The organism is Novosphingobium sp. 9U (genome assembly GCF_902506425.1).
Lineage (GTDB): Bacteria > Pseudomonadota > Alphaproteobacteria > Sphingomonadales > Sphingomonadaceae > Novosphingobium.
Window position 1 is genome coordinate 568,000 of the sequence record NZ_LR732469.1, and the last position, 56,843, is coordinate 624,842.

General features: G+C 66.7%; 51 protein-coding genes (2 of these 51 only partly in view). 25 read left to right on the top strand and 26 right to left on the bottom strand.

From position 1 onward, the window contains the following. The 3 genes from GV044_RS02590 to GV044_RS02600 form a co-directional block, all read left to right on the top strand. A protein-coding gene (locus GV044_RS02590) for a glycerophosphodiester phosphodiesterase (RefSeq protein WP_159865045.1) crosses the window boundary here: on the top strand, positions 1–681 show its 3' portion. 441 nt of this gene lie to the left of the window's left edge; 681 of the gene's 1,122 nt are visible here — the last part of the coding sequence; the start codon falls outside the window, past its left edge; its stop codon occupies positions 679–681. A 229-nt stretch (positions 682–910) separates the two neighbouring features. Next, entirely contained in the window at positions 911–2,950 is a 2,040-nt protein-coding gene (locus GV044_RS02595; protein ID WP_236554635.1) for a TonB-dependent siderophore receptor, read from the top strand. 187 nt (positions 2,951–3,137) lie between these two features. Continuing rightward, the gene (locus tag GV044_RS02600) at positions 3,138–4,640 is read left to right on the top strand and encodes an MFS transporter (RefSeq protein WP_159865051.1); all 1,503 of its coding nucleotides are present in this window, start codon (positions 3,138–3,140) and stop codon (positions 4,638–4,640) included. 7 nt (positions 4,641–4,647) lie between these two features. Here the strand turns inward: GV044_RS02600 and GV044_RS02605 are convergent, their stop codons facing one another. From GV044_RS02605 to GV044_RS02630, 7 genes are all read right to left on the bottom strand, one after another. Then, positions 4,648–5,142 (bottom strand): nucleoside deaminase, encoded by a 495-nt coding sequence (locus tag GV044_RS02605; protein WP_159865054.1) that lies wholly within the window; start codon positions 5,140–5,142, stop codon positions 4,648–4,650. Beyond that, positions 5,142–6,335, bottom strand: a complete 1,194-nt coding sequence (locus GV044_RS02610) for a DUF2252 family protein (protein WP_159865057.1) — start codon at positions 6,333–6,335, stop codon at positions 5,142–5,144. Before GV044_RS02610 ends, GV044_RS02605 begins: the two co-directional genes overlap by 1 nt. Positions 6,336–6,423: 88 nt before the next feature. Next, positions 6,424–7,572: a UV DNA damage repair endonuclease UvsE gene (gene uvsE, locus GV044_RS02615; protein ID WP_159865060.1), complete on the bottom strand. Its 1,149-nt coding sequence runs from the start codon at positions 7,570–7,572 to the stop codon at positions 6,424–6,426. Further along, positions 7,569–8,585, bottom strand: coding sequence for an SDR family oxidoreductase (locus GV044_RS02620; protein WP_159865063.1), 1,017 nt, complete (start codon positions 8,583–8,585; stop codon positions 7,569–7,571). Before GV044_RS02620 ends, uvsE begins: the two co-directional genes overlap by 4 nt. A 7-nt stretch (positions 8,586–8,592) precedes the next feature. After that, positions 8,593–8,721, bottom strand: coding sequence for a hypothetical protein (locus GV044_RS22505; RefSeq protein WP_256377238.1), 129 nt, complete (start codon positions 8,719–8,721; stop codon positions 8,593–8,595). A gap of 115 nt (positions 8,722–8,836) precedes the next feature. Further along, positions 8,837–10,291 carry a CHAD domain-containing protein gene (locus tag GV044_RS02625; RefSeq protein WP_159865066.1) on the bottom strand — a complete coding sequence of 485 codons (1,455 nt, stop codon included), beginning with the start codon at positions 10,289–10,291 and terminating at the stop codon, positions 8,837–8,839. A 61-nt stretch (positions 10,292–10,352) separates the two neighbouring features. Next, a complete protein-coding gene (locus GV044_RS02630; RefSeq protein WP_159865069.1) occupies positions 10,353–11,651 on the bottom strand; it encodes an Hsp70 family protein in 1,299 nt (432 codons plus the stop codon). A 397-nt stretch (positions 11,652–12,048) separates the two neighbouring features. Between GV044_RS02630 and glf the strand changes: the two genes are divergently transcribed. Next, positions 12,049–14,292, top strand: coding sequence for a UDP-galactopyranose mutase (glf, locus tag GV044_RS02635; protein ID WP_159865072.1), 2,244 nt, complete (start codon positions 12,049–12,051; stop codon positions 14,290–14,292). Positions 14,293–14,315: 23 nt separating this feature from the next. Here glf and GV044_RS02640 read toward each other — a convergent pair whose 3' ends face one another. Continuing rightward, positions 14,316–15,560, bottom strand: coding sequence for a GGDEF domain-containing protein (locus GV044_RS02640; RefSeq protein WP_236554637.1), 1,245 nt, complete (start codon positions 15,558–15,560; stop codon positions 14,316–14,318). Positions 15,561–15,681: 121 nt separating this feature from the next. After that, positions 15,682–16,089: a hypothetical protein gene (locus GV044_RS02645; protein WP_159865075.1), complete on the bottom strand. Its 408-nt coding sequence runs from the start codon at positions 16,087–16,089 to the stop codon at positions 15,682–15,684. A 134-nt stretch (positions 16,090–16,223) separates the two neighbouring features. On the opposite strand from GV044_RS02645, the gene GV044_RS02650 reads away from it, so the two are divergent. Further along, positions 16,224–18,509 (top strand): NADP-dependent malic enzyme, encoded by a 2,286-nt coding sequence (locus tag GV044_RS02650; RefSeq protein ID WP_159865078.1) that lies wholly within the window; start codon positions 16,224–16,226, stop codon positions 18,507–18,509. 4 nt (positions 18,510–18,513) lie between these two features. Here GV044_RS02650 and GV044_RS02655 read toward each other — a convergent pair whose 3' ends face one another. Both GV044_RS02655 and GV044_RS02660 read right to left on the bottom strand, forming a co-directional pair. After that, positions 18,514–19,740 carry a multidrug effflux MFS transporter gene (locus tag GV044_RS02655; protein WP_371741554.1) on the bottom strand — a complete coding sequence of 409 codons (1,227 nt, stop codon included), beginning with the start codon at positions 19,738–19,740 and terminating at the stop codon, positions 18,514–18,516. 48 nt (positions 19,741–19,788) lie between these two features. Then, entirely contained in the window at positions 19,789–20,769 is a 981-nt protein-coding gene (locus GV044_RS02660; RefSeq protein ID WP_159865081.1) for an aldo/keto reductase, read from the bottom strand. 230 nt (positions 20,770–20,999) lie between these two features. Between GV044_RS02660 and GV044_RS02665 the strand changes: the two genes are divergently transcribed. The 8 genes from GV044_RS02665 to GV044_RS02700 all read left to right on the top strand — a co-directional run bounded on the left by GV044_RS02665 (position 21,000) and on the right by GV044_RS02700 (position 27,991). Continuing rightward, on the top strand, positions 21,000–23,075 hold the full coding sequence (locus GV044_RS02665) for a hypothetical protein (protein WP_159865084.1): 2,076 nt from the start codon (positions 21,000–21,002) through the stop codon (positions 23,073–23,075). After that, on the top strand, positions 23,045–23,836 hold the full coding sequence (locus GV044_RS02670; RefSeq protein WP_159865087.1) for a DUF3142 domain-containing protein: 792 nt from the start codon (positions 23,045–23,047) through the stop codon (positions 23,834–23,836). The genes GV044_RS02665 and GV044_RS02670 overlap by 31 nt, the downstream gene beginning before the upstream one ends. Before the next feature lie 57 nt (positions 23,837–23,893). Then, complete coding sequence (locus tag GV044_RS02675) at positions 23,894–24,085, top strand: hypothetical protein (RefSeq protein ID WP_159865090.1); 192 nt, start codon at positions 23,894–23,896, stop codon at positions 24,083–24,085. Between the two features lie 83 nt (positions 24,086–24,168). Beyond that, entirely contained in the window at positions 24,169–24,510 is a 342-nt protein-coding gene (locus tag GV044_RS02680) for a hypothetical protein (protein WP_159865093.1), read from the top strand. Between the two features lie 56 nt (positions 24,511–24,566). Beyond that, on the top strand, positions 24,567–25,370 hold the full coding sequence (locus GV044_RS02685; RefSeq protein ID WP_159865096.1) for a SirB1 family protein: 804 nt from the start codon (positions 24,567–24,569) through the stop codon (positions 25,368–25,370). A 121-nt stretch (positions 25,371–25,491) separates the two neighbouring features. Beyond that, positions 25,492–26,166, top strand: a complete 675-nt coding sequence (locus GV044_RS02690; RefSeq protein ID WP_159865099.1) for a hypothetical protein — start codon at positions 25,492–25,494, stop codon at positions 26,164–26,166. Continuing rightward, a complete protein-coding gene (locus GV044_RS02695) occupies positions 26,111–26,806 on the top strand; it encodes a DUF937 domain-containing protein (RefSeq protein WP_236554638.1) in 696 nt (231 codons plus the stop codon). The genes GV044_RS02690 and GV044_RS02695 overlap by 56 nt, the downstream gene beginning before the upstream one ends. Positions 26,807–26,884: 78 nt before the next feature. After that, positions 26,885–27,991: an App1 family protein gene (locus GV044_RS02700; RefSeq protein ID WP_159865102.1), complete on the top strand. Its 1,107-nt coding sequence runs from the start codon at positions 26,885–26,887 to the stop codon at positions 27,989–27,991. On the opposite strand, the gene GV044_RS02705 is transcribed toward GV044_RS02700, so the two are convergent. Further along, positions 27,988–29,043, bottom strand: a complete 1,056-nt coding sequence (locus GV044_RS02705) for a hypothetical protein (protein ID WP_159865105.1) — start codon at positions 29,041–29,043, stop codon at positions 27,988–27,990. The two genes, GV044_RS02700 and GV044_RS02705, sit on opposite strands and share 4 nt — an antisense overlap. Positions 29,044–29,056: 13 nt before the next feature. Next, complete coding sequence (locus GV044_RS02710; RefSeq protein ID WP_159865108.1) at positions 29,057–29,863, bottom strand: SDR family NAD(P)-dependent oxidoreductase; 807 nt, start codon at positions 29,861–29,863, stop codon at positions 29,057–29,059. Between the two features lie 188 nt (positions 29,864–30,051). On the opposite strand from GV044_RS02710, the gene GV044_RS02715 reads away from it, so the two are divergent. Together GV044_RS02715 and GV044_RS02720 are read left to right on the top strand one after the other, a co-directional pair. After that, entirely contained in the window at positions 30,052–31,524 is a 1,473-nt protein-coding gene (locus GV044_RS02715) for an MBOAT family protein (RefSeq protein WP_201298996.1), read from the top strand. After that, a complete protein-coding gene (locus tag GV044_RS02720; RefSeq protein WP_159865111.1) occupies positions 31,499–32,776 on the top strand; it encodes a hypothetical protein in 1,278 nt (425 codons plus the stop codon). The genes GV044_RS02715 and GV044_RS02720 overlap by 26 nt, the downstream gene beginning before the upstream one ends. Here the strand turns inward: GV044_RS02720 and GV044_RS02725 are convergent. Continuing rightward, positions 32,716–33,114, bottom strand: coding sequence for a reverse transcriptase-like protein (locus GV044_RS02725; RefSeq protein ID WP_159865114.1), 399 nt, complete (start codon positions 33,112–33,114; stop codon positions 32,716–32,718). The genes GV044_RS02720 and GV044_RS02725 overlap by 61 nt on opposite strands. Before the next feature lie 102 nt (positions 33,115–33,216). On the opposite strand from GV044_RS02725, the gene GV044_RS02730 reads away from it, so the two are divergent. Then, on the top strand, positions 33,217–33,462 hold the full coding sequence (locus GV044_RS02730) for a glutaredoxin domain-containing protein (protein ID WP_159865117.1): 246 nt from the start codon (positions 33,217–33,219) through the stop codon (positions 33,460–33,462). Here GV044_RS02730 and GV044_RS02735 read toward each other — a convergent pair. Then, positions 33,456–34,412 (bottom strand): NAD(P)/FAD-dependent oxidoreductase, encoded by a 957-nt coding sequence (locus tag GV044_RS02735; RefSeq protein ID WP_159865120.1) that lies wholly within the window; start codon positions 34,410–34,412, stop codon positions 33,456–33,458. The two genes, GV044_RS02730 and GV044_RS02735, sit on opposite strands and share 7 nt — an antisense overlap. A 169-nt stretch (positions 34,413–34,581) precedes the next feature. On the opposite strand from GV044_RS02735, the gene GV044_RS02740 reads away from it, so the two are divergent. Beyond that, a complete protein-coding gene (locus tag GV044_RS02740; RefSeq protein WP_159865123.1) occupies positions 34,582–35,553 on the top strand; it encodes an ATP-grasp fold amidoligase family protein in 972 nt (323 codons plus the stop codon). On the opposite strand, the gene GV044_RS02745 is transcribed toward GV044_RS02740, so the two are convergent. Both GV044_RS02745 and GV044_RS02750 read right to left on the bottom strand, forming a co-directional pair. Then, a complete protein-coding gene (locus tag GV044_RS02745) occupies positions 35,492–35,749 on the bottom strand; it encodes a DUF3253 domain-containing protein (protein ID WP_371741555.1) in 258 nt (85 codons plus the stop codon). The two genes, GV044_RS02740 and GV044_RS02745, sit on opposite strands and share 62 nt — an antisense overlap. Beyond that, on the bottom strand, positions 35,746–36,003 hold the full coding sequence (locus GV044_RS02750; RefSeq protein WP_159865126.1) for a hypothetical protein: 258 nt from the start codon (positions 36,001–36,003) through the stop codon (positions 35,746–35,748). Before GV044_RS02750 ends, GV044_RS02745 begins: the two co-directional genes overlap by 4 nt. A gap of 239 nt (positions 36,004–36,242) precedes the next feature. Here GV044_RS02750 and GV044_RS02755 point away from each other — a divergent pair, with 239 nt between their 5' ends. Further along, entirely contained in the window at positions 36,243–37,238 is a 996-nt protein-coding gene (locus GV044_RS02755) for a MucR family transcriptional regulator (RefSeq protein ID WP_159865129.1), read from the top strand. A 32-nt stretch (positions 37,239–37,270) separates the two neighbouring features. Here GV044_RS02755 and GV044_RS02760 read toward each other — a convergent pair whose 3' ends face one another. Continuing rightward, positions 37,271–37,723 (bottom strand): tRNA (cytidine(34)-2'-O)-methyltransferase, encoded by a 453-nt coding sequence (locus tag GV044_RS02760; protein ID WP_159865132.1) that lies wholly within the window; start codon positions 37,721–37,723, stop codon positions 37,271–37,273. Positions 37,724–37,828: 105 nt separating this feature from the next. On the opposite strand from GV044_RS02760, the gene GV044_RS02765 reads away from it, so the two are divergent. Next, on the top strand, positions 37,829–40,135 hold the full coding sequence (locus tag GV044_RS02765) for a patatin-like protein (RefSeq protein ID WP_159865134.1): 2,307 nt from the start codon (positions 37,829–37,831) through the stop codon (positions 40,133–40,135). Between the two features lie 17 nt (positions 40,136–40,152). Here the strand turns inward: GV044_RS02765 and GV044_RS02770 are convergent, their stop codons facing one another. Both GV044_RS02770 and GV044_RS02775 read right to left on the bottom strand, forming a co-directional pair. Continuing rightward, positions 40,153–41,508 (bottom strand): HAMP domain-containing sensor histidine kinase, encoded by a 1,356-nt coding sequence (locus tag GV044_RS02770; protein ID WP_159865136.1) that lies wholly within the window; start codon positions 41,506–41,508, stop codon positions 40,153–40,155. Beyond that, the gene (locus GV044_RS02775) at positions 41,505–42,191 is read right to left on the bottom strand and encodes a response regulator transcription factor (protein ID WP_159865139.1); all 687 of its coding nucleotides are present in this window, start codon (positions 42,189–42,191) and stop codon (positions 41,505–41,507) included. The genes GV044_RS02770 and GV044_RS02775 overlap by 4 nt, the downstream gene beginning before the upstream one ends. A gap of 183 nt (positions 42,192–42,374) precedes the next feature. On the opposite strand from GV044_RS02775, the gene GV044_RS02780 reads away from it, so the two are divergent. The 4 genes from GV044_RS02780 to GV044_RS02795 all read left to right on the top strand — a co-directional run bounded on the left by GV044_RS02780 (position 42,375) and on the right by GV044_RS02795 (position 49,559). After that, positions 42,375–42,725, top strand: a complete 351-nt coding sequence (locus GV044_RS02780) for a hypothetical protein (RefSeq protein WP_159865142.1) — start codon at positions 42,375–42,377, stop codon at positions 42,723–42,725. A 65-nt stretch (positions 42,726–42,790) separates the two neighbouring features. After that, positions 42,791–45,403, top strand: a complete 2,613-nt coding sequence (gene mprF, locus GV044_RS02785) for a bifunctional lysylphosphatidylglycerol flippase/synthetase MprF (RefSeq protein ID WP_159865145.1) — start codon at positions 42,791–42,793, stop codon at positions 45,401–45,403. Beyond that, on the top strand, positions 45,400–46,257 hold the full coding sequence (locus GV044_RS02790) for an AcvB/VirJ family lysyl-phosphatidylglycerol hydrolase (RefSeq protein ID WP_159865148.1): 858 nt from the start codon (positions 45,400–45,402) through the stop codon (positions 46,255–46,257). The genes mprF and GV044_RS02790 overlap by 4 nt, the downstream gene beginning before the upstream one ends. Continuing rightward, positions 46,254–49,559, top strand: coding sequence for a glycosyltransferase (locus GV044_RS02795; RefSeq protein WP_159865151.1), 3,306 nt, complete (start codon positions 46,254–46,256; stop codon positions 49,557–49,559). The genes GV044_RS02790 and GV044_RS02795 overlap by 4 nt, the downstream gene beginning before the upstream one ends. A gap of 16 nt (positions 49,560–49,575) precedes the next feature. On the opposite strand, the gene fghA is transcribed toward GV044_RS02795, so the two are convergent. The 3 genes from fghA to GV044_RS02810 all read right to left on the bottom strand — a co-directional run bounded on the left by fghA (position 49,576) and on the right by GV044_RS02810 (position 52,122). Next, on the bottom strand, positions 49,576–50,421 hold the full coding sequence (fghA, locus tag GV044_RS02800) for an S-formylglutathione hydrolase (RefSeq protein ID WP_159865154.1): 846 nt from the start codon (positions 50,419–50,421) through the stop codon (positions 49,576–49,578). 22 nt (positions 50,422–50,443) lie between these two features. Next, positions 50,444–51,556: an S-(hydroxymethyl)glutathione dehydrogenase/class III alcohol dehydrogenase gene (locus GV044_RS02805; RefSeq protein ID WP_159865157.1), complete on the bottom strand. Its 1,113-nt coding sequence runs from the start codon at positions 51,554–51,556 to the stop codon at positions 50,444–50,446. A 131-nt stretch (positions 51,557–51,687) separates the two neighbouring features. Next, positions 51,688–52,122, bottom strand: a complete 435-nt coding sequence (locus GV044_RS02810) for a pyridoxamine 5'-phosphate oxidase family protein (RefSeq protein ID WP_159865160.1) — start codon at positions 52,120–52,122, stop codon at positions 51,688–51,690. A gap of 160 nt (positions 52,123–52,282) precedes the next feature. Between GV044_RS02810 and GV044_RS02815 the strand changes: the two genes are divergently transcribed. Then, positions 52,283–53,563, top strand: coding sequence for a DUF1214 domain-containing protein (locus tag GV044_RS02815; protein WP_159865163.1), 1,281 nt, complete (start codon positions 52,283–52,285; stop codon positions 53,561–53,563). A 55-nt stretch (positions 53,564–53,618) separates the two neighbouring features. Here the strand turns inward: GV044_RS02815 and GV044_RS02820 are convergent, their stop codons facing one another. The 3 genes from GV044_RS02820 to GV044_RS02830 all read right to left on the bottom strand — a co-directional run bounded on the left by GV044_RS02820 (position 53,619) and on the right by GV044_RS02830 (position 56,227). Next, positions 53,619–54,671 carry a zinc-binding dehydrogenase gene (locus tag GV044_RS02820; RefSeq protein ID WP_371741557.1) on the bottom strand — a complete coding sequence of 351 codons (1,053 nt, stop codon included), beginning with the start codon at positions 54,669–54,671 and terminating at the stop codon, positions 53,619–53,621. Between the two features lie 161 nt (positions 54,672–54,832). Beyond that, complete coding sequence (locus GV044_RS02825; RefSeq protein ID WP_159865166.1) at positions 54,833–55,219, bottom strand: hypothetical protein; 387 nt, start codon at positions 55,217–55,219, stop codon at positions 54,833–54,835. Between the two features lie 81 nt (positions 55,220–55,300). Further along, the gene (locus GV044_RS02830) at positions 55,301–56,227 is read right to left on the bottom strand and encodes an alpha/beta fold hydrolase (protein WP_159865169.1); all 927 of its coding nucleotides are present in this window, start codon (positions 56,225–56,227) and stop codon (positions 55,301–55,303) included. A gap of 115 nt (positions 56,228–56,342) precedes the next feature. Here GV044_RS02830 and GV044_RS02835 point away from each other — a divergent pair, with 115 nt between their 5' ends. Beyond that, positions 56,343–56,843: the 5' portion of a LysR family transcriptional regulator gene (locus tag GV044_RS02835; RefSeq protein WP_159865172.1), read on the top strand. The gene runs 417 nt beyond the window's last position; only the first 501 of its 918 coding nucleotides appear in the window; its start codon is at positions 56,343–56,345; its stop codon lies beyond the right edge, outside the window.

The window sequence follows — 56,843 nt, forward strand, 5'->3', positions numbered from 1 at the left end:
CATGGCTATGACGGCATGTTCCAGATCGTCACGCTGGAGGAAGTGGCAGACTTCGTCGCGGCCGAAGCGGCCGCACGTGACCGGACGATTGGCCTCATCCCGGAGCTGAAGCACTCCACTTACTTCGCCGGCATCGGCCTGCCACTGGAGCCGCGACTGCTCGCTGGCCTGACCGCAAGCGCTTACTTGCGCCGCGCGCCGGTGATCGTGCAGTCGTTCGAGGTGAGCAATCTCAGGGCCCTGCGCAAGCAACTTGGGGCGCTCTCGAACGTGCAGCTGATGCAGTTGATCGAAGACCCGCGCAATGCGCCCTTTGACACGATCGCCGCGGGACAGCGCCGCACCTATGCGCAGATGCTGACGCCCGCTGGCCTCGGCGAGATCGCCAGCTATGCCGATTGGGTCGCCCCTGCGACGCGGGTGATCATTCCTCTCGGCCCGGACGGCAAGCTCGCGACACCGACCGGCCTTGTCGCCGCAGCGCATGCGGCGGGACTGCTGGTCGGCACCTGGACCTTCCGTCCGGAGAACCGCTTCCTCGCCGCCGACTTCCGCAACGAAGCGGGCGAGGACGCGCGCAATCCGGCGGGAAGCCTGGCGGAAATCCGTCGTTATCTGGCCGAAGGGCTCGACGGCTTCTTCACCGACGATCCGGCGCTAGGGCGTCAGGCGATCGGCTGAACGTCGCCACCCATTCGCATCGCAAACCCTAAGCAACTACCCTTGCAGAGTAAAATGCGCTGTTGGTCGAACGACAAGCGCAGCGCAGCCTCTTCGCGACCACGCCGGTGACGGGCATAAGACACGTATGTTGCCGGGGCATGGCAGCGGCGCGAGAAGGGCAACAATGGGGTTTCGAACACACGCGGCCTTGCTGGCTGGGGCAGCGACATTCTGCACGTCGCACGCCATGGCGCAGGATGCGCCGCCACCAGCGCAAGCTACGGACGTGCCCGTCATCGCCGCAAGCAACGCAGGTCGCAGCGTCTACGTGCCGGCTGATTTCCAGCGCTTCGCTCCGCGAAATGCCTACGACATGCTGCTGCGCGTGCCGGGCTTCGCCATCAAGGAGAGCCAGGAACGCCGCGGGCTGGGCCAGGCGACCGGCAACGTGCTGTTCAACGGCGCGCGGCCGTCGAACAAGTCGGACGATCTCTTCACCCAGCTGAGCCGCATCCCCGCCGGCACCGTGGAGCGCATCGAAGTGCTGGACGGCGCTTCGCTCGACATTCCCGGCCTGAGCGGCCAGGTGGCGAACGTGGTCTACAAGGCCAAGGGATCGACCGGGCAGTTCGAATGGGAACCCGCCGTACGGGCGCACTATGCCGACGCGCTCTATACCCGCGGCAACGTTTCGCTGACCGGCAGCAAGGGCACGATCGGCTATGAACTCAGCCTCGACAACCAGGAAGCCGGGCGCAGCGCCGCGGGCGGGCCGACACTGATCCGCGACGGGATCGGCGTCATCACCGAGCGCCGGCGGGATGTCTGGACCTCGAACCACGATGCGCCCAAGCTCTCGGCGCGGTTCACTTGGGATGGCCCGGGCACATCGGTCGCCCACCTCAACGGCAATTACCAGAAGGTCTGGCACCACTACCGCGAAGCCAGCGACCGCTCCGATTCGCCCGTGCTGTCCGACCGGCGCCGCACGATCCGCGAGAACAACGACACCTGGAACTACGAGGTCAGCGGCGATTACGAGTTCGCGCTCGGGCCCGGCCGCCTGAAGCTCGTCGGCCTGGAACACCGCAGCCATGAGCCCTTCTCGTCCGAGGTCATCGACACCCCCCTAGGCGCGCCCGCCAGCGCGACCGGCGACCGCTTCGCGCAAGTCGGTGACCTGGAAGAGACGATCGCGCGCGCCGAATACACGTGGAAGATGCTGGGCGCAGACTTCCAGCTATCAGGAGAGGCTGCCTACAACACGCTCGACAACGTGGCGACGCTCGGCACTTTCGATGCTGTGTCCGGTGACTTCGTGCTGCGCCCCTTCGCCGAGGGCACCGGCGGCGTGAAGGAGGACCGTTACGAAAGCCTGCTCAGCGTCGGCTTTCCGCTGACCCGCACGCTGTCGCTGCAGATGGTCGCGGGCGGCGAGCACTCGACGATCAGCCAGACCGGTCCGGGCGGCATCACCCGCACGTTCGACCGGCCCAAGGGCTCGATCTCGATGGCGTGGAAGCCGTCGTCCGACTTCGACCTGTCGGTCAAGCTGGAGCGGCGGGTGCTGCAGCTCGACTTCTATGACTTCCTGGCGCGCTCCTTCCTCAACGACAACAACCAGAACGCCAGCAACACCGACTTGCGCCCGCAGCAGGACTGGTCGTGGACCGCCGAAGCCAACAAGAAGCTGGGCCCGTGGGGCTCGACCAAGCTGGAGCTGATCCATCGCGACGTGACCGACCGGGTCGACATCATCCCTGTCGGCCTCACCGGTGAGGCAGTGGGCAACATCGACAAGGCGTCGGCCTGGGCAGTGGTCTCCACCAGCACCATCAACTTCGATCCGATGGGCTGGAAGGGTGCGCGGCTCGATGCCTCGATCGTGTACCAGCACTCCAGCCTCAAGGATCCGTTCACCGGCCGCACGCGCAACTGGAACAACTTCGTCGACAAGCAAGTGCAGCTCGACTTCAGGCACGACGTTCCCGCCACGAACTGGGCCTGGGGTGCGTCGGCCAGCTACAACCATCAGCAGGCCGAGTACCGCCGCAGCCAGTCGGACCGGATCTGGGAAGGACCGGTGTTCGCAGCGCTGTTCGTCGAGAACAAGGACGTGATGGGCCTGACCATGCGCTTCACGATCGACAATGTGGTGAATGCCCGCTCCAGGCGCGAGCGGGTGATCTATCAGGGCGTGCGCGAGCTCTCACCCGTGGCTTCGACCGAGAGCCGCGACCGCTTAATTGGGCCGATCTTCATCTTCCTGGTGAAGGGTTCGTTCTAGCACGCGGCTTACTTATCGGGGGCAGGCGCTGTCGTAACCTTGGCCGGCACCTGTCCGCTGTGATGCATACTCCCGCCCAATAGCGGCAGAAGGAACTGATATCGCGGCGATTGTCCGCCTGCCTTCGGCAACCGTCAGCCGTTCACCATCGTTCGTCTGCCATGGCTTACCCCGAGCATCTCCCCTCGTGACCCTGGCGCCGCAAGCCGAGATCAGCGACCAGGAGCGCGAGCACGGCTTGCACTTGCTGGTGCTGGAAGCGGCCTTCTCCAGCGGCACCGGCGCGCTGACCAGCGGGGTCATCCTGACCGCGTTCGCTTTGCACCTGGGTGCGAGCAACTTGTGGGTCGGCATCCTGGTGAGCGCGCCGTTCATCACGCAACTGCTGCAACTGCCGGCGATCTCGCTCGTCGAGCGGCTGCGCGCGCGCAAGCGCATCGCGGTAATCACCAGCCTGATCGGCCGCTCGATGCTGCTGGCGATGGCGGCGACGGCGTTCTTCACCGGCGCGCCGGCGCTCGTCGCGTTCCTGCTGGCGCAGTATGTCCTGTGCGGGATGAGCGCGTTCGGCGCCTGCGCCTGGAACGCCTGGATCCGCGACCTCGCGCCGGAGAACCGGCTCGGCAGTGTCTTCGCGCGCCGCACCACCTGGACCGCCGGGATCACGCTGGTGGCAGGTTTGGCCGCCGCGTTCATCCTGGAAAACACCGCCGACGGCTCGTCCGACCGCAGCATCGCCTTTGCCGGCATGTTCGTGTTCGGCTGCCTGACCGGGCTGATGAGCGCGGGCGTGGTGAGCCGCATCCCGGAGCCGGTCATGCCCGCCCCAAGTGGACGCATATCGCTGCTGGAATTGTTGCGGGCGCCGCTCGCCGACCTGAACTTTCGCCGCCTGCTCGCCTTCGTGGTCAGCTGGCAAGTCGCAGTGAACCTGGCGACGCCGTTCTTCACCGTCTTCATCGTGCGCCAACTCGGCTTCGACGTCAGCCTGGTCATGGTGCTGAGCGCGGTGAGCCAGCTGGCCAACCTGTTCGCGCTGCGATCGTGGGGGACGCTGACCGACCGGTTCTCCAACAAGTCGGTGCTGCAAGTGGCCGCGCCCGCCTACATCCTCGGCATCGTTGCGATGATCGGCGCATCGCAGTCCAGCAACCAGGCGTTCACGATCGGCTGGCTGACCTTTCTCCACGTGCTAATGGGGGCCTCGGTAGCCGGCGTCACGCTGGCTTCTACCAACATCGCGCTCAAGCTCTCGCCAAAGGGCGCCGCCACGGCCTACGTCGCAACCAATGCGATGGCGATCGCACTCGCGGCCGGCGTGGCGCCCATCATCGGCGGGCTGCTGGCTGACTTCTTTGCCGCACGGAAGCTCGAGTTGCTGCTCAGTTGGACGAGCCCCTCCGGCACCCTCGCCTTCCCGCTGCGGCTGAGTCACTGGGACTTCTACTTCCTGCTTGCCGGGGTGCTCGGCCTCTACGCCATGCACCGCATCTCGCTGGTGGCGGAGGAAGGCGAGATCGAGCGGCGCGAGCTGGTGCAGAAGGTTGTCGGCCGGACCTGGCGTGCGATCCGCAACGGTTCGAGCATCGCGGGCCTGCGCGCGCTCACCGAGCTGCCGCCGTCCCTCGCCCGCGATGCTCGCGTGCGGCTGCGGCTCTCCCGCATGCGCAAGCGCCGCTCGCTCCAGTGAGCTCGGATCAGAGGTTCGCCTGATCCTCTTTCGACAGATCGGCGTCCGGCGGGTAGTACAGCTGCGCGCACTCCTCGCGCAGGCACCCGCCTTCGATTGCGATGTCATCACGATAGGCGTCGGCTATGAAGCTCAGCGTGTCGATGTGCCGATCCTCGAAGTACATCTCGTGCACGTCAGCGCGCCCGGCACCATAGACGACCCGGCCGACCTTCGACCAGATCGACGCCATCGTGCACATGCCGCAAGGCTGTAGCGTGGAATAGAGCGTCGCCCCGCGCAGCTCCATGTCGCCGATGCTCTCACAAGCACGGCGGATCGCCATCATCTCGGCGTGCGCGGTCGCATCCGGCAGTTCCTGCGTCTGGTTGCGCTCTGCGGCAAGGACCTTGCCGTCGCGCACGATCACGCAGCCGAGCGGCGAACTCGCCGGATCGCTGCCCTTGGAGCGCGCGATCTCGATCGCCATGCGCATCCACTGCTCGTCGGTCTGGTCAGCCATCAAGCGGCCAACGCATAGCGGCGGCAATGCTCGAGATAGCCGACCTCGTGACTGCCCGCGAGCGAGACGACGCTCTCCCAAAGCCAGGTCGGCGCATCGATCATCCCGGCGCGGTCGGCCTCGATCTTTGCGCTCCAACCCCTGCGGGTCGCCTCGTCCATCTGCCGTGCGTGCGCCTTGCCGACGACGAACGCCAGATAGCGCGCGGCCTTGGTGCCTTCGCTCTGGCTGAACTGCTCGACTTCCAGCTTCAGGTCCTGCGGCGCCAGTTCGCGGACGAACAGCGTGCGCTCCTGCATGCGGATCGGGATCATCCGCTCGCCCAGGTGCGGCGATAGCGCGCGCGCCGCGGCGACCACGCGCTTGGCGTTGTCGGCCGGCATGACCGCGTCGGGTGCAGCGGGAGCAATCGGTGCGACGGCCTCCTTGATGTCCACCAGGGCATAGTCGGACCGTTCCTTCGCATCGTCCAGACCCAGCAGCACGGCATAGCGGTGCAGGCCCAACGAGCTGCAGCCCTTCATCCAGTACGCCGCGTCGATCATGCTGACGGTGCGTCCCGCATCCTTGCCGGCGAGCGCGAGCACCTGATGCGCGACATCGGGATCGGCGAACACCGCGCGCAAGGCAGCGTGCTCCTCGTCCGCGAGCGGCCAGAACTTCTTGCCGAGTGGAATGCGCGGTTCGATCGCCTCGAGACGTTCGCGCGCCAGGTGCCGCCAACGCCGCCCGCGCGCCTTGCGGCGCACGCTTCGCACCACTTCCGGCTCCACTCCGGCATCGCCGCCATGCGGATCCTGCAGCGCCGCGTCGTAGCCCACGACCATCGCCTCGATCATGCGCGCGGTCGCCACGCCAGGAAGGTCGGACCCCCGCGCAGCCGTCGCCAGCGACAGGCCCAGGCGGATGAGGTCGTGCGCGGGATTGCCGATCACCGCCTGGTCGAGATCGCGGATCTGGATCTCCACCCCGCCATCGCCGTTGGCGAGCGGCCCCAAGTTGCCGAGGTGACAATCACCGCAGATCCACACCGACGGGCCTTGCGGCACCCGTGCGGCGGCGGACGAGCCTTCCAGCCATTCGTAGAACTTGGCGGTGTTGCCGCGCACATAGGCATGCGCCGAGCGCGCCATCTTGCGCGAGCGGCTGGCATCGAGGACTTGGCGGCGGTCGGCGGCGTTGGGTGGTACCATGTAGTGCAAAACGCGGCATGGGGCCAAACGTGTCAGAATATGGCTGCAAGATTGCGAAGTTTGCCTTCTGGGGCAGATGCCACGACCCTCACACCGCGCCCTCGTCCACGTCCGGCGCCTCGTCTGCGTCCACGCCCTGCTCCAGAACCTTCTCGTCACGCTCGAGGCTGCCCGCATCCGCCGCGGTGATCCCGAAGCGGGCCGCCACATCGGGCGCGTAGCGCAACAGATCGGGTCGCAGCTTGAGCAGGCTGATGTCCTTGGACTTGCCCTCCAGCATGACGTCGAAGACGAGCCCCTCGGCATCGCGCATGAAACGAGCGAACTCGAAGGGATTGGTGAAGTCGGCATGTCCGGTCCAGACCGGCGGCTGAAGCACGGTCTTGACCCGCGCGCCGGCCTTCACCGGAGCCTTGAGCAGCTCGCCTTTCGGGCCTTTCTTGCCATCCTTGGCCGCCGCACGCTGCTTGGGCGTGATCTTGCGCTTCACCTCGCGCAGTTCGGTGCGCGGTGAGGAGAAGTGGATCTTGGGCCGCACGCCGTCCGGCCAGCTGGCGAGGAATTTCGCCAGCGTCTCGCGCAAGTCGAGCCGTTCGGGATTGAGGCACCAGAAATGCTGGTAGTCGAAGATCAGCTTCACGCCGGTGCGCTCCTGAATCCAGAGCACGTCGGCGGCGGAGAAGCGGATGTCGTCGTTCTCCAGCACGAGGCGGCGCTGGACGTGCTCGGGGCACTTTTCCCAGCCCTCGATCCAACGGGCGCGGCTCGCCTCGCGATCGTCGTAGACCCCGCCGACATGCGTCACCACGACCGCCTCGGGGCCCAGCTCCATGCGGTCGAGGATCTCGGATTGGCTCGACAGATCCCAGATCGACTTGGCGGTCAGCGCCTCGTCGGGCGAGTTCAGCAGCACGTATTGCGAGGGGTGGAACGACAGGCGCATGTTCAGCTCGCGCGCCTTGCGGCCGAAGGCTTTCAGCTCGGCATCGCTCTCGGCCAGCTGGTTGTGGAACTGCGGCAAGTCCGGGTGGGTCGCGTATGGCGCCAGGTCGGACGAGAAGCGGTACATGTCGATCCGCTTGCTCGCGAGATAGTCGATGATCTTGTCGACTTCCTCCAGGCTGCACTTCAGGTGCGGCGACTTCTGCCAGCGGCGCGTGTCGTTGGACTTCATGCCCGGCACGCCCATGACCTTGACGGGAAAGCCGAGCCTCTGCGGAGAGGTCGCGTCCGTCATCGGCGTGCCTTTGCCAGCACCTGCGCCCCTGCAAGGATGCCGCCCGCTGCAAGGCCGAGCAGACCCAGTCGCGGCAGCTTCTGCGCCTGAACGGTCACGCTGCTGCGGCGCATCCACACGGCCTGATCCGTGCAGACTTCGCCATCCTGGCGCGGCTCGTAGAGGTTGTCGCGCTTGGCCGGGTCCTCGCTTTCCGTGCGATGCTGCTGCATGCGCCGCCCGACCAGTTCCATGATGCGATCGGTGGTGCGCGGCGCGACCTGACCCGCTAACGATGAAACGAGCCCGCCCGAGCCGATGTAGAGCGTCCTCCGCGGCGTCGCGCAGGCGAACACGATGGCGTCGCCGACCACGTCGGGGTGGTAGAGCGGCTGCGGAATGCGGGGCGGCACGTCCATGTAATTGCGGGCATGTTCCGGATATGGCGTGCCGCAGCCGCCCGGCTTCACCAGCGTTATCGAGATGCGCGCGCCTTCGCGTTCCAGCTCCATGCGCAGCGTATCGGTGAGCGCCTGCAGCGCGTGCTTGGTTGCCGAGTAGGGCCCCTGCTCCACGATCGTGCGATCGCCCAGGATCGACCCGACGTTGATGATGGCGCCGCCGCCTCTTCGCCGCAGATGCTCTGCGGCAACCAGAGAGCCATGCAGCGTGCCGAAGTAGTTGACCTCGAACACGCGGCGGTGGTCCTCGATCGGGACCTGCTCCAAGGTGCCGTAGATGCCAGCGGCGGCGTTGTTGACCCAGCTGTCGAAGCCACCGAACGCCTCGATGGCGCGCTGGGCGATCTCGTCGACCTGCTCGCGCGAGGAGACGTCGGCCGTGACGGCGATCGCCCGGCCACCTTGGCTGACGATCGCGTCGCGAATGCGCTCCAGCGCCTCACCATTGCGGGCTGCGAGGACCACGGCAGCGCCACCGCGGGCGGCGATGCGGGCGGCAGCGAGGCCGTTCCCGCTCGACGCTCCGGTGATGACGACGACTTGCTCGGCGATCGGCTTCAGGCGCGGGCGCATGGCAGGCTTACTGATAGCCTCCCTCGTCCTCACGCTCTTCGGCCGCCTCTTCCTGGGCTTCTTCCAGCTGCTGGCTATCCTGCTGCGGCTGTTCGTTCTCGTCGTCGTTCTGCGGGGTCTTGGGCGTGTCGGCCATGGCAGGAGATCCTTATCCGTTGTCCCGAACCAACCGGCCGGCGCCTGCGATGGTTCCGCCGCACCCAAGGGCAATGCGCCGGGAAGGTCCGCAGCGGCGCCAGTCGCGCTCCCGCTCAGCGCCAGAAGCGCTTGGCGTCCGCAAACCCTTCGTGCGCCTCGGCCGCGGCGTGGATCAGGTGCGGCTTGGTGTCGGCCCCCAGCAGGGCCTGCGCCTCCGGAACGCCCTCCAGGTCGAGCTTGCGAAGTTCTTCGGGCGCAGTGGCGAGGTCGTTCAGCAGGCCGAGCTGGTCCTGCAGATCCTCCAACCCGGCAATGAAGCGCTTGTAACGGCGACGGTTGCGCTTCTTGTCGAACAAGCTCGCGAAGAACTCGCTGGCATAGCGCAGCTTCTTGGCATCCTTGCGCAGCTCGTGCCGCGCTTCGTCATCGAGCTTGGCCAAATGGCGCCCGCCTTTCTTGACCTTGCGCCGGGCGCGATCGAGCGTGCGCACGGCATAGTCGCGCACCGGCTCCTCACGCGCATCGGCCGTGACGGCATTCCTGAGCCAGGCGCCGTCAGTCAGCCATTCCATGAGGTCGAGCATCAGCGCGCGCGTCCACGGCGCGTTCAGCGCATGCTCCACGTGCGTATAGGCCTCCTCGCGGGCGGTCTGCAGGCGCTGCTGGAGGTCATCACCGGACGCCCGCTCCAGCAGAACATCGAGGTTGCGCGCTTCACCCAGCGTCCCGGCCAGGGCGCGCAGATCCTCACGCAATGTCGCCGCCCGCTCGTCGCCTGCGAACAGATCCTTGAACAGCGAGAAGGCCGATCGCAACCGCCGCAGGGCGACGCGCGCCTGGTGCAGGGGCTTGGCATGGCGATGTTCCACAAGAAGCGCCTCGTTCAGGCGGAACTGGCGCAGGCACGATTGCGCGATCTGCTGGAAAGCGACGGCCGCACTCGCCTCGGCATCGAGCGGCACCGGTTCCGCCTTGTAGGACGCGTGCGACGGCCTGGTCAGCCGATAGCCGCGTTGCGACTTGGAAAGCACGCCGATGCGCAGGGGCGCCACCACGTCGAGCTTGCGCGCAAATGCGAACAGCGCGGCAGGCGCGCCGGACTTGAGTTCCAGCTCCAGCTCGCCGATCAGCTCGCCCCGGCCGCCTGCGTGAACCTGCCCGCGATCCATGACCAGTTCGATCTCGGCATCGTCTTCGCGCACGTTCCACGTGCAGCGCTCGACATCGACTTCGAAGACGGGGGCGATCTGCGCCGCGGCCTTCCCCAGCACTGATTTCAGCGGCGTCGTATGATCCAGGACAGGCGTCTCGTCCTCGACGGGCATCGCCCATTCCGAGCGCGTGAACAGGCCCACCGAGGTGGGTCCATCGGCCTTGATCGTCTGGATGCGCTGATTACCCTTCGAACGGATGCGGAGGGAGAAGCCAGCACCAGAGACCGCGTGATCGGGCGTATCGTAGTAGATCGCGCGCAAGTGGCTGCAGTCATGCTCCGCAGCCAGGATGGGCGATAGCCTTAGCAGCTCGGCGGCGGCTTCGCTCAGTTCCAGCTTCAGTTCGACTTCCACAGCGGCTCACCCTCTTGATCGATGCGAGCACAACGGTCCGCCGCCGGGTTTGCTGCGCAGCTCAGGCGATCCAGGCGCTCGGGTCGTCCTGCTGCGCGATCAGCGCCAGGCCGTGGGCGATCGACGTCATCTCTCCACCCGACGCAATGCGTTCATCGCCGAAGCGGCCGGTGAAGACGGCGCGGACGGCAGGCACCAGCGAGGTACCGCCGGTCAGAAACACACGGTCGATATCCGCTTCGGCCACACTCGCCCGTTCCAGCGCCCGCGTGACCGCGTCCGACATCGCCTTCACGTCGTCGGCGATCCAGCCTTCGAACTGTTGGCGGGCAACCTCCTGCTCGATCACGACACCGCCGCCGGTGAAGCGGAAGGTCGCGCTGGGCGCGCCGCTCAGCTCGCGCTTCAATCGGCCGACCGCTTCGTAGAGCGGGAAACCCAGTTCGTTCTCGATCATCGCGATCATGCGTCCGATCGCGTCCGGTTCGACCGCGCTGCGGCGCAATCGCTCGAGTTCGTCGAGCGTGCGCCGATTGCGCATCAGCCCCAGCTTCGACCAGTCGGAGAAATCGGCGAAGTAGCCGGGCGAAATATCGAGGACCTTGTCGAAGGATCGATACTTGCCGCCTTTGCCCAGGTGCGGCAGCACCAGCTTGTCGACGATGCGCTGGTCGAAGCGGTCGCCCGCCACGCCGACGCCGGCATGGCCCAGCGGAACGCAGCGCTGCGCGGCGCCGGGCGCCTCGACCCGCACGACCGAGAAGTCGCTGGTGCCGCCGCCGAAGTCGGCGACGAGCACGGTCGCAGGATCGTCCAGCCGCGCGGCATAGCTGAATGCGGCGGCCAGCGGTTCGTAGACGTAGTGGATCTCGCCCGCGAAGCCGGAGAACATGGCGTCGTATCGCTGCCGCGCCAGCACTTCGTCCGGCCGGGCGCCGGCGAAGTGGACCGGGCGACCGATCACCAACCGCTCGATCCGGTCGAGCGTGCCGCCGGCGTGCGCCGCCAGCTTGTCGAGGAACAGGCGTCCCAGTTCCTCAAAACGATAGCGGCGATTGAACACCGAAGCGGTATCGAACGAAGCGCTCGCCGCCACCGACTTGAACGACTGCAGGAAGCGGCTGTCGGTGGGAAATTCCAGGTACTCGTGGATTGCCGCAGGTCCTGCCTCGACCGCGACACCGCCGCGCGCGTCGTCGTCGTGCCAGAAGCACAAGGCAGAGCGGAACAAGTCGGTGGGTCCGTCGGGGCCTTCCAGCGGCAGCAGGCGCGGAGCCTCGCCGGCGGGCGCGAACGCCGCGACGCTGTTGGTGGTGCCAAAGTCCAGGCCCACGCGGCGGCCAGAGGGGATCGCTGTCATGACTCATCGATGGTGAAATGAAGGGAGCGCGCGTCCTTGGCAGACTTCACGCCGCTGCACCATGGGCACCGATTGCGAGGCTGCGGGCCGGCAGGGTCAGCAAGTGGCGCCGCTCGCCAGGTGCTCACAATAGCTCGGATCGCCAAGGTAAGTTATCATTTATCAAGTTCAATCTTCGGTGGGGTAGCGGGCAATTCACCGGCGCACCCGATCCAGTGGAACATAGAACTCGACCCGACGTTCCGCATCTAACCCCTTTACGAGTATTGCCTTCATGGATGAGCAGCGCGCCGACGAGACCTGCATTTTCAATATCGATCTAGGTTATCAGAACGGCACGCTTGTTTGTTTCAGTCACCTGCGATGGCGCTTCGTCACGCAGCGTCCCCAGCATCTGATGAGCCGCTTCGCACGCCAGTGGCAAGTGCTGTTCTGGGAAGAACCGGAGTACGGCAGCGCCACGGCAGAGTTGGCCTCCAGCGTGTGTGAGGACACCGGCGTCACCATCCTGACGCCCAAGCTACCGTGGGGACTTGCAGCCGAGGACGAGCGCAAGACGCTGGAGGCCCTGTTGGACCGCACCCTGGACACGGCCGCGCAGCCGGTGGTGCGCTGGTACTACACGCCGATGATGCTGCCGTTTTCCGAGCACATCGCCGCGGACTGCGTGGTCTACGATTGCATGGACGAACTGGCGAACTTCAAGCATGCGCCAGCCGAGCTGCTGACACTGGAAGAGCGGCTGATCCAGAACGCCGACCTGGTCTTCACCGGAGGCTACAGCCTCTACGAGGCGAAGCGTGACCGTCATCCGAGTGTTCATCCTTTTCCTTCCAGTGTCGATGCCGAGCATTTCGCGGCGGCGCGGCGGCCTGGCAGCGAACCCGCCGATCAGGCCGCTATCACTGGCAAGCGGCTGGGCTTCTATGGCGTGATCGACGAGCGGATGGATCTTGCACTGCTCGGCGCAGTCGCCGATGCACGCCCCGACTGGGCGCTCATCATGATCGGCCCCGTCGTCAAGATCAGCGAAGCCGACCTGCCCAGGCGGCCGAACCTGCATTACCTTGGATCCAAGCCGTACGCAGAGCTGCCCCATTACTTGCGCGGGTGGGACGTGGCGCTGATGCCGTTCGCCATCAACGAGGCTACGCGCTTCATCAGCCCGACCAAGACACCGGAGTATCTCGCTGCAGGGTGCCCGGTCGTATCCACCCCGATCGCAGATGTGATCCGCCACTACGGCGATGTCGAAGCGGTGCGGATCGCCACCACGCCCGATGCCTTCATCGCCGAGTGCGAGACGGCACTGGCACTGGCCGAAACCAACGGCTGGCTTGAGGAAGTCGACGCCCTGCTGCGCACCATCAGCTGGGACCAGACGTTCATCGCAATGAAGGCGCTGGTGGATGCAGCGATCACGCGCAATCGCCAGGCGCGCCGCACGCCTTCTCCCGTCGCGTGGTCGGCCGAACCCTCCCGCGCTTACGACGTGATGGTGGTCGGCGCAGGGTTTGCCGGAGCGGTCATGGCTGAACGCCTGGCCGCAGACGGCGGCAAGCGCGTGCTGGTCGTCGACCGGCGCCCGCATGTCGCCGGCAATGCCTTCGATCGGCACGACGATGCGGGCATCCTGATACACCAGTACGGGCCGCATATTTTCCATACCAACTCGGCCGACGTGTTCCAATATCTGTCACGCTTCACGCAGTGGCGGCCTTACGAGCACCGCGTGCTTGCGTCCGTGGACGGCATGCTGGTGCCGATGCCGATCAACCGGACCACGCTGAACCTGCTCTACGGGCTCGACCTCAGGACCGATGAGGATGCGGCCGCATTCCTCGCCTCGCGCGCCGAGCCCGTCGACATCGTCAGGACGTCCGCCGACGTGGTCATATCCGCGGTTGGGCGGGAGCTCTACGAGACGTTCTTCCAGGGCTACACCCGCAAGCAGTGGGGCATGGACCCGTCCGAGCTCGACAAGTCGGTAACCGCGCGCGTGCCCACGCGCACCGGCACCGACGATCGCTACTTCACCGACAAGTTCCAGGCCATGCCCGCGGATGGCTACACCCGCATGTTCGAGAACATGCTCGACCATCCCAACATCGACCTGCTGCTGGGCGTCGACTTCGAAGATGTGCGCCAAACCTACCCGCACGATCACCTGGTGTTCACGGGCCCCATCGACGAGTACTTCGGCTATCGGTACGGCAAGCTGCCCTACCGCTCGCTGCGGTTCCAGCACGAGACGGTCGCAACCGAGCAGCATCAGCCGGTCGCCGTGGTCAACTACCCTGACGAGAGCGTGCCATACACGCGCGTCACGGAGTACAAGCACCTGACCGGGCAGTCCTCGCCCCAATCGAGCATCACGTACGAATACCCGAGTGCCGAGGGCGACCCGTATTACCCGATTCCGCGACCGGAGAACCAGGCGCTCTTCAAGCGCTACGAGGCGCTCGCGATGGCCCTGCCCGACGTGAGCTTCGTCGGCCGGCTGGCGACGTACCGGTATTACAACATGGACCAGGTCGTCGGGCAGGCTTTGGCAACGTACCGCCGTCTTGCCGAACGCTGGCCAGCGAACGCGGCGCGCATGGTAGATGCTGCTGGGATGTCGCAAATACAGGCGGCCTGAAGTGGGTCTCCGCAGACGTAGCCTTAACTGGCGGGGGCGGCCTCTTTGAGGTTCACCCTAGCAACCGTTGCGTTGGCAGCTCTCTCCCCGTCCGAGAACTGCAGCTGCGCCTTGCCGCGTGCCTTGGAGCAATAGAGCGCCGCATCGGCGCTGCCGACGAGATCGTCAAGCTCGCTCTCCATCGTCGCGGCCAAGGCGATGCCGATGCTGACGGAGATGCGCATCTCGCGCTCTTCGATGAAGTACGGTTCGCTCAACTGCTTGATGATGCGGCGGGCGAGCAGTTCTGCCTCATCGCGATGCGCGACGCCGGTCTGCAGCACGACGAACTCGTCGCCGCCCAGGCGGAAAACCACGTCGTCAGCACGGACGGTTCCCTGCAGTCGCGCCGCGACTTCGCGCAGCATCTTGTCGCCGGCCGGATGACCGGCCTGATCGTTGACCGCCTTGAAGCCATCGAGGTCAAGAAAGTGGAGAGCCAGTTGCGTGCCCGAGCGCTCTGCCATCTCCAGTCGCGCCTGGTAGTTTTCGCGCAGCATCAGCCGGTTGGGCAATCCCGTCAGCGCGTCGACCCGGGCGAGCTTCGCCAGGTCATGCTTGGTGATGAGCTGCTCCAGCGTGGCGGCGTAGAGGTGCCGGACCGAGTCCAGACTCATGCCCAGGACTGCCACGAGGAGGAAGGACAGCAGCAGGAAGAACTCGCCATGCAGCGCCTGCCCGTCAGGGTGGCCGACGTGCCGCAGCATCGCAAGCGCGGTGGGCAGCACGGCGATCAGCAAGCTCCCCGTGCACAGCCGCGGGCGGCACGCCGTGCGTGACACCAGCCCCGCGCCGAAGGTGAAGACCAGACTGACCGTCGCCGCCAGCATCAGCGGTTCGTGCACCATCAGCACGCGCACGTTGAGACCGGCGAGCAGCAGCGCGAAGACGAACGTCAGAGCGGTGTAGACCCGCTCCCAGCCAAGGAGAGCCTGCACCGGCTGGCTGCTGCCCCCGGCCTTGTAGAATCGCGAGATCACGAGCAGCCGGACCACAGTCACCAGGGCGGCGCTCGCTCCCAATGCCAGGATGATCGGATCGTGCCAGCGTACGAAGATCAGCCCGCTGACAAAGGCGAACAGGATGCCGAACCCCAGGATCGGCATGCGCATGGTGAACAGCGGCGCTACGAGGTCGCGGTAAACGGCAGCCGGCAGCACAGCGGGCGCCCACCATCGGAACGGCGTGCGCGTGGGCTGTTGGGCATTGCTGACACGACGCCTGTCCATGCCGGCATCATCGCACGTGCGGGTTAACTCTTTGTATAACTATGCCTTGCCCAGCCCTTGGATGCGCGTTCGAGGCCGATCACCGGCCTAGATGACCGGCGATCGGCGCCCAGGTTTGCTGCTACTTCTTGCCGCGAATCTGGTCCGCCTGTTTGTCGAGCGCCTCACCCGTTTGCTTTGCCGAGCGCCGGACCGCGTCCGCTTCCTTTTCGAGCGCATCGGCCTTCTGGTCGGCACTCTCGCGCACTTCGTCGGCCTTGGCTTCGGCAGCATCGGCACGCGCATCGACAGCCCGTCGCTGGTCGCGCTCGACACGATCCTGCGCTTCACCGAGGCTCTCGCTGGGGCCGGACTCGAACGGCCCCTGCTGAACGCCTGCCGCAGCGTCCGCCTTCTCGCCCGCTTGCTCATGCGGCCCGTCACAGGCGCCCAGGAGCGTGGTGCATGCGACCAGTGCCGTGGACAGGCCTCTAGCCAGACGGCGACGCGCGATCCCGGTTGCGCCCTGGCTGCTGTTCCTGCTGATCAATGCCTTGCTCCTCGTCCAATTCATGTCGTCAGGCTAGGAACGCGCGAAAGCCCGGACGGTGCTCAACGGTGGCGCTTGCGCGCCAAGCTCTCTAAAGGGCGGGCGTCGCCCTAAAGACCGGAGAAGCTTGACGCATGCAGGATGACTTCCGCCGCGAGGCGCTCGACTACCATCGCTACCCCACACCGGGTAAGCTGTCGGTCGAGCCGACCAAGCGCATGGCGACGCAGCGCGATCTCGCCTTGGCTTATTCGCCGGGCGTTGCCGCCGCCTGCGAGGCGATCGCCGCGGATCCCGATGCTGCTCTCGACTATACCGCTCGAGGCAACCTCGTCGCGGTCATCTCCAACGGAACGGCCGTGCTGGGCCTGGGCAACATCGGCGCGCTCGCGGGCAAGCCGGTTATGGAAGGCAAGGCCGTCCTGTTCAAGAAGTTCGCCGGTGTCGACGTCTTCGACATCGAAGTGGACACCACCGACCCGGACAAGTTCGTCGAGGCGGTCGCCCTGCTCGAGCCGACGTTCGGCGGCATCAACCTGGAAGACATCAAGGCGCCCGAGTGCTTCGCCATCGAGCAGCGCCTGCGGGAGCGGATGAACATCCCGGTTTTCCACGACGACCAGCACGGCACCGCCATCGTCGTCGCGGCGGGCGTCACCAACGCGTTGCTGCTGCAGGGCAAGTCGCTGAAGGACGCGCGGCTGGTCACCTCCGGAGCGGGCGCGGCGGCGCTGGCCTGTGTCGACTTGCTCGTCTCCATGGGCCTGCCGATCGAGAACGTAACGCTGACCGACAAGGATGGCGTCATCCATGCGGGGCGCGAGGGCATGCTGCCCAACATGGCGCGCTATGCCCGCGTCACCGACGCGCGCACCCTGCCCGACGTACTGGGTGGCGCCGACTTGTTCCTGGGCCTTTCCGCGCCGCGCGTGCTCAAGCCGGAATGGCTGGCCTCTATGGCCGAGCGACCGGTGATCTTTGCCCTCGCCAACCCTGAGCCGGAGATCCTGCCCGAGCTCGCCAAGGCGACCCGTCCCGACGCGATCATCGCCACCGGCCGCTCGGACTACCCCAACCAGGTCAACAACGTCCTGTGCTTCCCCTATATCTTCCGCGGCGCGCTGGATGCCGGCGCGGCCGAGATCAACGAGGCGATGAAATTGGCCGCGGCAGAGGCGATCGCCGCCCTCGCCCGCATTCCGCCAGATGAGTCGGTGGCGGAGGCTTATGCCGGTCAGTCGCTGAGCTTCGGGCCCGACTACATCATCCCGACACCTTTCGATCCGCGCCTAATCCTTCAGATCGCCCCGGCCGTGGCCGAAGCCGCCGCGCGCACCGGCGTGGCCAAGCGACCGATCGCCGACATCGCCGCCTATGCCCGCACGCTGGAGCGCCAATCGTGGCGTTCGGGCAGCCTGATGCTCCCGGTCTTCGCCGCTGCACGTGGGACCGAACGGCGGGTCGCTTATGCCGAGGGAGAGGACGAGCGCGTGCTGCGCGCGATCCAGACCGTGCTCGACGAGCGCCTGGGCCGTCCGGTCATCATCGCCCGCCGCCGCATCGTCGAGCGCCGGATCGAAGCGCTGGGCCTGCGCTGGCGGCTGGATCAGGATGTCGAACTTGTCGACCCCGAGCAGCCCGACGGCGTGCTGTCGGGGCTGGTTCCGGCCTACCAGGCCAAGGTCGCGCGCCTCGGCATGGCGCTTGAGGAGTCGCGGCGGCTGCTGTTCCGCCGTCCTTCGGTCGTAGCCGCGATGCTGCTTAATTCCGGCCACGTCGATGCCGCGCTGGTGGGCGGCAATTCGGAGTGGTGGGGCCAGGTCAAGCTGATCCTGCCGCTCATCGCCCGCCGTGCGGACGTGAAGCGCGTGCATGCCATGACCGCGCTGATCCTCAGCGAAGGCGCGCTCTTCCTCACCGACACCCACATGGTGCCCGATCCCTCTGCCGAGGAAGTCGCGCGCATGACGATGCTCTCAGCCGAGGCGATCCGCCGTTTCGGCATCGAGCCGCAGGCCGCGCTGGTGTCGCACTCCAACTTCGGATCGTCGCGATCGCCCAGCGCGCGCAAGATGCGCGATGCGTTGAAGCTGCTGCAGACGGTGGCGCCCAGCTTGATCGTCGATGGCGAGATGCACGCAGACGCGGCTCTATCGCAGGCGCTGCGGGCCAAGCTGGTGCCGAACTCGCCGCTTACCGGGTCGGCCAACCTGCTGGTCATGCCGAGCCTTGATGCGGCGAACATCACCCTAACGGCGCTTCAGGCGGCGGCCGGCGCGCAGATCGTGGGACCGATGCTGCTCGGGCTGGAACAGCCGCTCCATGTCCTCAGCCAGAGCGTGACCGCGCGCGGGATCGTCAACCTCACCGCGATCGCCTCGGCAGAACTACGCCAGCAGTCGCGCGGCGAGGCAAGCTGATGGCTTAGTTCGGCGCCATGCGGGCGTGGAACAGTTGGCCGCTCTCAATGATGAGAATGATCGCGAGCACGGCCACGCCGATGCACAAGTAGCCGATCGCCAGCGGCAGCGTCGTCCCGGCGTAGGACTGGCCGATCGCGGATCCCACCAGCACCGCGCCGATGCTGGTGATGAAGCCCTGCACCGATGAGGCAGTCCCGGCGATGTGGCCGACCGGCTCCATCGCCATGGAGCCGAAGTTGGCGCCGCACAGGCCGATGCAAGTCATGCTGAGCGCCTGCAGGATGATGTAGGTCACCAGCGTCTCCGCGCCCGCGTAGATCACCACCAGATGGACGAGCGACAGCGTGATGAGGCCGAGCACCGCCGTCTGCGAGATCACCCGTGTTCCCAGCCGTTCGACCAACTGGCTGTTCGCGAACGACGCCACGCCCATCGCTCCGGCGCAGATCGCGAACAGCACGGTAAAGCGCTCGCCGGCACCGAACTCGTCGACGAAGATTTGCTGCGCCGAGGACACGAACGCGACGATGCCCCCGAACGTCAGCGACGCCGCGATCGCGTAGCCGATGGAGAAGCGATTGCTGAGCGTCAGCGCGTAGCTGCGCCGCAAGTTCTCGATCGAGATCGGCACCCGGCGCTCCACCGCCAGCGTCTCAGGCACGCGCAGCAGCGTCCAGGCGAGCACGAAGGCCGCGAAACCACCGAGTGCGTAGAAGATGAAGCGCCACGGTCCGAACTCGAGCAGCACCTGACCCAGGCTGGGCGCGAGGATGGGCACGAGGAAGAAGATCATCTGCGCCACCGACATCGTCCGCGCCATCTGCCGACCGGACGTGCCGTCGCGCACGATCGCCACGGAGAGGACGCGGGTCGAGGCGGACATCAGGCCCTGCAGCAGCCGTGCTCCCAGCAGCGCGGGAAACGTCGCGGAGCTTGCGGCAAAGACGCTCGCCGCGACGAAGCCGAGCAGCGTGCCGATCAGGATGGGGCGCCGGCCGAAACGATCGGCGAGCGGCCCGTAGACCAGCTGCCCGGCTCCGAACCCGACCATATAGACGGTGACCACCCACTGGCGGTGGTTGGCGGCGATCACCGATAGCTCACGCCCGATATCCGCCAGCGCCGGCAGCATCAGGTCCACGCCCAATGCGTTCACCGCCATCAGCGCGGCGATGAAGATGATGAACTCCCGCGGGGCCATGCCTGCGGGTGCGTATTGCGGCTTCATCTTGATCCTAACGAAAGCAGGTGGCTTTTAGGCCCAAAGCGTAAAACCTCACGAGAAGCCAACGACGGCGTGGGGAACATAGGCCGCTTCAAGCTGGTCGATCTCGGCATCGCTGAGCGCGATAGCCAGCGCGGCTACGGCATCGTCCAAATGGCCCGCCTTCGACGCGCCGACGATCGGTGCCGACACGACATCCTTGGCCAAGACCCAGGCGAGCGCAACCTGCGCGCGCGGCACTCCTCGCTGTGCGGCGACCGCCGCGACGGCTTCGACCACCTTGCGGTCGGCTTGCGCCGTCTGCTCGTAGAGCGTCTTGCCGAACACGTCGGTCTGCGACCGCTCCGTCGCCTCGTCCCAGTCGCGGGTCAGGCGTCCGCGCGCGAGCGGGCTCCACGGGATGACGCCGATGCCTTCCGCCTCGCACAGCGGCAGCATCTCTCGCTCCTCCTCGCGGTAGAGCAGGTTCAGGTAGTTCTGCATGGTCGCGAAGCGAGTCCAGCCGTTCGCCTCGGCCACGTGCAGCATCGTCGCGAACTGCCAGGCATACATCGATGACGCACCGATGTAGCGCGCCTTGCCCGCCTTCACGACATCGTGCAGCGCTTCCAGCGTTTCCTCGATCGGCGTGTCGTAGTCGAAGCGGTGGATCTGGTAGAGATCGACGTAGTCGGTGCCGAGCCGCGTCAGGCTGGCGTCGATCTCCTGCATGATCGCCTTGCGGCTAAGGCCTGCGCCGTTCGGGCCTGGCCGCATCCGGCCGTTGACCTTGGTGGCAATCACGACCTCCTCGCGGCGGGTGAACTCCTTCAGTGCCCGGCCGACGATCTCCTCCGAACTGCCGTCGGAGTAGACGTTCGCGGTGTCGAAGAAGTTGATCCCTGCCTCGACCGCCTGACGCAGCAGCGGCCTGCTACGCTCTTCGTCCAAGGTCCATTCGTGATTGCCGCGCTGCGGATCGCCATAAGTCATGCAGCCCAGGCACAGGCGCGACACATCGAGGCCCGTCGTGCCGAGTTTCACGTATTCCATGATCGTTCCCTTGCAAGGTTGGCGTCAACGCGTGAGTTTCCCTGGCGGTTCCGCTGGAGACGCCTGCGCTCCGTAGTGTCACGGTGGCGCAGTGTCTCGCCCTGTGCCCAGATGATGGCACCGGCGCGCAATCGCAAGGTTGGCATGGCGAGCGCGGGCGCGCTAACCAGCAGGTGCGTTCGGGAGAAGTGCGTATGAAGCGGTGGGCGTTAGCAGGAACAGCGGCGCTGATGGCGGCGGCAGCCTGGCCCGGAACGGCGGGCGCGAGCGGCGACTATGGCTGCACGCCGCGCTGGTCGCTGGCCGTCTCCTTCTACGAATGCGCCGGCACTGCACTGATCGGCCCGCGCAACGACACGCGAGTGAACCTAGCGCTGCTGCTGCGGGACAAGTCTGCAGCGCGGGGTGCGCAGTCCTATCCCAAATGGGACTGGGGCAATGCCGAGTTCGGCCACGTCTTCGTCAGCTGGGACGTGCTGCAATCGGCCTACTGGCCCAAGCCGGAGAGCACGACCTCGGTCGACAGCGACGAGCCGAGCTACGCCGGCTCACGGTGCCAGACATTGGCAAGCGGCACGCTGGCGTTCCGCGCTGCCCTGGCGCGAGGCAAGGGCCTGACTGCGCCGGAGCGGCAAGCGCTCACCGCTGCGCGCGACTTGGTCAAACCGGCATGCGACGGCAACAAGACGGCACCCGCCTGGCCCGCGCTGGAGGGCAAGGCGGCGCAAGCCTGGCTCAGCTACCTGAAGGGCGCCTGGGCGTTCTACGCCGACGATTTCCCAGCCGCGCGCACCCAGTTCACCGAGGTCGCGCGGGCCAAGGAGCCGTGGATAGCACAGACCGCGCGGTACATGATCGCGCGCAACGATCTGGCCGCAGCGCAAGCTGGCGCGATCGACGAGTGGGGCGGCTTCGCGGGCGTCGACAAGGTCGATCGCGCTTCTGCGGAGCATGCGCGGGGTGCCTTGCAGGACTACTTGTCCGGCTATCCACGCGGCCTCTACGCCGCGTCCGCCAGCGGGCTGACGCGCCGCGCGACCTGGCTGCTGGGCGAGCGGCCTGCCTTGGCGCGTACGTATTCGGGACTGCTGGCGGACCCTTCCCGCTCCCCCGAAATGCTGGAGGAGGTCGAAAGCAAGCTCCTCTTCGGCATCGGGATGGGGAACGACGTCGATGCTCCGCTGCTGATGGCGACCTGGGACCTGCTGCGCATGCGCCAGGCCGATCCCGACTTCCCGGACACCGAAGCGCCGGCGCTGCTGACGCAAGCGGAACTGTCGTCGCAGGCGCCCGTGTTTGCGCGTCAGCCGGAGCTCTACGGCTTCCTTCAGGCGAGCCTCGCCTACCATGGTGCCAAGGATTACCGCCGTGTCCTGAGCCTGATACCGGAGATTGCGCCCAAGGACCTGGGCGCGCTTGCCTTCAGCCGGCAATTGCTCCGCGGCATGGCGCTCGAAGCGTCGGGCGACGCGGATGCCGAGCGTTTCTTGCAGCAGTTGGCGCTTGGCGCACGCGACCTTTACCAGCAACCCGCGGCTCAGCTTGGCCTGGCGATGCACTGGGAGCGCGGCGGGAACCTCGCCAAGGTCTTCGCCGCGGGCAGTCCCGTCACCGAGCCCGAGATCCGGACCATCCTGCTCGCCCACGTCGCCCCGCCTGCACTGCTGCGCCGACAAGCCGGCACGGCCAGCGCCGAAGGCGGCGTCGCCCTCTTCACCCTGCTCACGAAAGACTTGTCCCGGGGGCACTACCGCGAGTTCGGCTCCGACCTCGCGCAAGTTCCGGCTTCGGCACCAACGTTGGGCACTGTGGGCGAGGGCTGGTCGAGCGGGTGGATGGACAGTGATGCCGACAATCACCCGCCCCTCGGCCTGTTCCGCCAAGGCAAGTGGCAGGAGGAGTACCCCTGCCCTGCCCTTCAAGCGTCGGCCGCAACGCTCGCGTCCAATCCGCGCGACATCCATGCTCAGCTGTGCCTGGCCGAGTTCTGGCGCCTGAATGGCTTCGACGATTACCTCGCCGCCAAGCGCCCGCCGGCAGATCAGCTCGGCGGGTCGCCCGATCTCTTCCCCGGAAGGCCCGCTCCCCGCTCCGTGCTCTACGCGTCGGTGCTGGCGGACCGGTCGGCGGGTGCGGCGGATAAGGCCTATGCGCTCTACCGTTCGGTCCAGTGCTATGCGCCGAGCCAAAACAATGCCTGTGGCGGCGAGGACGTGCCAGTTTCCCATCGCAAGGCATGGTTCCAGCAGCTCAAGCGCGACTATCCGGCAAGCCCATGGGCGATCGATCTCAAGTACTACTGGTAAGCCGCCGCAGCCTGCTGTTCGGCACCGCGGCCAGCCTGCTCGTTTGTGGATGCGAAGGCGGCGAGGCGCCAGCGAAGGTCGATGCGCGCGCGTATCAGGCGTTCTTCCTCTGGCCCGGCGTTCGCGCACCCGCCTGGCTGAAGCAGGCACGCGAGGTATACCTGCTCGCGGGCGAGGTACGTCATGGGGCAGACAGCACCTTCGTGCCCTTGCGTGCGACGCCGAAGGTGCCGGGCCCGGCTTTGTGGTTCGTGATCCGCGTGGAGCGCCTGGATTGGAACGAAGCGATCCATCGCGACGTGCTGCATGCCCTGTCGCTCTGGGAGGCGGCGGGAAACCGCATCTCCGGCCTGCAGATCGACTTCGATGCGGCGACACGCGGGCTATCGGACTATGGCCGCTTCCTGGCGGACCTACGCCGTCGCCTGCCCCGCCGCTTCAAGCTGTCGATCACGGGTTTGATGGACTGGAGCGCGGGTGGCGATCCGCAGGCGCTGCGCCAGTTGGCCGGCATCGTCGACGAGATCGTGGTGCAGACCTATCAGGGCCGCCACACCATTCCAGGCTACGAAGCATACCTGGGCCGATTGGCGCGCCTCGGCATGCCGTACCGGATCGGCCTTGTCGAAGGCGGGAGCTGGGACCCGCCACCGCGACTGGCTGAGGATCCCAACTTCCGCGGCTACGTCGTCTTCCTGCTCAAGGACCAGCCGCGTCATGCAAGTCCAGCCGTTCGCACAAACGGACCTGCCGTGTCCTGAAGCGAAGTCCACCTGCCGCGCCTGTGCGTTACCCATCTGTCAGCAGGAACCGAGACCATGCCACCAACAGAAAAGATCACCGACGGCGCGAACGAACGCGCGATCGACGAACCGCTCGCCAGCACCGCCCCCGGCATCCCCGACGATGCTCTCGCGCCTGGCGAGGAGCTGCTCCAGCCACCCAGCGATGAGGAAGTGGATCGTATCGCCAGGAAGCTCGGAGCGCCGGTCCCCAAGTCGAATGGCTGAGCCGCGCCCGATGACCAGGGGTGGGTGATCGGCCGGGTCGGTGCTAGGGGGCTCCCCCGCAGCAACCGCGATCAGGCAGAGGCATGGCCCGCAAACACCCCAAGCACGGCCCCTATCCCGAAGAGATGCAGGAGGACGATGACGCTCCTGCACCCGTTACGCCGTGCTGGCTTTGTGGCCGGCCGCTGGGCAAGACCGTGGTCTGGCACCATCCGGTGCCCAAGAGCCGTGGTGGCCGCGATGTCGTCGCGATGCACCCGATCTGCCAGCAGACCCTGATCGCCAACTTCACCAACTCCGAACTGCAGCGCCACGGCATGGACGTGGACGCACTGTTGGCGCATCCCAACGTGCGCAAGTTCGTCGACTGGGTCGCGAAGAAGGATCCGGACTTCACCGCCACCACTGCCAAGAAGCAGCGCTGACCCGGGGACGCGGCGGCCCGAGTTGCACATCGTGTCGGCAATCCCATCTTGCAGCCATGCATGATGACCTTATCCAGCTCGGCCTCATCGAGGACGAGGACATCGATCTCGACGATGCCGCGATCACGCTGGCACTGCTCGATCACCCAGAAGACGAAGACGATGCCTGCCTCTACGTCCTGGCAGACCTGGCCGAACGGCTGGACGATCTCGCCAGCGACGTCACCGAAGCGCCCAAGCAGGCGGCGCTGCTGGCGCAAGTGCTCGGACGGGAGTTTGGGTTCACCGGCGATGTGGACACTTACGACGATCCGGCGAATGCGGACCTCGTCCGTGTCATCGAGCGCCGCCGCGGACTGCCGGTAAGCCTCTCGATCCTTTACGTCGCCGCTGCCAGGCAGCTCGGCTGGATGGCGAACGTGCTCGACCTGCCTGGGCACGTGCTCGTCCTCATCGGCGATGAGACCGACCCGGTGATCATCGACCCCTTCAATGGGGGGCGCAGGGTCGAGCCGGAACAGCTCGCCGCTTTCGTGCAGGACATGAACCAGGGGCGCGAGGCCGCTGTGACGCATGTCTCGACGATGACGAACCGCGCGGTGCTCGTGCGCCTGCTGCAGAACCAGGCGACGCGCGCTGAAGCGGGCGGCCAGGGCCGGCGCGCGCTGACCCTGTACCAGCGCATGACCATCATGGCGCCGGGCTATGCCCATGCCTGGTGGGAGCGCGCGCGCCTGGAACTGGCGGACGAGGACGTTGCCGCTGCACGCAGCAGCCTGACCGCGATGCTGGAGATCACCCGCGAGCCCGACTTGCGTGAGCGCATCTCGACCCTGCTGTCATCCTTGGTGGCGCACTGAGGAATGTCCCTGAGGACATCGCCGCAGAAAGTCGCCCAGGGCGATTGAAACCGCGCGCTCCCGTCCCACGTTGTAAGTCTGAGCGCAGCCTCTAGGCCGCGCAAACACAAGGACTTAGACGATGGCTTCCCTGAAAAGGCGCCTGGTCGCGGTAGGCGCCGCACTGGGCCTGAGCGTTTCGCTTGCAGGATGCATGGGTGACTACGGCTACGGCGGTGTCGGCTATGCGTCGGACTACGGTTACGACGGCTATGGCTACGATGGCTATGGCCCCGCCTATGCCTATGGTTACGGCGGTGGCTATGGTGGCTACGGCGGCTGGTACAACGACTTCTACTACCCCGGCTATGGCGTCTACGTGTTCGATCGGGGTGGTCGTCGCACCCGCTGGAACGACGGTCAGCGCCGCTACTGGCAGACGCAGCATGGGCGCGGTCAGCGCTGGGGCGACGGCCGTGGTCCCCAGGGCAGCTATCGTCCCGGCTTGCCCAACGGCGGGCGTGGCGATGGCCCGCGCGGCGGCTGGCGCGGCGATCGCCAAGGTGGCGTTGCGCAAGGTGGCGTCGCAAATGGTGCCGTAGGGCAGCAGCGGCCCGATCGCGGCGGTTGGCAAGGCCAGTCGGGCATGACCCGTCCGGACCGGCCGGCGCCTTCGGCCGGTCAGTGGAGCGGTCGCGGCTCGTCCATCGGCACGCCGGGAGCTTCTGGCGGACGTTCCGGATGGGGCGGCCGTGGCTTTGGTGGCGGACAGGGCTTCGGTGGTGGACGCGGCGGCGGCGGACACCGCCAGCACTGACACACTTTGCCGCATCATCTCGAACTTGTGTGGCGGTGCGGCGTTTGTCCTCAAGCGCCGTTACGCAACTGGGATGAGCGACATGAACCTGAACGAACTCCTGCCCGCCGGTGGCATCGATGCGCTGGCATCTCAGCTCGGCATACCTCACGATCAAGCCCAGCGAGGCGCCGAAGCGCTGCTGCCATCAGTGCTGACAGGCCTGGGACAGCAAGCAGCCGGCGCCGGCGGCGACGTTCCGCACGTCGATGCGCTTGGCGGCAGCGCCCTGGCCGACAACGTGGTCGGGCCGGGACCGACCGACATCGCCAAGGGCAACCAGCTGCTCGGCGGCATCTTCGGCTCCAAGGACACCAGCCGGCAAGTCGCCACCCAGGCATCGCAGCAAAGCGGCATCGATCCGGCCTTGCTCAAGCAGATGCTGCCGATCCTCGTCATGCTGGTCGCCGGGCACCTGGCGAAACGATCGGGCGGTCAGCCCGGAGGCCTAGGTGGCGTGCTGACGTCGGTGCTTGGCTCGCTCGCCGGCGGTGGCGCCGGAGCGGCATCGGGCAGCGGAGGCCTTGGAGGGCTCGGTGGTGGCTTGGGCGGCGGCCTCGGCGATATCCTCGGCTCGGTGCTGGGTGGCGCGCGGCACTGAGGCGCAAACGGCTCCCCAGCACCGCCGAGTAGGTAGCGGTCGTCGCTCATGCAAAGCAACGGAACGACCGACACACGGATGAACACCGCCGACGCCTTTGGACGCTGGCTGCGCGCATTTGCCGCGGGGCTGGAGCAGGATGTCGATCAGCTGAAAGATTTGCTGACCGACCCTGTCGCTCCCGCCAACGTGCAGATCCTGCCTTACGCCGGATACCGGAACGACCGTGAGCTGCGCGTTTCCGGCCGCGTGGTCGAGTACCGCCCGCCGCTCGCACCAGCGGACGACGTGCTCGACAAGCTGCTGGCGATGTGGGCGATCTACAACAGCCGCGAGGTCGGCGGGATCACCGTCAGATGCGAAGCGCATGGGATCGACGCCACCTGCATCAGCGATGAGGAGGGCTACTTCCAGTTCACGTTAAGCGTGGATCGTCCGCTGCCCGGGAGGACTACTTGGGAGAACGTGAAGCTCTCCGCACCGGGTCACGACGCTCAAGGCGAACTCACCGTGCCCATTCTGGCGCCAGGTAGCGACGATCGCTGGGCCATCATCTCCGACATCGACGACACCATCATGGAGACAGGCGCGACCAACTTCGCGGCCAATTGGCGCCGGATCGTGCTGGAACAGCCCGGCGATCGATTGGCCGTGCCCGGCTCGGCAGACTTGTACCGGACGATCGCGCGCGACCACGCCTCGCCGACGCGGCCGTTCTTCTACGTCTCGTCGAGTCCCTGGAACCTGTACGGGTTCCTTACGCAGTTCATGGAGCTGAACCGGATCCCGCACGGCCCGATGTTCCTGAAGGATTTGGGCATCGATGCGGGCAAGTTCATCGACGCCGGGCACAAGACGCACAAGCTCGAGGCGATCCGATCGATCCTCCGGTTCTATCCGCAGCACCGCTTCCTGCTGATGGGCGACAACGGTCAGCAGGATGTCGAGATTTACACCGAGGTTGTGAGGGAGTTCCCGCAGCGGATCGGCGCCGTCTTCATCCGTGACGTGACCGGGGAGTGCGCAGCCGGCGCCAACGCTACCCACCTGGCAGAGATGGCATCGCTGGGCGTTCAGACACACTGCGCCGCCAGCTTCGCCGATGGCGTCTCGATCCTGCGCTCGCTGCGCATCGACAACCCTGTCGAGGCAACGCGGGCCTCAGGCGAAGGCGCCGCAGCCTAGCGCCGCACCAGACCCTTGGGCTGCACTACGCCCAGGTCTAGGTGCGAGACGATGCCCGGCGCCGCATCGCACACCGCCGGCACCGCGGTGCAGCCGACCAGTCCGGTCCAAGGCAGGCCGAGGAACGGGTGGCGCCCGTCGTCGTCCTGCATCGCCATCAGGTGGCATTCCAGCGGCGGCTCGCCCTTGATGCGCACGCGGTACTTGGCCTCGCCCTCTTCCCACACCGGCTCGATGTCCTCGCCCAGCTGCCAATAGAAGTGGTAGACGATCAGCGGCGCCCCTTCGCACCAGGCGGTCCATTCGTAGTGCTGACCGCCGACGGTGCCCGCCTTCACCTCGCCGAACTGGTGCGTGATGTCCTTCTTGGCGGTCGCCACCTCGAACTTGACGGTGACGTTCTCGATCTCCTTGCCGAGCCCGTGCGCGATCATCTCCATGCTGGAGTAGAAGTGCTTGTAGGTCTCGGGCGAGCGGCGCGGATTGGCGAGGAGCTCCTGCGGGTCGGCGCCGAAGCCCATGATTTCGGTATAGATCATCGGGTTGCGCACTTTGTCGATGATCTCGGATACTTCCACGCAGTCGACCCGGCTCATCAGCCGCGCCAGGGTCAAAGGCAGGATGTCGCCCGAGAAGCCGGGATGGATGCCGCAGCCGTGGAACGAAGTACCACCTTGCGCGCAGGCCGCCTCCACACGCGCGGTTTCTTCCGTCAGCCACTTGTTGGGCAGGAACGGTCCGGCGGGCGAGACGACGTTCTTGCCCGAGGCGAGCAGCGCGCAGACCTGCTCCAGTGGCGGTGTCATCATGCTGGGGGAGAAGAGTACGCAGTCCGCCTCCATGGCAAGGATCGCGTCGATGTCGCTGGTTGCCTTGACCCCGGTGGTGGCGGGCAGCCCGACCAGCTCGCCCGCGTCCTTGCCGACCTTGTCGGGATTGGTGACGTAGACGCCGACCAGCTCGGTCACCGGGTTCTCGATGAAGTACTTCAACGCCGCCGAGCCGACGGTGCCGGTGGCCCACTGGATGACGCGGTAGGTCTTATCAGCCATTGTTCGGCTCCTCTCAGTTCAGGCCGCGGCTCTGGCCGCCGTCGACGCGATAGTTGGCGCCGGTGATGAAGCCCGAGCGCGGGCTGGCGAGCATGCAGGCGACCATCGCCAGCTCCTCGGGCTTGCCGACGCGGCCGACCGGCGGGATGTCGAACACCTTGGCCTCGCCGAATTTCTCGCAGATCTCCTCGAAGCTGGCGTCGGGATTGCCGAACTTCTCGCGCCCGAAACGCAGCAGCCCGTCGACCATGATGATGCCGGGCGTCAGGATGTTGGCGGTGACACCGACGTTGCGTAGGGAGCCCGCGAGGCTGACGGTGTAATTGTTCAGCGCCGCCTTCGCCGCCGAATAGTCCGCGCCGACGTTGTTGGGCTGCATCGCGACCGCGCTTGAGACGTTGACGATGCGGCCAAAGCGCGACTCGACCATGTCCGGAATGCACAACTGGCACAGCTGCACTGCGCCCAGCGTGTTAGCGCGATAGTTGGAGAGGAAGTCGGCCGCATCGATCTCGTGCGGCTTCTTCGCCGAGTTGCCTTCCGAGTTGCCGCCGGCGTTGTTGATCAGGATCTCGACGTTGCCACCGAGCGCCGCGACGGCCTGGCCATGGACCGCCTCGGCCGTGCCATCCTCCGCCAGTTCGCCGATCGCGACACCTGCAGCTCCGATCGCCTTCGCCACTGCCTCGGCCCGCTCGCGATTGCGGCCGTGGACCACGACGTGCGCACCTTCCTGCGCCAGCATGTGCACGATCGCTTCGCCGATGCCGCTGCTGCTGCCGGTGACCAGCGCGCGGCGGCCCTTCAGATCCAGATCCATGCTTCTTGCTCTCCCAACTTGGCCCGCGAGAGACCATGATGCGGCGCGAGACGCTACTCCCAAATGGGGATCATAGGCCAGCAGGCTTGGGCGTCAGAACCGCACTCCCATAACCGGTCCAAAGAGTAGTGGACTCGCTCACGGCACAAGTGCTAGTCCTCACAGCAGGGGTAATATTGCCGCAAGTCATGTTGGCCGATTGCGCGCACCTGCGCGCCGCCAGCCATAGTCAACCGGGGGCGGCGTTGGCCTTCAACTCGCTGACATTCTTTGCCTTCTTCGGCATCGTTCTTGCGATCTGGTCGATCCCGTTCGGCTGGACGGCCAAGAAGGTGTTCCTGCTTCTCGCCAGCTACCTGTTCTATTCGGCGTGGAACCCGCCTTTCATCATCCTGCTCTGGGTGTCGACGATCGTCGACTGGATCGCCGCCCAGCAGCTGGTGCGTGCCGAACGGCCGATCGTCCGCAAGGCCTGGATGCTGATCTCGGTGGTGGTGAACATCGGCATGCTGGCCTATTTCAAGTACGGCCAGTTCGCGCTCGATAGCTTCGCCGCGGCGATGAGCGCGGTCGGCGTGCGCTACTCCGCGCCGCAGATGGGGATCGTGCTGCCGGTCGGCATCAGCTTCTACACCTTTGCGACGCTGTCCTACACGCTGGACGTCTACTTGCGGCGCGCGGCGCCTGCGCGCAGTTTCCTCGACTATGCGCTGTTCGTGACGTTCTTCCCACACCTGGTCGCAGGGCCGATCATGCGCCCGACCGAGCTGGTGCCGCAGTTCGCCTCGCCCCGCCGAGCAGACCGCAACCAGCTGTGTTTCGGCCTTGGCATGATCGTGCTGGGCCTGTTTCAGAAGGTCGTACTGGCTGACGGGTTCCTGGCGCCCGCGGTCGACGCGGTCTACGGAGCGAAAGCGCCGCCCCTCGGTCTCGACGCCTGGGTCGGGACTCTCGCCTTCAGCGGGCAGATCTTCTGCGACTTTGCGGGCTACTCGACGACGGCGATCGGCGTGGCGCTGTGCCTGGGCTTCGCTATGCCGGACAACTTCCGCTTTCCCTACGCCGCTGTCGGCTTCTCCGACTTCTGGCGGCGGTGGCACATCACCTTGTCCTCGTGGCTGCGCGACTACGTCTACATTCCCCTGGGCGGCAGCCGCCGCGGCCCTGCCCGCACATACGCGGCGCTGATGGCGACCATGCTGCTGGGCGGGCTGTGGCATGGTGCCAACTGGACCTTCGTCGCCTGGGGCGGTCTCCACGGCCTCTACCTGGTGGCCGAGCGGTTGATCAAGCGCAGCACGGCCTATCGTCCACGTGGCGCAATGCTGTTCGCTGCCGGCTTGCTTACCTTCCTGCTTGTCAACGTGGCGTGGGTGTTCTTTCGCGCGACCAGCTTCGGCGCGGCCTGGTCGATCCTCGCCGCGATGATCGGCATTGATGGCGGCGTCGGCAAACCGCAGCTCGCCATGGTCAGCATCGTCTCGACGCTGGTGATCGTCCCGGCACTGGTGGCGATCCATTGGGCAATGCGCGAGCGCACGCTCGAGGCCGCCGTCGCGCGGCTTCATCCGGTGCTGATCGCGCTGGGCCTGGCAGCGATGGCGTTCGCCATCATCATCGAACATGGATCGGGCGATGCCTTCATCTACTTCCAGTTCTGAGCCCGCCGAGGCGCCCGTGGTGGAGCCGGGACAAGGGCCAAACGCGCACCATGCTCCGCTCGCGCCGGGGCTGCGCCTGACCGCATCCGACCGCCCCGGCATGGCGCAGCCGGTGCCGCAACGCGACGTACCCGCGCAACCCTGGGCGCGGATCATGCTGGCGGTCGTGCTGCTCGTATCGCTGCTGACGGTCGGCTGGGAGGCCTGGAGCCGCACGCGCGGTTTCCTGCCCGGCGACCTCGGCGACTATCCCTCTACCTGGGCCGAGCAATGGCGGCGGATCGACGATGCGCCCGTCGCCATCATCGGGGACTCGCGCATTCTGTTCGACACCGACTTCGCCCGGTTCGAAGCGCTGACTGGCCGCCGCCCGCTGCAGCTTGCACTCGCGGGAACCAACGCCCGGCCCATCCTGGAGGACATCGCCGACAAGACGGCGTTCGAGGGCCTGCTGATCGTCGGCATCACCGAAGTCTCGTACTACCGCCCGGGGATCGGGCTCGGCGCAAAGGCGCAAAAGGCGGGCGAGTGGGAGGCGCCGAGCGCGAAGACCTCGCTGATCCTGCACCGCGAAGCGCGCCGGCACCTCGGCTTCCTGGAGGACGACGCATCGCTCAGCACGCTGGTCCAGCACTCCGATAACGGCGCGCGGAAGGGCCTGCGCGGCGGCCCCTACAACGAGGTTTGGAAGCTGGAGCACACCGGAGAGGATCGCGAAACCGCACTCTGGCAGCAGATCGAGCGCGATCCCTTCCTGCGCGCCCATGCGATCCACATGTGGATGATCCTCTACGGCCTGCCCGGCCCTACGCCCGAACTGATCGCTATGACCGAGGCGAAGACGCGCGCCGCGGTCGCAAAGATCCGCGCACGCGGCGGAGAGGTGGTTTTCGTGCGCCCGCCCTCGGCACCCAAGCTACGCTTGCTGGAGGACCAGAGAGCGCCTCGCGACAAAGTTTGGGACAAGCTTCTCGTGGCGGCGAACGTGCAAGGCGTTCACGCGGACGACTTGCCCGCTGCGCGCGATCTGGACATTCCCGAACTGTCCCATGTCAGCGCTGCGTGTCGCCCGCTGTTCACCGACGCTTACGTGCGCGCCATCGCACTCCTCATTCCAAGGTTGCCGTTGCGCGCTGACGCGCCGCCGCCGCTGGCTGCTGGCTCCTGCTCGCCCCAGACGCGCGTTGCCGTTCAGGGTAAGCCGCGGCGGGCGAGGGCAATGCCGGCAAGGTTCCTGGTGCGCGGCACGTGACGCAAGTGGACGCGCGCAAATCCCGCGGACGCCTGGTGGAACGCGGCCAGGTACGGCGCGAGGTGTGCGCTCCGGCATTTCTGCCGGCCACTCGCCTGCGCAATCACGAGGGCTGAGTCTCCGATCAGCACGACGTCCGTACACGCCTGCGCATGCGCCTGCTTTACCGCCATAAGGAGGGCGAGCCACTCAGCCTGGTTGTTGTCGCCCACACCCATCTCGTCGCGGAACCAGGCTTTCCCCCGGCTCACCACGGCAGCATGCATCGGCCCCGGGTTCGGCGCGCAGCCACCGTCGAAGTAGAACGTGACCCGTTCCTCGCGCCAAGCTTCACGCATGTCCGCCCTTACTCATCTCGATGGTCTCGCCAGGACGGAACCGCTGCCTTGCTGTGGCTTTGATCCCAGGGCGGAGCGACATGCTCCGCGATGGAGAACTGCATGTCCGATAGCAAGAGCGCCACGTTGTACCGCATGGTGCTGCCCGACCACACCTGCCCGTTCGGCGTGCGCGCCAAGCAGTTGCTGGAGCAAGCCGGCTTCCAGATCGAGGATAATGTGCTGTCCTCGCGCGACGAAGTCGACGCGTTCGAGGATGAGCACGGTGTTGACACCACGCCGCAGGTCTTCATCGATGGCGAGCGGATCGGCGGCAGCGACGATCTGGAACGCTACCTGGCTCAGTAGACTACAGCGCGCTTTTCGGCAGCAGGTGTCGCTCGCTCGCGCACCAGCGGCCGACTGCGCGCCAGGTCGTTGCGGATGGTGGTGGCCGCAACGCCGGCCTCCCCCATGGCGTGGCTGATCTGGTCAAGCCCCTTGGCCACGTCGCCCGCGGCGTAGAGGCCAAGGATTGACGTGCGCTGGTGATCGTCGACGAGTAGGCAGCCATCCTCGCTGCCCTCCGCGCCCAGCGTGATCGCCAGCTCCGAGCGGATCACCGACCCGAGGGCGGGGTAGACGCTGTCGAAGGCCAGCTCACCTTCTGGTGTCGGCACGAAGATGCAGTCGTCCTCCACCCGCAGCGGATGGCATGGACCATTGACCACGCGCACCTCCAGGTCGTTGAGCCGTGCTCGCTCGTCATCCGAGAGCGTGTGATCGCCCTGCGGCGCGATCAGCGTGACCTCGGGCGTGTACATGCGCAGGAACACGGCTTCGTTGAAGCCATGGGTATCGGTGCCGATCACGCCGACGTTCCGGTCGGTGACTTCGAAGCCGTCGCAGATCGGACAGTACCGCAGCAACCCGCGCGCCAGCGCTGCGTCGTGGATCTCCGGAGCGATCGGCGGCCGGTTGTTCACCACGCCCGTCGCCAGCAGCACGCTGCGGCTCGTCCAGGTCTGCCCCGATCCGTGGACGGTGAACAGGTCATCGTGCTTCTCCAGCCGCTCGACCAGGCCTGACGTTACGGACACGCCGAACTCGCCCGCCTGTTCGCGCATCAGCCGCAGCAGCTCTGTGCCCGGGATGCCGCCCGGGTAGCCTGCGTGATTGTGCGTGCGCGGGATCATCGCCGCGCGGCTCTGCCCGGCATCGACGACCAGAATGGAGAGGTGGAACCTGGCAAGATAGATCGCGGCGGTGAGCCCGGCAGGTCCGGCGCCGATGACGATACAGTCGAATGGCTTATCCATATGCGTGTGCAAGACTTTCGGCAGCGCATTGGTTCCGCGGCCTCGCCACATGCTGCGTCCGGAGCCACGCCGCCCCGCGGGGCAGGGTCCCGCGCGCAGCAACCGGCGGCGGCAATGGCAGTTGTGCAGAATGATGGAGAGCAGCGGATCGGTTCGGCCCCGGGTGCCCATGGGCGAGGCGCCGCTCCCCGATCCGATCGTCCCGCATCTGCGCATCGCGGCGTCGTCGGGCGATCGCGTGCAAGAAGCGCTCGCCAGACAGCGCAGCCGATCGCTCTTCCACGCGCCCGCCGCCGTCCGTGCTCGTATCCTCCTGACGTACTTGTGGCGCCACGGGCGCTTGCCGAACTTGCGCAATCCCACTCTGTTCAACGAGCTGGTCCAGGTCCGCAAGCTGAGCGACCGGAACGGCCTGATGCCGCTGCTGGTCGATAAGGTCCGGGCAAAGGAGCATGTCGCGGCGAGGCTCGGCGCCGAATGGATCGTCCCGACGTTGTGGCAAGGCACTTGCCTGCCTTCGAAGCCGATCTGGGTGCCGCCGTTCGTCCTCAAGTCGCGACATGGGTGCAAACACAGCGCATTCGTCCGCACCGGGCGGGAAGACTGGGCCACGATCCGCCGCCAAGCGCTACGCTGGATGCGATCGACCTATGGAACCTGGCTGGACGAATGGGCCTACCGCGAAGTCGAGCGCGGTTTGCTGGTGGAACCGTTCATCGGCACCGGCGACAGCCTGCCGATCGACTACAAGCTGTTCGTCTTCGGCGGCCAAGTTTCGTTCGTCCAGGTGCACCTCGACCGGGAGCACGACCACACCTGGCAACTCTTCGATCGCGATTGGCGGCCCTTGTCTCGCAACCGCAAGGCCGCCACCAAGCCGCCCCACTCGCTCGGCGCGATGATCGATGCTGCCGAAGAACTGGGCCGAGACTTCGATTTCGTGCGGATCGACTTCTACGAAGTGAATGGACGGCCGCTGTTCGGCGAGGCGACTTTCTATCCCGGCTCGGGTCTCGATCCGTTCGAGCCGCGCTCACTCGACCTGCGGCTCGGTCGTGAGTGGATCGCGGCAGCGGCCGCTATGCCCGGCGGATCCGATAAGGTCCCGAACGCGTCGGCAGATCCGCTCCCTTCCAGCTGAGGCGCACGGCACCCGCCGCGATCAAGCCATCCACCGCAGCATGCACCACCGGCATCGCGTTTCGCCAGGCTGTGCCACTGTTCGCCGTCAACATCCTTGCGACTTCGCTGGGGCAGATCGTTGCATCGAGCGCTCGCAGCGCCAACAAGTCCAACACGCCGGCGCGTGCACGTTCGACTTCGATCTCCCGCGTCACAAGCCGATCTGGTCCAGCGCGGAGGCAAGCTCCGGATCCATGGCGCCGGTCCCCTTCGGCGTGAGCCGGTTGAGCGCGGTGCGCACGCGTTGCTGCGCCACTTGCAGCGTCTTGTGCCGCACTTCGCGGGTCCAGTTGGTCCGGCGGGATCGGCTCTGGTTCAGTTGCGCCGCCCACTTCGCCTCTTCCGCGGCAAGGATCGCCAAGGCTAGTCGCAGACCATCGCGCCGGCCGTGAGCGTAGTCTTCAGACATGTTGACGTCCCACAATCGATCTTTGCGACAACAACGCGCCTCACAAGCCGCGGTGCCGCCGACCAATATCGGCCACCTTCAAGAGACCATCATCGTTCTTGAGCTGTGGCACCCGTCGGCTGTTCGAGAGTTCATCGAAGCGTTGTCGTAACCGGCTCATTGCAGGCTGGTCATAATGCAATCGTGCAGCTAAGCCGATGTCCTTGTCAGGTCGTCGCCACTATTGAAAGCTCCGCCCCATGTCCGAAACAGAACAGCCTTCCGACGTTGCCGCTCTCACGGTGCAGCTTCTCAGTGCATATCTGGCGAACAATTCGGTGGAATCGGGCGAACTTGCAGATCTGATCCGCACGACGCGCGCTGCATTGACCGGCGAAGTGGACGCGGCGGAGCCTGTTGAGGCCGAGACGTTCACGCCGGCAGTGTCGGTCCGCAAGAGCCTCGCGTCGTCCGAGCACATCCTGAGCCTGATCGACGGCAGACCGTACAAGACCCTGAAGCGCCATCTGGCATCGCATGGCCTCACGCCGGACACGTACCGCGCCCGCTACAATCTGCCCGCGAGCTACCCGATGGTCGCGCCCGACTATGCGGCGCACCGGCGTGCAGTCGCGCAGAAGGTCGGCCTGGGAACGCGCAAGCCTGCTCCCGAGGCAGCGGAGCCTGATAGCTCTCCCGAGACGGTGAACGAGGCAGCGCCTTCCGGAACCACGACAGAGCAAGGCGATGCGGCAAAGGCACCGGCGGCGAAGAAGCCGAGCCGGCGCGCCAGCAAGAAGGCAGCGGAGCCCAGCCAGGACAGCGCCGCCGAAGCGCAGGCTCCCGAGGCCCAATCGCCCGAACCCTCCAGCGAGCCGGACACCGCCGAAGCTTCGCCCCCGGCGCCCAAGAGCCGAAAGCGTCCGGCGCAGACACGCAAGGCGTCGAAGGCCAAAGCGGACGACACTGGCAGCGCCGCTTCCGAACCCGCACAGCCGGTCACGGATGCGCCGCCGGCCGAGGCAACCTCATCAGATGCCACCCTCGAAACGGCAAAGCCGAAGCGTCGCGGCCGGATCGGCCTGTTCAAGGCTGAGTCGGCGCCTGCTGAGCCGCAAGGTGACAACCCGGAAGCCAGCGATCAGGCCAAGTCTGCCGCGAATTCTGAGGCGAAATCCAAGAAGGCACCGCGCATGGCTCGTGAGCCGAAGTCCGCGCGCGCTGCAGCCGCTGGGGCGAAAAGCAAGTCGAGCTAGGGCGCATAGACCCGGCGGACGTCGCTAGCGCGTCAGCCGGGTAGCCCTCCGGTCTGGCGTAGCGCCTCGCCTAGCACCAGCGCCGTGGCCGTTGCCAAGTTCATCGATCGGACTTGCGGCCGCATGGGTATGCGCAGGCGCGCGTCGCAGGCTTTCGCGACTTCGCCCGGCACGCCTGCGCTTTCCTTGCCGAAGAGCAGCACGTCGTCGGGCCTGAACTCGAACTGGTAGATCGACTGAGAGCTCTTGGTCGTGAACAGCAGGAGCCTGCCGTCCGCGATCGTCGCCTTGAACGCGTCGAAGCTGGCGTGGCGCGTTACGGTGACATGGTCGATATAGTCCATCGCCGCGCGCCTCACGCGCCGGTCGTCCCACGCGAAACCCATCGGCTCGACCACGTCGACGCTCGCACCCAGGCATGCCGCAAGGCGCATGATGGCGCCGACGTTTCCGGCAATTTCCGGCTCGAACAAGGCGATGCGCATCGGCGCTGATTGGCGGCGACGGGTTCATATTGCAAGCCTGGCGCTCCCAATCAGGCACAAGCCTTTGCAGTGGCATAGTCGAACCGGGTCTGGCAGTGAGCGCCGATGCGGCAGAAGGAACTGCGGATCGGGCTCGTCTGCTATGGCGGGATCAGCCTGGCCGTCTACATGCACGGCGTCACCAAGGAGCTCTGGAAGGCGCTGCAGGCCAGTCGCTGCGTGTGGGCCGGCGACGACGCGCCCGGCGGCAGCGCTGCGGTCTACCTGGACCTGCTGCGCACGATCGAGAGCGAGCACAGCGTTCGCCTGCGCGTCCTCACCGACATCGTCGCGGGCGCCAGTGCGGGCGGCATCAACAGCGTCTTCCTGGCCCAGGCGATCCATACGGGCCAATCGCTGGAGCCATTGACCGAGCTGTGGCTCGATACCGCGGACGTAGACGCCCTGCTCGATCCAGAGGCACGCCCCGGCTCGCGCGCCGCCAAGTTCTGGGCAACCCCGCTCGTCAACTACCTGCTGCACCGTCCCGGCAATGCCGTCAGCGAGACGGTCGCGCCCGAGACACGCGCCGAAGTTCGCGACAAGCTGTCGCGGCTGATCCGCTCGCGCTGGTTCGAGCCGCCGTTCAGCGGCATCGGCTTCTCGCGCCTGCTGTGCCGCGCCCTCTCGGCGATGGCGTCTGCTCCGGCCGACCCGCCCTTGCTTCCTCACGGGCACCCGCTCGACCTGTTCGTCACCGCAACGGACTTTAAGGGGCACCTGGAGACGCTGCACCTCCATTCGCCCCGGCTGGTGCTGGAAAGCGAGCATCGCCTGACCTTCGCCTTCCGGGCCGCGTCGCGGGGGCCCGATGAGCTCGCCGCCATTCCCGAGCTGGTGCTCGCCGCCCGGGCCTCGGCCAGCTTCCCGGGCGCGTTCCCGCCGCTGATGATCGAGGAGATCGACCGGCTGGTGGCCGAGGGACCGCATGCGTGGCCAGGACGCGAGGCGTTCCTGCAGCGCACGATGCCCGAACATGCGCGGCGCAGCGATCTCGACACCGTGGCGCTGATCGACGGCTCGGTGCTGGTGAATGCGCCGTTCGCCGACGTCATGCGCGTGCTGCAGGACCGCCCGGCCACGCGCGAGGTCGATCGGCGCATCGTCTACATCGATCCCACCCCCGACCGGCTGGGCCAGGCCATGCGCAAGGACACGCAAGTGCCGGGCTTCTTCCCCGTCATCTTCGGCTCGCTCTCGGCCATCCCGCGCGAACAGCCGATCCGCGACAACCTGGAAGCGCTGGAGAAGCAATCGCGCGACATGGCGGACTTGCGCCAGATCATCGAGGCGCTCCGCCCCGAAGTAGAGGAGACGGTCGAGCGATTGTTTGGCCGTACGCTGTTCATCAATCGACCGACGCCCAAGCGCTTGTCCGCCTGGCGCATGCGCGCGCAACGTGCCGCATTCGAGCAGGCCGGCTTCGCATATCACGGCTATGCCCAGGTCAAGTTCAACGCCATCGTCGCGGGCTTGGCACAGCTGGCGTATCAAGCTGCGCCAGAGCTGGACCTCGCCTCGCCCGAACCCATCCGCCAGCGCCTCCTCGAACACTCAGTAGATCTTGCCCTGGATTGGAAACAGGGACTTCGGGACGCGACATCACCGACGATGATCGCCTTCTTCCGCAAGCACGACCTTGGCTTCCGCATCCGGCGGCTACGCCTGCTCGCACGCACCGTGACCCAGGAGCGCGAGGGCGATGCAGACGTGACCGAGCAGGACCGGGACAGCGCTCGCACTGCGATCTACGATGCTCTCGCCTTCTATCTCGACCGTGAGCCGCTGAGCGCACTGGGTACAGAGTTCGCCTCACGCGCGCGCAAGGTGATGGAGGATCCCGGCGCCGTGGTCGACTACGTCGCCCGGCAACGTGGACTGGAAGACATCGACAGCAAGGTCGACGAACTGCTGGCACAGGCGATGACGAACATGCCGCCATCGCTGCGGCGGCACATGCTGTTCGCCTATCTCGGGTTCCCGCTCTACGATACCGTGACGCTGCCATTGCTTCGCAGCGAGAACCTGACCGAGTTCGACCCGGTGCGCGTCGATCGGATCAGCCCGGAAGACTGCCATGCAATCCGCTCGGGCACGCAGAGCACTTTGCGCGGGACCGAGTTCTACAACTTCGGCGCGTTCTTCAGCCGCGCCTATCGCGAGAACGACTACCTGTGGGGCCGCCTCCACGGCGCCGAACGCGTCATCGACCTTATTGCTTCGACGCTGGAGCCCCAACACGCCATCGCGGCGGCGGAGCTGCTGCAGTTCAAGCGCCGCGCGTTCCTGGCGATCCTCGACGAGGAGGAAGCGCGGCTGACGGCCGACCCCACGCTCGTGTCGAGCATACGCGAGGAGATAGGGGCGGGTTGATGACGAGCGGCTGCGCTCTAGACGCGCGCCACATCGCCCAACAGGATTGCCACCTCCAGCCCCGGCGCGCACTCGCGCAGTTCCACGCTGCCGCCATGCAGATGCGCCACTGCCTGCACCAGCGACAGGCCCAGCCCAGCCCCCCACCCGCGCCGTGCCTGATCGAGGCGGCTGAAGCGGGTGAGCGCCTCACTTCGTTTATCCGCGGGAATGCCCGGCCCCTCGTCGGCAACCGCGATCGTGGCCCCGCCCTCGTGCACCACCAGGGACAGCGTGATCGTGCCCGCTCCGTACTTCAGCGTGTTGTCGACCAGGTTGCCGATCGCCTGGTCCATCAATTGGCGATGCACTGCCAGGTCGAACCGGGCGGGCGCCTGCAGGACGATGGCGCGCCCTTCGTCCTCCACCATCGGCGCATAGATCTCCACGATCGTCGCCAGCATCTCGGTCAGATTGGTGGGCGCGAAGCTCTCGCGACCAATCCCGGCCTCTGCCCGCGTGATGCTGAGCGCGGTCTCGATCATCGCGAGGAGCCGCTCGCTCTCGGCAAACGCCTGGTCGACCGCAGCGAGAGCGGCAGGATCGCGCACCGTGCGGCCCAGGCGATCGAGCGCCGATTGCATCCGGGTGAGCGGCGACTTCAGGTCGTGCGCCAGCGCGTCCGTCGCGATCTTGAGTTCGGCATTCAGCGCTTCGACCCGGTCGAGCGTCCGGTTCACCTCTTCGCCCAGCAAACCAAACGCGTCGCCGGTGTCATCGCGAGGCACGCGCCGTGCCATGTCGCCATCGCGCACGCTGCCGAGCGTCGCGATGGTCGCCTGCAGACGATTGAGGATCAGGCGCGTCGATACGAATGCCGCGAAGCCCGCGAACAGGATGGATAGCGCGAGAGCGACCAGGCTCGCGCGTTCGAGCTGCGCGAAGAGCTGGCGCTCGCTTTCGACAACGGTGCCGGTGACGAACCACTCGCCGCCGCGCAGGCGAGTGGCCTGCAGGAACATGGCCTCGGCCTTGGCGTGCCCGGGTCGCTGCACCTTGATCAGCCGGTAGGTCCGGCTTGCAGCGAGCGCCCGTGGCTTGGCCGTCAGGTTGCCGGCGATCGCCTTGCCGCCAGGATCCGCGAGCAACACGACGGCGCTGCGCTCGATGCGGCGCGAGGTGCGGGTTTCTATCGCGCTTGCCAGGCCTGACAGGCCGCGGTCCGCATACGTCGCCAGGAGATCGTCGCGCATCGTCTCGGCCAGATCGACGGCGCTGGCCCGGCTCTGCGTGCGGAGTGCCGCGCCCAGGCCGAACAGCAGGACCGCTGCGGCCAGGATCTGGAACAGGAAGACGAGCGCGGCGAAGCGGAACGTCGTCGACCGGCCGGTCACGGCTGCGCGCCGATCCTGTACCCGGCGCCGCGCACGGTATGCAGCAGCGGCCGCGCCTCACCCTCGTCGATCTTCTTGCGCAGGCGGCTGAGGTGAACGTCGATTACGTTGGTGCCTGGATCGAAGTGATAATCCCACACGCCTTCCAGCAGGATGGTGCGGGTGACGACCTGATCGACATGACGCATCAGGAATTCCAGGAGCCGGTATTCGCGCGGCTGCAGTTCGATGACGCGACCGCCACGCTGCACGCGCCGCGCCAGCAGATCCATCTCGAGGTCGTCGCAGCGCAGCACCGTTTCCACGACGGGCGTCCCCGCACCGCGACGTATGATCAACCGGATGCGTGCGAGCAGTTCGGCGAAGGTGAAGGGCTTGACGAGGTAATCGTCCGAGCCGCTGGTCAGGCCCTTGATCCGGTCTTCGGGCGATCCCAGCGCGGAGAGGATGATGACCGGCGTCGCCATACCGGCCCCGCGCAAGGCCGCCAGCACCGCCATGCCATCGAGCCCGGGCAGCATGCGGTCGAGCACGATGCACTGATAACTGCCGTCAGTCGCCAGGAACAGGCCGTCGCGCCCGTTCTCCGCGCGGTCGACGACGAAGCCCTCCTCGCACAGCCCGTTCGCGATGAACTCGGCGGTGGTGGCATCATCCTCGATCAGCAGGATCTTCTGGGTCATGGCTTGCTTCGTATCCTGCCGTCGCGGCGTTGCGCGAGCGATTTCGCACAGTCCTCGTAAACCCTAGGCGCGCTGCGATGAGCGGCACGTGAGAGCCGCATTACAAATCGCTCATCTGCCGGTCAGCCGCGAAGGCACCTGGCGCAAGTACAAGGGGGCCGCCCGCAAAGCTGGAGGCAAGCCTTGTCCGAGAAATCCGGCGACACACCGGCAGACGCCCGAAACGTGCTCGACGAACGTATCTGCCGGCTGATCTGCCCCATCGCATCGGCCATGGTCGGCGTGTGCATGACCGGTATCGGCGTGCTGCGCGTCGCCTCCACCATGCATGCGCGCCAGACGTTCGCAGACGACCTGCTATCGGTCGACGCGGTGACGTTTCTGCTGGCGACGCTGTCCTCCTACTTCGCCTTGCGGGTGCAGTCGCATGCACGCCTGCACTGGCTGGAGCGGATCGCCGACGGAACCTTCATCCTGTCGATGGTGCTGCTGACGATCGCGTGCTTCGTCATCACCTACTCGCTGGGCGGATGAGAAGATTGCCGATCCTTCATGATCCGGCGAGGCCTCTGCAACATCGACGCGCGCAGACCGGCGCCATGCTGGCCTTGCGCGCATTCCTGGAGCGGTATCGCCGCGCCCTAGCCGTGGCGGTGATCGTCGCGGTGATCGCCCTGGGCTTCGTCGCACTCGATCGGCTGACGCACGAGGTCCGCTACTCGGACGTGCGCGCCGCCGTCCACGGGCTGAGCGGGCGGCAGATCGCGCTGTCGCTCGTGCTGACGACGACGAGCTATCTGGCGCTGACCTTCTACGACATGCTCGCCCTTCGCGCGATCGGACGTCCACTGCCGTGGCGCACAGCCGCGCTCGCCTCCTTCAGCAGCTATACCTTGAGCCACAATCTCGGGCTTTCGCTGCTGACCGGCGGCTCAGCACGCTACCGCATCTATACCGCCGCGGGGCTAGACGGGCCGGACATCGCCCGCGTGGTGGCGATTGCGGCGGCGATGTTCTGGGCAGGCGTGGTGACGATCGCGGGACTCGCCATGCTCGTGCACAACGGCCCATTGCAGCTTGGCAGCCTCATGGTCGAGGCACGCTACGCCCGCGTGCTCGGCGGCATCCTGCTGGCGGTCCCGGTCGCCCTGGTGATGGCGGCGAACCGCCTGCAGGCACCGCTCGCCCGATGGAAGGTCCACATTCCGCTGCCCGGACGCGCCGATCTCATCGCTCAGATCCTGGTCGCGCTGGTGGACATCACCTGCGCCTCGGCAGCTCTGTTCGTGCTGCTGCCCGACGCGAGTGTAGCTCAGTTGCCTGCGTTCGTACTCGGCTATGCCCTGGGCCTCGTCGCCGCGCTGGCGAGCCATGTGCCAGGCGGTATCGGTATCTTCGAATCGGTCGTGCTCGCCGTCGTGCCCAGCGACCGCACGGCGTTGTTCGCCGCACTCATCGCCTATCGCCTGATCTACTACCTCCTGCCGCTGGCACTCGGCGTCGTGCTACTCGCCTGGCACGAGGCGCGACGTAGCCGACGCGTGAACCGCTTGTTCGGCGGCGTGCAGGCAGTGGTCAGCAACCTTTCGCCCCTGCTCCTGAGCGCAGCGACGTTCCTGAGCGGAGCCATGCTGCTGCTCTCGGGCTCGCTGCCGGCAATCCACGCGCGCATGGGACCGCTCGCCGCGGTACTGCCACTGCCGTTCATCGAAGCCAGCCACATCGGCGCCAGCCTGGTCGGCACGGCGCTGCTGCTGCTGTCGCCCGGTCTCTACCGCCGGCTCGACGGCGCCTGCCTGGCGACGAGGGTGCTGCTCGTCGCCGGCGCGGTGTTCTCGCTCGCCAAGGGCTTCGACTATGAGGAAGCCGCCGCCTGCATCGGGGTGGCCGCGCTGCTGCACGGCACGCGTTCGGCATTCTACCGGCATACCGCGCTGACCCGGCAACCGCTGACCGCCGGCTGGCTGACGGCGACCGCCATGGTCGCGGCACTCGCCGCCTGGGCCGGACTCTTCGCCTATCGCCACGTGCCCTACAGCGACGACTTGTGGTGGGAGTTCGCGCTGCACGGCGATGCGCCGCGGTACTTGCGCGCGACACTGGCAAGCGCGGTGTTCCTGACCGGGTTCGCCATCTGGCGCTTGCTCGCGCCCACTCTGCCGGTCACGTCCGCAAGTGCCCAAGGCGCACAATGGCCGCTCATACAGGCGATCCTTTCCCGCAGCAGCCGCTCGGAAGCGATGCTGGCACTGACCGGAGACAAGCGCTTCCTGATCTCCGAGGAGCAGGACGCCTTCTTGATGTACCAGGTCAAGGGCACAAGCTGGGTGGTGATGGGCGACCCCGTGGGTGAGAGGCGCTCCTGGGCCGCCCTCCTGTGGCGTCTGCGTGAGATGTCGCATCGCTGCCAGGGACGCATCCTGCTCTACGAAGTCTCGCCGCAGGTGCTGGACCTGGCGATCGGCATGGGGCTGCAGATCGTCAAATACGGTGAGGAAGCCGTCGTCGACTTGCCCGGCTTCGATCTGCAAACCCCGGCGCTGCGCAGCCTGCGCAAGTCGCAGCGGGTGGCGGCGCGCGCCGGCGCCACCTTCCGGATCGTCCCGGCAGCAGCGGTGCCGGTTATCCTGGATGACCTTCAGGCGGTGTCGAATGCCTGGATGCAGGCCAGGAACCACCAGGAGAAAGGCTTCAGCCTGGGCCGGTTCGAGCGCGCCTATGTGCGCAATTTCGATGTCGCGCTGGTCATGGTCGAGGACCGGATCGTCGCCTTCGCCAATCTCTGGCTCACGGCGGACAAGCAGGAGGCCTCGGTCGACCTGATGCGCCACAGCGAAGATGCCCCCGCGGGCGCGATGGACTTCCTGTTCGTCCACCTGCTGCTCTGGGCCAAGGAGCGCGGCTACCAGCGGTTCATCCTGGGTATGGTGCCGCTCTCCGGCATCGACGCGCGCCCGCTTGCGCCGGCCTGGGCCAAGGCTGCGGCACTCGTCTTCCGCCACGGCAATGCGTTCTACGGCTTTCGCGGCCTGCGCAGCTACAAGGAGAAGTTCGCCCCTCGCTGGGAGCCGCGCTATGTCGCCGGTCCGCCCGGGCTGGGCCTGATCCAGGGACTGCACGACGTCTCTCGCCTGATCGGCCGCGCCTCGCCCGGGACCGAGACCCCGTGCGATCAATCACCCACCGCTCTGACGCTGGAGCAAACCGCATGACTCCGCTTCGCTCCACGCGCGCGCTCTATGGAAATGCCCTCAAGCGGCGCCGCCGCAACCGGCTGAGGGCAGCCATCGGCGTACTGATGTTAAGCGTGCTCGCCCTGGTGCTCACCAACGCTCCCGCGCTGCATCTGCTGGGGTCCGAGCCGATCCGCGTCTTCCCGGCAGAGCGCAGCGCGCCGCCCGTGGTCGCGGTCATGCTGTCGGGCGACATGGGATTCAACCATGGCATGAGCGGCGACGTGGCCCGGGCGATCGCCGGGCATGGCGTTCCCGTGGTCGGCATCGCCTCGCCGGTCGTGTTTGCGCGCCATCGCTCCCAGGCAGAGGCACTCGCCTTCGTCACGCAGACCTTGCGCTCGGCGCTGGCACGCACCGGAGCGCAGCGAGCCGTCCTGCTCGGCCACTCGTTTGGCGCGGACGTGGTTGCCGCCCTTGTGCCCAAGTTGCCGGCGGACATCCTGGCGCGTCTACAGGCGATCGTGCTGACGGTGCCCGCGCATGACGTCTACTTCCGCGCGGATCCAAGCGGGCTCGCCTACATCGGCCACCCCGATGCACGGCCTGCCGCCGCCTTGAAGACCTTCCGCGGTCCGCCGGTGACTTGCATTTACGGATTGCAGGAGACCGACAGCCTCTGCCCGCAACTTGCCGGATCGGGCGCCCACGTCCTCGGCCTGCCAGGCAACCACTACCTCCAGCACGATCATGCGCGACTGGACCGCGTGGTTCTTGCCGCGCTGCATCTCGGACATGACCGATCTTTAAGCCGCGGGACAGGTGCTGCGCAGGCGCTGCCGACTACTACCGCACATCCTGCCGCAGACTACGAAACGCCGGTGCATCCGTGAGCAAGCCCATCTTCTACGATCCCACGGGTCGCCGCACGCGATGGTCGCGCCGCGGGGTCTCGGTCCTGCTGGTTGCGGTGGTGCTGAGCGCTATTGCTTTTGCGACGACCCTGGTGGCGGTGCCCCGCCAGCGCGAACTGGAGCTGCCGGTGCCGCACCTGCATGCATCCAGCTTCGGCAAGTCCAAGCTCGCGCGCAAGCTGACATCGTGGGTTCCAAGGCTGCAGGGCACGTCTGGCCAGAAGCCGCTTTCGGTCGGCTTCTACCTGCCGGGCAACGATGCCAGCTTCCTCTCGCTGGTGCGGCACGGCGATGATCTCGACTGGGTTGTGCCCGCGCTCGTCAACGTGTCTGGGCCGCAGCATCGGTTGCAGGTCCAGGCCGATGCCCGGTTCGATCGACTGGTGGGCGCCGCCTCTCACCGTTTCAAGGTGCTGCCGATGGTCCAGAACTATGGCGAGACCGAGTGGGACGGCGTCGACACGGCCGCGCTTCTGCACGATTCCCGCCAGCGCCACTCGCTGGAGCAGCAGCTGGGCAAGATGGTCGCCGACCGGCACGAGAAGGGGCTGGTCATGGACTTCGAGGCCCTGTCCCGCTCCGCCATGCCCGACTATGTCCGGTTCCTGCGCGAGCTGCGTCCGGCCCTACCGGCAGGCTCTCACCTTGCGGTCACCGTGCCCGCCGACGATGCCGGCTGGCCACTTCAGGCCATCGCAGCCGCCAGCGACAAGGTCATCGTCATGGCCTACGACCAGCACTGGGAGGGCGGCGAGGCCGGTCCGATCGCGCCGCAAGGCTGGTTCGTGCAATCGGTCCAGACGGCCTTGCGCCGCGTCGGCGCGGCCAAGCTGGTGGTCGCATTGGGCGCTTATGCCTATGACTGGCACGGGGCCGACACCGATGCGCTGGCGATCGAGGATGCCTGGCTCGCCGCGCACGACAGCGACGCGCAAGTGGTGTTCGATCCTGCCAGCGGCAACTCGGGCTTCGCGTACGAGGAGGATGGGCAAAAGCACACCGTCTGGATGCTCGATGCCGCCGCCAGCTGGAACCAGCTGAACGCCTTGCGACGTCTGGGACTGAACGACGTCGCCATGTGGCGCCTGGGCACCGAGGATGCCGGCTTCTGGGAGGACCTGCATGCCTTCCGCAAGGGCACCAGGCCGGATTTATCGGCGCCCAAGTCGCTGAGCGGCGCCGATGTCGAGGGTGGGGGCGAGATCCTGCGCATTGCCGCCACGCCGCGCGACGGCCGGCGCGAGGTCACCTTCGATGCCAACGGCATGATCACCGCCGAGCAGTACCGCGCGCTGCCCACGCCGTTCGTGGTCCAGCGCGCGGGAGGGGCCGATCCCAAGCTGCTCGCGCTGACCTTCGACGATGGTCCGGACCGGCAGTGGACGCCGCAGATCCTGAGCGAACTGGAAGCCGCGCACGTGCCCGCGACCTTCTTCGTCATCGGCGAGTATGCACTCGGCAGCCCGGGCCTTCTCAAGCGCATTGTCGCCGACGGGGATGAGCTGGGCAATCACACCTACACCCACCCCAACCTGGCATATGCCGGCCCGCGCGAGACCCGGCTGGAGCTCAACGCCACCCAGCGGCTCGTCGAGGCTTATACCGGCCGCAGCATGACACTGTTCCGCGCGCCTTACTTCGGGGACGCCGAGCCGACCACGCCTGACGAACTGAACCCCGCACTGGAGGCGCAGAAGGCAGGCTACACGATCGTCGGCCTGCACGTCGATCCGAACGACTGGAAGCGGCCGGGTGAGGACGCGATCGTTCAGCAAGTGCTCGATCAGGTGCATTCCGCCACGCGCGAGAACACCATGAACGTCGTCCTGCTGCACGACGGCGGCGGCAATCGCGCCGAGACCGTCGCCGCACTGCCGCGAGTCATCGCCGCGCTGAAGGCCGAAGGCTATCGCTTCACCACCGTGTCGCAGCTGGTGGGCATCCCCCAGGCGCGCGCCATGCCCGCGATCTCCTCGCGCGACCTCGCCGCCGTGCGGATCGACGTCGCCGCCTTCGTGACGATGATGGCGCTCTCGATGGCGCTGGCCTGGCTGTTCTATGTCGCCATCTCGCTGGGCATCGCGCGCGCGGTGATCATGACCGCGCTCGCCTGGTTCCAGAGCCTTAAAAAGCGCGCGGAGCCGCCTAACTACGAGCCGAGCGTGTGCGTCATCATACCTGCCTACAACGAGGAGCGGGTGATCGCCGCCTCCGTCGCGCGCGTGCTGGCGAGCGACTACCCGGCGCTCCAGGTCATCGTCGCGGACGACGGATCGAAGGACGGCACCAGCCGCGTGGTCGCTGATGCGTTCGGGGCCGATCCGCGCGTCACGCTGCTGACCCTGGCGAACGGCGGCAAAGCTTCCGCGCTCAACCGTGCGCTCCGGCAAGCCGACGGCGAGGTCATCATCGCGCTCGATGCCGACACCCAGTTTGAGCCCGAGACCATCCGCCGGCTGGTACGCTGGTTCGCCGACCCGCGGCTCGGCGCCGTCGCCGGCGACGCACGAGTGGGCAACCGCGTAAACCTTGTCACCCGCTGGCAAGCGGTCGAATACATCACAGCGCAGAACCTGGAGCGTCGCGCGCTTGCCGGCTTCGACGCCATGACGGTCGTGCCCGGCGCGGTCGGCGCCTGGCGGCGCGCCGCGCTCGACGCGGTGGGCGGCTATCCCGAGGACACGCTGGCGGAGGATCAGGACCTCACCATCGCGATCCAGCGCGCCGGCTGGCGGGTGACCTACGATCCGCGCGCCGTCGCCTGGACCGAAGCGCCCGAGAGCTTCGCCGCGCTGGCCAAGCAGCGCTTCCGCTGGGCCTTCGGGACGCTGCAGTGCCTGTGGAAGCACCGCGAGGCGCTCTCCCGCCGCAAGCCCTCGGGGCTCGCGCTGATCGGCCTGCCGCAGGCCTGGCTGTTCCAGATCGGCTTTGCGGCGATCTCACCCCTGATCGACCTGGCTCTCGTGCTTTCAATGATCGGGACGGCGCTGCGCGTGGCGGCCCATGGCTGGGCGCAGACGCGGGGCGATGTCGGCTTAATGGCGGTGTACTGGATCGCCTTCGTCACCATCGACGTGCTGTGCGGCTGGATCGCCTATCGCCTCGACGACCGCCGCGTGCGCTACCCCGCGCACCTGCTGGTCGCGCAGCGGCTGGTCTATCGCCAGATCATGTACTGGGTGGTCCTGCGCGCCATCGCCTCGGCCATCGGCGGGTGGGTGGTCGGCTGGGGCAAGCTGGAGCGGACGGGCCGCGTGTCGGAGCAAGCCCTGGCGCACTGAGGAGTGCCGGTCTCGATCAAGCCTTCAATCGCTCCGCATGCCAGCGCAAGTGGTCTGCCATGAACGACGAGATAAAGTAGTAGCTGTGATCGTAGCCGGGCTGCATGCGCAGGGTAAGCGGGATTTCGGCATCGGCGCAGGCCTGCTCCAGCAGGTGGGACCTGAGCTGCTCGGCCAGGAACGTGTCGGCATCACCCTGGTCGACCAGCAGGTCCGGTACGCGGGCGCCGTCCTCGATCAGCGCCACCGCGTCATGGCGGCGCCATGCCGCTTGATCCTCTCCGAGGTAACCGGACAACGCCTTCTGCCCCCAAGGCACCTGCGCCGGCGCCACGATCGGTGCAAAGGCTGACACAGCGCGGAAGCGATCGGGATAGTTGAGCCCGATCGTCAGGGCGCCATGCCCGCCCATGCTGTGGCCCATGATCGACTGCCGCGTCCTGTCCACCGGGAAGTTCTGCGCCAGCAGGCCAGGCAGTTCCTCGGTCACATAGGACCACATGCGATAGTTGCACGCGAACGGCTCCTGCGTGGCATCGACGTAGAAGCCCGCGCCGAGGCCGAAGTCGTACGCGCCATCGGGATCGTCGGCGACCTCCACGCCTCGTGGTGAGGTGTCCGGCGCCACAAATATCAGGCCTAGCTCTGCACAAGCGGCGCGGAACTCGCCCTTCTCGGTCACGTTGGCCTGCGTGCAGGTCAGGCCGGACAAGTACCAGACGACCGGCAGGACCTCGCCCGGCTCGTGCTTTGGCACGAAGACGGAAAAGGTCATGTCGGTCTGCGTCGCAGCAGAAGCGTGCTTGTAGACCCCCTGCACGCCGCCATGCGCCAGGTTGGTGGAGACGACTTCGAGGCTCACCGGATGCTCCCGCTCGCTTGGCTCAGAATACGACGACGCTGCGGATGCTCTCGCCCGCGTGCATCAGGTCGAAGCCCTTGTTGATCTCCTCCAGCGTGAGGACGTGGGTGATCATCGGATCGATCTCGATCTTGCCGTTCATGTACCAGTCGACGATCTTGGGGACGTCGGTGCGGCCCTTGGCGCCGCCGAACGCGCTGCCCTGCCAGACGCGGCCGGTGACCAGCTGGAACGGACGCGTGCTGATCTCCTTGCCGGCCTCGGCCACACCAATCACCGTGGACACGCCCCAGCCACGGTGGCAGGCTTCCAGCGCCTGGCGCATGACTTCGGTGTTGCCGGTGCAATCGAAGGTGTAATCCGCGCCGCCGTCGGTCAGCGCCACCAGGTCGGCAACCACTTCGGCCGTGCTCTTGCCACGCGGGTTGTAGAAGTGGGTCATGCCGAAGCGCCGGCCCCACTCGGCCTTGCCGTCGTTCACATCGACGCCGATGATCTTGTCCGCACCGACCATGCGCGCGCCCTGCAGCACGTTGAGGCCGATCCCGCCAAGGCCAAACACGATCACGTTGCTTCCGGGCGTCACCTTCGCGGTCTTCACCACCGCGCCGACGCCCGTGGTGACACCGCAGCCGATGTAGCAGCTCTTGTCGAACGGCGCGTCTTCGCGGATCTTGGCGACGGCGATCTCGGGCAGCACAGTGAAGTTCGAGAACGTCGAGCAGCCCATGTAGTGGAAGATCGGCTGGCCCTTGTAGCTGAACCGCGTGGTGCCGTCCGGCATCAGGCCCTGCCCCTGCGTCGCGCGGATCGCGGTGCACAAGTTGGTCTTGCCGCTGAGGCACGACTTACACTGGCGACACTCGGGCGTGTAGAGCGGGATCACGTGGTCGCCCGGCGACACGCTGGTGACGCCGGCGCCCACCTCACGCACGATCCCTGCGCCCTCGTGTCCCAGGATCGAAGGGAAGATGCCCTCGCTGTCGAACCCGTCCAGCGTGTAGGCATCGGTGTGGCAGATCCCGGTCGCCATGATCTCGACCAGCACTTCGCCCGCCTTGGGTCCTTCAAGGTCGACCTCCACGATCTCGAGAGGCTTCTTCGCTTCGAAGGCGACGGCGGCACGGGTCTTCATACTCGAGGTCCTTTCTGCACCCTGCGCAAGAGGGTTCGCGCGGAGCCGTACCAAGCCGCGCCGCTCGATGCGACCGAAACTCGAACTGCGCTCAAGCCGTGGCCAATGGCGCAGAGCAGCAACCGGCCGGCTTAGGCAGCGATCGTGCCTTCATCGTTGCCATCCCAGTAGCGGATACGCGCCGCGCGAACCTTGATCATCACCACGCCAGGAGTGTCGATCCCCTCCGGGAAATAGCGATCGAGGTCCTTGGTCCAGTGCTCCTCGAAGCGAGCCTTGTCCTCGATCACCGCGGCCGTGCCCTCGACCGCGACGAACAGTGGCGGACCGCCGAGCATGCCGGCCGCGCCGGTGAAACTCAGGCTGACCTTCGGATCGGACCGGATCTCCGCCACCTTGCGGGAGTCGCCGTAGGCGAAGAAATAGCTGTCGCCGTCGTACTCCACGTCGCCGTTGTTGCTCATCGGCCGCGAAGTGGTGCCGCCATCGGCGCATTGCGTGGTCATCATCGAGTAGTCGAGCTTGGCCATCTTCTTGGACAAGTCGTGCAGGGTCAGTTCGCTCATGATTGATCTCCTATTGGGGTGAGAACGCGCGCCGGTCGTCAGGGGCTGCTGCCCCAAGGTGCGGTGCGTCGGAACTGCGACCCTTTGCGTCGACCCAATCCAGCGCTTGCACGTGGCCGCAAAAGAGGGCTGACTGGCCATAAGAATGGGAGAACAGGTGATGCACGCTCGTCGATCTTTAGCCAAATTGGGCCTTTCCGGCCTTGCAACCGCGCTGCTCGCCTCGTCGGCAGGTGCAGCGCCCGTCAGCCCACCAAGCGCGGTTCCGGGCTGGAGCGAGATGCTCGACAGTCTGCGCGACTTGCCGGACCGCGTGCTCGCCAAGCTGCCGGAGGATCAGCGCAACGACCCGCAAGTTCGCGCGGAAGTCGGCCGCCTGGCCCTGTCCGCCGTCGCCGCCGCCACCCTGGACGCCCTCGCTGGTGATCCGGATCACCCCACATTCACGCCGCAGCTAAACAACTACATCACCGTCGGCCAGCCCAATGCCGACACCAACTACCGCGCCGCGAAGATCACGCCCGGCGGCACGTACCGGCTGCGCGGCCGACGCGGGTCGATGAACCAGGCGCGCCTGATGGAGACCGCACCGCCCTCCAAGCAAGCCGCCGTGAACCCGGGCAAGCCGCGGCCGGTGCACGACTTCAACACGCTCAAGGTCGATGCCGAGGGGCGCTACGACGTGATCCTCAGCCCGGTTCGTCCAAAGGGTTATACCGGTGAGTGGTGGCCGCTCGATCCTGCGACCAACTCGCTGCTGGTGCGCATGGTCGGATCGAAGTGGGACAAGGAGCGCGAGCCTACACTCTCGATCGAACGGCTCGATGTGCCTGCCCCGCGGCTGCGGCCGTCCGCGCAAGTGCTGGAAGCCAAGCTGCGCGCGATCCCCGCCTCGGCCGGCTTTATCGCCCCACTGCTCGTGGACCGTCCGCGCAAGCTGCGCGAGGAAGGCGTCGTCAACCAGCTGAAGGCGGTCAACTTCGCCGCGCTCGGCGGGCTTGCCGGCCAATTCTACTTCGAGGGCGCGTACGACCTGAAGGACGATGAGGCGCTGCTGATCGAAACGCCTGTGCCCGACAAGTGCACCTATCGCTCACTGATCCTGACCAACGAGATCTACGAGACGACGGACTGGTACAACAACCTGAGCAGCCTGAACGGCGAACAGGCCGCGCCCGACAAGGATGGTGTCCTGCGGGTCGTCGTCTCGGCCAAGGACCCGGGCGTCGCCAATTGGCTGGCAACGGCGGGCTATCCCAGCGGCGTCGTCCAGGGCCGCTGGATGGAGTGTTCGACCCAGCCGGTCCCCAAGGTGCGCAAGCTGCCGCTAAGTCAGGTGATCGCCGCGCTTCCCAAAGACACGCCGCGCATTACGCCGGCGCAGCGCGACCAGCAGATCCGTGATCGTCGGGCGGTCCTGCAGCAGCGGCCACTGTGGTGAGGCGCGCGCTCGCCTCTTCACCCATGATTGGCGCCTTGGGAGCCTGAACTGACTGTCAGCCTTTCGTGGGATCGATCAGGAACTTCTCGCCCGTCGCCTTGCGCACGTAGGCGCGCAGTACATCCGGGTCGAGCGCCTCGGCCAGGCCGATCACCCGCGTGTAATGGCTGGCGAAGGTCGTCGTCAGTTCATCCACCACCCGCGCGCGGAAGCGCTGGGCCACCGCGTCGCCGGCCTTCTGCAGGAACGGGAAAAGCAGCCATCCCGAGATGCTGAACTGAAACCCGATCGGCCCGCGGTTGAACGTCGTCGCCGAGGTGTCCAGCATCCCGTAGATGTAAAGTTGCTTGCAGGTGGTGGAGCCGTAGCGGTTGTACTCGGTCGCAGTGCGCACGGCGGCCCGTTCCATCGCGGCCAGGATTTCGCCGCCAAGTGTGCCCCCGCCGATCGCGTCGAAGGCGATGGTCGCGCCCGTCTCCGCGATCGCGTCGGTCAGGGCTTCGGCGAAGTCGGCGTCCTTGCTGTCGAGCACATGGGTGGCGCCGATCGCGCGCAGCAGCTCGGCCTGCTCGGGTGAGCGGACGATGTTGATCAGCGGTATGCCCTCTGCCAGGCAGAGCTTCTGCAGCATCTGCCCCAGGTTCGAAGCCGCCGCGGTGTGGATGATGGCCTTGTGCCCTTCGGTTCGCGCCGTCTCCACGAACCCTTGCGCCGTGAGCGGATTGACGAACATCGCCGCGCCGTCCTGAGCACTGGCTCCGGCTGGCAGGGGGATCACGTCGCGCGCCTTGATGCGGCGGTAATCGGCGTACATCGCGCCGCCGATCATGCCCACGCGCTGACCTTCGAGCGCGGATGCATCGCGGCCCGCAGCGACGACAGTCCCGGCGCCCTCGTTGCCGACGGGCAGCGATTGTCCGAGCCGGCCCTGCAGGCCTCGCAAGTGCTGCGGCGGCACGCTGAAGGTCAGGCCGCTGCTTTCATCGGTGGCACGCTGCAGGCTCGCCATGTCGGCCGGTCCCAGCAGCAGGCCCAAATCGCTCGGGTTGATCGGCGCGGCCTCGACACGGACGATGATCTCGTCATCGGCGGGATCGTCGATCGTCACCTGTTCCAGGACAGCACGAGCCGGCCATCCTCTTCGATCTTCGTGCGCAGTTCACGTCCGGTGAAGGCCATGTTCGTCTCCCTTGCCTGGTGCGTCAGGCACATGGGGTGCGAGCATCCTGACGCAAGCAGCAGCGACGCGATCGCGCCGGCCGTCGGGCCTCAGCTGCGGAGAAAGCTGCTCGGGGCGGCGGCATCCTGGAAGTCGTACGCGAACCAGGCTGCGTGCTCATGGTCGTAGAGCTGCACCACGCTGTCGCTGACTTGCGCGGTGTAGAACGACGACGAGCCGCGATCGTAGCCCTTGGCTTGCGCGCCGGCGGTCTCGAACGAGATCCACGCCTTGTCCCCGGCGTCGTGGATCTCCGGCAGAGTGCCGCCGAAAGCCACGCCGCGCTCGCCATCGAAGCCCTGGACCTTGCCGCCTTGCGCCTCGGCCGCAATCTCCAGATTGCGGGCGGTCGCATGATCGTAGACACCGGCGACCTTCTTGCCGGCGATCACGGCGAATGCGGTTGCGGCGATGATGGCGCGGGTGTGTGGCTGCATGTCGCTCCTTTGGCATTCGCAGCGATGACGGATCAAGCCTTCTCATCCGCCATCACCGCGCACGCGCCACCGACCGGCCGCTTACCGGCGTGCATCCAGGAAGCGGCGCACCGTGGCGATGGTCGCGATCGGCTGCTCCTCCATGAGCCAGTGTCCGGCATCGGAGATCGTCGCCTCGGTCACGTCATTGGCGGCAAAGCGCATCACTGTCGCCATCATCGGGCCGAACGACTTCTCGCCGCCGATCGCCAGCACCGGCATCGTCAACTTGCCGGCCGCGACGAACGCGCGATCGTCGACAGCATCCTGGTCGAAGGCCGCGAATTGCGCGAAGCCGGCATGCATCGCGCCGGGCCGCGCATAAAGCGCGGCGTAGTGGACCCGCGATGCTTCGCTGAAGCGCTCGGGCTTTGCGGAGAACTCGTTCCAGAAGCGGTCGAGGTAGATGCGCTCGCGACCGGCGACCAGGCGCTCCATGTCCGCACCGCCGAAGCGGAAGTGCCAGAGCAGCGGGTTCTTCAGGATCTCCTCCCAAGGGCCAACGCCGGGCAAGGGCGCATCCATCAGCACGAAGCGGCTGACGCGTGCGCGGTTCTGCGCGGCGAAGGCATAGCCGACCATGTTGCCGATATCGTGCGTGACCAGATCGACCTTGCCGACCTTCAGCGCGTCGAGCAGCCCGGCAATGTCCTGCCCCTGCGTCTTCTTGTCATAGCCGGCAGCCGGCCTGGCGGAGAGGCCCATGCCGCGCAGATCGGGCACGATCACCAGGTGATCGCGCGCAAGATCGGCGGCCAGCGGCGCCCACATGTCGCCCGTCTCGCCGTAGCCATGCAACAGGACCACGGCAGGCCCCTTCCCGCCGACGCGGGTGTGGATGGTGGTACCGTTGGTGGCGATCTCCCGCGTGCTGAAGGTGGCGGGAAAACTCTCGACCTGCGCGGCGGCGGAGCCGGCGGTCAGCATGGCGGAAAGTGCCAGTGCGCCGGCGAGAATGCGAGTGATCATGACAGTGGCCTCCTGGCGTGCGCTCCCCTCGCGCAGCCTCGACGCCAAGATGATTTACAGCCATCGTGCGCACTAGCCGCCAAATGCCGGAACCGCCTTTCGGGAGTGCCGAACAATGTTGAAGCTCGACGGCATCGCGGCGTTTGTCGCGGTGGCCGAAGCCGGTTCGATCAGCGAAGCGGCACGTCGTCTCGGCCTCGCGAAATCGGTGGTGAGCGAGCGCGTGGCGGAGCTCGAACGCGTGCTGGGCGCAAGCCTCATGCAGCGCACGACGCGCAAACTGACGTTGACGGTAGAAGGCGAACTGTTCCTCGAACGCGGACGCAGAATCCTGGGGGAGGCCGCAGAAGCACGCGCGGAGATCGCCGAGCGTCGCGGGTCGCTGTCCGGTCCGCTCCGCGTGGCCGGCCCCATCGGGTTCGGCACCCTCCACCTCGGCCGCATCCTGAGCGAGTTCCTGCGAACGCATCCCGCGATCGAACTCACCGTCGATCTCGACGACAGATTCATCGACGTCGCATCGGACGGCTACGACGCGGTCATCCGCCACGGTGCGGTCGAGGACTCGCGCCTAATCGCCAAGCCGCTGGCATCCAGCCGCCGCCTGCTCGTGGCA

Excerpts from the sequence above, each read along its gene's own strand:
- GV044_RS02595 (WP_236554635.1), top strand. The coding sequence starts at position 911 with ATGGCGCAGGATGCGCCGCCACCAGCGCAAGCTACGGACGTGCCCGTC.
- GV044_RS02605 (WP_159865054.1), bottom strand. The coding sequence starts at position 5,142 with ATGGCTGACCAGACCGACGAGCAGTGGATGCGCATGGCGATCGAGATC.
- GV044_RS02610 (WP_159865057.1), bottom strand. The coding sequence starts at position 6,335 with ATGGTACCACCCAACGCCGCCGACCGCCGCCAAGTCCTCGATGCCAGC.
- uvsE (WP_159865060.1), bottom strand. The coding sequence starts at position 7,572 with ATGACGGACGCGACCTCTCCGCAGAGGCTCGGCTTTCCCGTCAAGGTC.
- GV044_RS02620 (WP_159865063.1), bottom strand. The coding sequence starts at position 8,585 with ATGCGCCCGCGCCTGAAGCCGATCGCCGAGCAAGTCGTCGTCATCACC.
- GV044_RS22505 (WP_256377238.1), bottom strand. The coding sequence starts at position 8,721 with ATGGCCGACACGCCCAAGACCCCGCAGAACGACGACGAGAACGAACAG.
- GV044_RS02630 (WP_159865069.1), bottom strand. The coding sequence starts at position 11,651 with ATGACAGCGATCCCCTCTGGCCGCCGCGTGGGCCTGGACTTTGGCACC.
- glf (WP_159865072.1), top strand. The coding sequence starts at position 12,049 with ATGAGCCGCTTCGCACGCCAGTGGCAAGTGCTGTTCTGGGAAGAACCG.
- GV044_RS02640 (WP_236554637.1), bottom strand. The coding sequence starts at position 15,560 with ATGGACAGGCGTCGTGTCAGCAATGCCCAACAGCCCACGCGCACGCCG.
- GV044_RS02650 (WP_159865078.1), top strand. The coding sequence starts at position 16,224 with ATGCAGGATGACTTCCGCCGCGAGGCGCTCGACTACCATCGCTACCCC.
- GV044_RS02655 (WP_371741554.1), bottom strand. The coding sequence starts at position 19,740 with ATGAAGCCGCAATACGCACCCGCAGGCATGGCCCCGCGGGAGTTCATC.
- GV044_RS02660 (WP_159865081.1), bottom strand. The coding sequence starts at position 20,769 with ATGGAATACGTGAAACTCGGCACGACGGGCCTCGATGTGTCGCGCCTG.
- GV044_RS02665 (WP_159865084.1), top strand. The coding sequence starts at position 21,000 with ATGGCGGCGGCAGCCTGGCCCGGAACGGCGGGCGCGAGCGGCGACTAT.
- GV044_RS02670 (WP_159865087.1), top strand. The coding sequence starts at position 23,045 with ATGGGCGATCGATCTCAAGTACTACTGGTAAGCCGCCGCAGCCTGCTG.
- GV044_RS02675 (WP_159865090.1), top strand. The coding sequence starts at position 23,894 with ATGCCACCAACAGAAAAGATCACCGACGGCGCGAACGAACGCGCGATC.
- GV044_RS02680 (WP_159865093.1), top strand. The coding sequence starts at position 24,169 with ATGGCCCGCAAACACCCCAAGCACGGCCCCTATCCCGAAGAGATGCAG.
- GV044_RS02685 (WP_159865096.1), top strand. The coding sequence starts at position 24,567 with ATGCATGATGACCTTATCCAGCTCGGCCTCATCGAGGACGAGGACATC.
- GV044_RS02690 (WP_159865099.1), top strand. The coding sequence starts at position 25,492 with ATGGCTTCCCTGAAAAGGCGCCTGGTCGCGGTAGGCGCCGCACTGGGC.
- GV044_RS02700 (WP_159865102.1), top strand. The coding sequence starts at position 26,885 with ATGAACACCGCCGACGCCTTTGGACGCTGGCTGCGCGCATTTGCCGCG.
- GV044_RS02705 (WP_159865105.1), bottom strand. The coding sequence starts at position 29,043 with ATGGCTGATAAGACCTACCGCGTCATCCAGTGGGCCACCGGCACCGTC.
- GV044_RS02710 (WP_159865108.1), bottom strand. The coding sequence starts at position 29,863 with ATGGATCTGGATCTGAAGGGCCGCCGCGCGCTGGTCACCGGCAGCAGC.
- GV044_RS02715 (WP_201298996.1), top strand. The coding sequence starts at position 30,052 with ATGTTGGCCGATTGCGCGCACCTGCGCGCCGCCAGCCATAGTCAACCG.
- GV044_RS02720 (WP_159865111.1), top strand. The coding sequence starts at position 31,499 with ATGCCTTCATCTACTTCCAGTTCTGAGCCCGCCGAGGCGCCCGTGGTG.
- GV044_RS02725 (WP_159865114.1), bottom strand. The coding sequence starts at position 33,114 with ATGCGTGAAGCTTGGCGCGAGGAACGGGTCACGTTCTACTTCGACGGT.
- GV044_RS02730 (WP_159865117.1), top strand. The coding sequence starts at position 33,217 with ATGTCCGATAGCAAGAGCGCCACGTTGTACCGCATGGTGCTGCCCGAC.
- GV044_RS02735 (WP_159865120.1), bottom strand. The coding sequence starts at position 34,412 with ATGGATAAGCCATTCGACTGTATCGTCATCGGCGCCGGACCTGCCGGG.
- GV044_RS02740 (WP_159865123.1), top strand. The coding sequence starts at position 34,582 with ATGGGCGAGGCGCCGCTCCCCGATCCGATCGTCCCGCATCTGCGCATC.
- GV044_RS02750 (WP_159865126.1), bottom strand. The coding sequence starts at position 36,003 with ATGTCTGAAGACTACGCTCACGGCCGGCGCGATGGTCTGCGACTAGCC.
- GV044_RS02755 (WP_159865129.1), top strand. The coding sequence starts at position 36,243 with ATGTCCGAAACAGAACAGCCTTCCGACGTTGCCGCTCTCACGGTGCAG.
- GV044_RS02760 (WP_159865132.1), bottom strand. The coding sequence starts at position 37,723 with ATGCGCATCGCCTTGTTCGAGCCGGAAATTGCCGGAAACGTCGGCGCC.
- GV044_RS02765 (WP_159865134.1), top strand. The coding sequence starts at position 37,829 with ATGCGGCAGAAGGAACTGCGGATCGGGCTCGTCTGCTATGGCGGGATC.
- GV044_RS02775 (WP_159865139.1), bottom strand. The coding sequence starts at position 42,191 with ATGACCCAGAAGATCCTGCTGATCGAGGATGATGCCACCACCGCCGAG.
- mprF (WP_159865145.1), top strand. The coding sequence starts at position 42,791 with ATGCTGGCCTTGCGCGCATTCCTGGAGCGGTATCGCCGCGCCCTAGCC.
- GV044_RS02790 (WP_159865148.1), top strand. The coding sequence starts at position 45,400 with ATGACTCCGCTTCGCTCCACGCGCGCGCTCTATGGAAATGCCCTCAAG.
- GV044_RS02805 (WP_159865157.1), bottom strand. The coding sequence starts at position 51,556 with ATGAAGACCCGTGCCGCCGTCGCCTTCGAAGCGAAGAAGCCTCTCGAG.
- GV044_RS02810 (WP_159865160.1), bottom strand. The coding sequence starts at position 52,122 with ATGAGCGAACTGACCCTGCACGACTTGTCCAAGAAGATGGCCAAGCTC.
- GV044_RS02815 (WP_159865163.1), top strand. The coding sequence starts at position 52,283 with ATGCACGCTCGTCGATCTTTAGCCAAATTGGGCCTTTCCGGCCTTGCA.
- GV044_RS02825 (WP_159865166.1), bottom strand. The coding sequence starts at position 55,219 with ATGCAGCCACACACCCGCGCCATCATCGCCGCAACCGCATTCGCCGTG.
- GV044_RS02830 (WP_159865169.1), bottom strand. The coding sequence starts at position 56,227 with ATGATCACTCGCATTCTCGCCGGCGCACTGGCACTTTCCGCCATGCTG.